52 protein-coding genes (2 of these 52 only partly in view) are annotated in these 57,671 nt (G+C 46.5%); 35 read left to right on the plus strand and 17 right to left on the minus strand.

Annotated features, from left to right (window positions below):
* The 11 genes from BUB28_RS05935 to BUB28_RS05985 all read left to right on the plus strand — a co-directional run.
* Nucleotides 1–375: the end of a D-alanine--D-alanine ligase family protein gene (locus BUB28_RS05935; protein ID WP_072949772.1), read on the plus strand. Its footprint begins 699 nt before the window's first position; only the last 375 of its 1,074 coding nucleotides appear in the window; the start codon falls outside the window, past its left edge; its stop codon occupies nucleotides 373–375.
* 46 nt (nucleotides 376–421) lie between these two features.
* The gene (locus tag BUB28_RS05940) at nucleotides 422–844 is read left to right on the plus strand and encodes a YwiB family protein (protein ID WP_072949774.1); all 423 of its coding nucleotides are present in this window, start codon (nucleotides 422–424) and stop codon (nucleotides 842–844) included.
* A 24-nt stretch (nucleotides 845–868) separates the two neighbouring features.
* Entirely contained in the window at nucleotides 869–2,638 is a 1,770-nt protein-coding gene (gene argS / locus BUB28_RS05945; RefSeq protein ID WP_072949776.1) for an arginine--tRNA ligase, read from the plus strand.
* A 251-nt stretch (nucleotides 2,639–2,889) separates the two neighbouring features.
* Nucleotides 2,890–3,975, plus strand: coding sequence for a helix-turn-helix domain-containing protein (locus BUB28_RS05950; RefSeq protein ID WP_019680782.1), 1,086 nt, complete (start codon nucleotides 2,890–2,892; stop codon nucleotides 3,973–3,975).
* A 69-nt stretch (nucleotides 3,976–4,044) separates the two neighbouring features.
* Nucleotides 4,045–5,070 (plus strand): cell division ATP-binding protein FtsE, encoded by a 1,026-nt coding sequence (ftsE, locus tag BUB28_RS05955; protein ID WP_072949777.1) that lies wholly within the window; start codon nucleotides 4,045–4,047, stop codon nucleotides 5,068–5,070.
* A complete protein-coding gene (ftsX, locus tag BUB28_RS05960) occupies nucleotides 5,067–5,978 on the plus strand; it encodes a permease-like cell division protein FtsX (protein WP_072949779.1) in 912 nt (303 codons plus the stop codon). The genes ftsE and ftsX overlap by 4 nt, the downstream gene beginning before the upstream one ends.
* 83 nt (nucleotides 5,979–6,061) lie before the next feature.
* Complete coding sequence (locus BUB28_RS05965; RefSeq protein WP_072949781.1) at nucleotides 6,062–7,450, plus strand: murein hydrolase activator EnvC family protein; 1,389 nt, start codon at nucleotides 6,062–6,064, stop codon at nucleotides 7,448–7,450.
* Between the two features lie 67 nt (nucleotides 7,451–7,517).
* A complete protein-coding gene (locus tag BUB28_RS05970) occupies nucleotides 7,518–8,687 on the plus strand; it encodes a S41 family peptidase (protein ID WP_072949783.1) in 1,170 nt (389 codons plus the stop codon).
* 282 nt (nucleotides 8,688–8,969) lie between these two features.
* Nucleotides 8,970–9,440 carry a transcription elongation factor GreA gene (greA, locus tag BUB28_RS05975; protein ID WP_072949784.1) on the plus strand — a complete coding sequence of 157 codons (471 nt, stop codon included), beginning with the start codon at nucleotides 8,970–8,972 and terminating at the stop codon, nucleotides 9,438–9,440.
* Nucleotides 9,441–9,460: 20 nt separating this feature from the next.
* Nucleotides 9,461–11,041, plus strand: coding sequence for a lysine--tRNA ligase (gene lysS, locus BUB28_RS05980; protein WP_072949786.1), 1,581 nt, complete (start codon nucleotides 9,461–9,463; stop codon nucleotides 11,039–11,041).
* A gap of 53 nt (nucleotides 11,042–11,094) precedes the next feature.
* A complete protein-coding gene (locus BUB28_RS05985; RefSeq protein WP_072949788.1) occupies nucleotides 11,095–12,003 on the plus strand; it encodes a hypothetical protein in 909 nt (302 codons plus the stop codon).
* Nucleotides 12,004–12,311: 308 nt separating this feature from the next.
* On the opposite strand, the gene BUB28_RS05990 is transcribed toward BUB28_RS05985, so the two are convergent.
* From BUB28_RS05990 to BUB28_RS06015, 6 genes are all read right to left on the minus strand, one after another.
* A complete protein-coding gene (locus BUB28_RS05990) occupies nucleotides 12,312–13,547 on the minus strand; it encodes a TFIIB-type zinc ribbon-containing protein (RefSeq protein WP_072949789.1) in 1,236 nt (411 codons plus the stop codon).
* 112 nt (nucleotides 13,548–13,659) lie between these two features.
* Nucleotides 13,660–14,751 (minus strand): radical SAM family heme chaperone HemW, encoded by a 1,092-nt coding sequence (hemW, locus tag BUB28_RS05995; protein ID WP_072949791.1) that lies wholly within the window; start codon nucleotides 14,749–14,751, stop codon nucleotides 13,660–13,662.
* Nucleotides 14,748–15,092: a hypothetical protein gene (locus tag BUB28_RS06000; protein ID WP_072949793.1), complete on the minus strand. Its 345-nt coding sequence runs from the start codon at nucleotides 15,090–15,092 to the stop codon at nucleotides 14,748–14,750. Before BUB28_RS06000 ends, hemW begins: the two co-directional genes overlap by 4 nt.
* A 2-nt stretch (nucleotides 15,093–15,094) precedes the next feature.
* Nucleotides 15,095–15,523: a hypothetical protein gene (locus BUB28_RS06005; protein WP_072949794.1), complete on the minus strand. Its 429-nt coding sequence runs from the start codon at nucleotides 15,521–15,523 to the stop codon at nucleotides 15,095–15,097.
* A gap of 15 nt (nucleotides 15,524–15,538) precedes the next feature.
* Nucleotides 15,539–17,341, minus strand: a complete 1,803-nt coding sequence (gene lepA / locus BUB28_RS06010; protein WP_072949797.1) for a translation elongation factor 4 — start codon at nucleotides 17,339–17,341, stop codon at nucleotides 15,539–15,541.
* Between the two features lie 180 nt (nucleotides 17,342–17,521).
* Nucleotides 17,522–19,750, minus strand: coding sequence for a cellulase family glycosylhydrolase (locus tag BUB28_RS06015; RefSeq protein ID WP_072949799.1), 2,229 nt, complete (start codon nucleotides 19,748–19,750; stop codon nucleotides 17,522–17,524).
* Between the two features lie 244 nt (nucleotides 19,751–19,994).
* On the opposite strand from BUB28_RS06015, the gene BUB28_RS06020 reads away from it, so the two are divergent.
* Both BUB28_RS06020 and BUB28_RS06025 read left to right on the plus strand, forming a co-directional pair.
* Nucleotides 19,995–21,314 (plus strand): leucine-rich repeat domain-containing protein, encoded by a 1,320-nt coding sequence (locus tag BUB28_RS06020; RefSeq protein WP_175547807.1) that lies wholly within the window; start codon nucleotides 19,995–19,997, stop codon nucleotides 21,312–21,314.
* A gap of 26 nt (nucleotides 21,315–21,340) precedes the next feature.
* On the plus strand, nucleotides 21,341–21,595 hold the full coding sequence (locus tag BUB28_RS06025) for a dockerin type I domain-containing protein (RefSeq protein WP_278290694.1): 255 nt from the start codon (nucleotides 21,341–21,343) through the stop codon (nucleotides 21,593–21,595).
* A 2-nt stretch (nucleotides 21,596–21,597) separates the two neighbouring features.
* Here the strand turns inward: BUB28_RS06025 and BUB28_RS06030 are convergent, their stop codons facing one another.
* From BUB28_RS06030 to BUB28_RS06040, 3 genes are read right to left on the minus strand one after another with little or no spacing between them, the layout of a single operon-like run.
* Nucleotides 21,598–22,257 carry a sigma-70 family RNA polymerase sigma factor gene (locus BUB28_RS06030; protein WP_072949804.1) on the minus strand — a complete coding sequence of 220 codons (660 nt, stop codon included), beginning with the start codon at nucleotides 22,255–22,257 and terminating at the stop codon, nucleotides 21,598–21,600.
* Nucleotides 22,247–22,684 (minus strand): anti-sigma F factor, encoded by a 438-nt coding sequence (spoIIAB, locus tag BUB28_RS06035; RefSeq protein WP_072949805.1) that lies wholly within the window; start codon nucleotides 22,682–22,684, stop codon nucleotides 22,247–22,249. The genes BUB28_RS06030 and spoIIAB overlap by 11 nt, the downstream gene beginning before the upstream one ends.
* A gap of 11 nt (nucleotides 22,685–22,695) precedes the next feature.
* A complete protein-coding gene (locus BUB28_RS06040; protein WP_072949807.1) occupies nucleotides 22,696–23,001 on the minus strand; it encodes an STAS domain-containing protein in 306 nt (101 codons plus the stop codon).
* Nucleotides 23,002–23,183: 182 nt separating this feature from the next.
* Here BUB28_RS06040 and BUB28_RS06045 point away from each other — a divergent pair, with 182 nt between their 5' ends.
* Together BUB28_RS06045 and BUB28_RS06050 are read left to right on the plus strand one after the other, a co-directional pair.
* Nucleotides 23,184–24,005 (plus strand): EFR1 family ferrodoxin, encoded by an 822-nt coding sequence (locus BUB28_RS06045; RefSeq protein WP_072949809.1) that lies wholly within the window; start codon nucleotides 23,184–23,186, stop codon nucleotides 24,003–24,005.
* On the plus strand, nucleotides 23,998–24,591 hold the full coding sequence (locus BUB28_RS06050) for a flavin reductase family protein (protein ID WP_072949811.1): 594 nt from the start codon (nucleotides 23,998–24,000) through the stop codon (nucleotides 24,589–24,591). The genes BUB28_RS06045 and BUB28_RS06050 overlap by 8 nt, the downstream gene beginning before the upstream one ends.
* Here BUB28_RS06050 and BUB28_RS06055 read toward each other — a convergent pair.
* Nucleotides 24,583–24,921, minus strand: coding sequence for a hypothetical protein (locus tag BUB28_RS06055; protein WP_072949812.1), 339 nt, complete (start codon nucleotides 24,919–24,921; stop codon nucleotides 24,583–24,585). The genes BUB28_RS06050 and BUB28_RS06055 overlap by 9 nt on opposite strands.
* 214 nt (nucleotides 24,922–25,135) lie before the next feature.
* On the opposite strand from BUB28_RS06055, the gene BUB28_RS06060 reads away from it, so the two are divergent.
* The 3 genes from BUB28_RS06060 to BUB28_RS06070 are packed head-to-tail and all read left to right on the plus strand — an operon-like array spanning nucleotide 25,136 to nucleotide 29,566.
* Nucleotides 25,136–27,724 (plus strand): transglycosylase domain-containing protein, encoded by a 2,589-nt coding sequence (locus BUB28_RS06060; protein ID WP_072949814.1) that lies wholly within the window; start codon nucleotides 25,136–25,138, stop codon nucleotides 27,722–27,724.
* Between the two features lie 20 nt (nucleotides 27,725–27,744).
* Nucleotides 27,745–28,860, plus strand: a complete 1,116-nt coding sequence (locus BUB28_RS06065) for a THUMP domain-containing class I SAM-dependent RNA methyltransferase (protein WP_175547808.1) — start codon at nucleotides 27,745–27,747, stop codon at nucleotides 28,858–28,860.
* 46 nt (nucleotides 28,861–28,906) lie between these two features.
* On the plus strand, nucleotides 28,907–29,566 hold the full coding sequence (locus BUB28_RS06070) for a ComF family protein (protein ID WP_072949824.1): 660 nt from the start codon (nucleotides 28,907–28,909) through the stop codon (nucleotides 29,564–29,566).
* A gap of 279 nt (nucleotides 29,567–29,845) precedes the next feature.
* Here BUB28_RS06070 and BUB28_RS06075 read toward each other — a convergent pair whose 3' ends face one another.
* Together BUB28_RS06075 and BUB28_RS06080 are read right to left on the minus strand one after the other, a co-directional pair.
* Nucleotides 29,846–31,267 (minus strand): leucine-rich repeat protein, encoded by a 1,422-nt coding sequence (locus tag BUB28_RS06075; protein WP_072949826.1) that lies wholly within the window; start codon nucleotides 31,265–31,267, stop codon nucleotides 29,846–29,848.
* 81 nt (nucleotides 31,268–31,348) lie between these two features.
* Complete coding sequence (locus BUB28_RS06080; RefSeq protein ID WP_242939945.1) at nucleotides 31,349–32,098, minus strand: glycosyltransferase family 2 protein; 750 nt, start codon at nucleotides 32,096–32,098, stop codon at nucleotides 31,349–31,351.
* A 547-nt stretch (nucleotides 32,099–32,645) separates the two neighbouring features.
* Here BUB28_RS06080 and rpmG point away from each other — a divergent pair.
* The 5 genes from rpmG to rplA all read left to right on the plus strand — a co-directional run bounded on the left by rpmG (nucleotide 32,646) and on the right by rplA (nucleotide 34,938).
* Nucleotides 32,646–32,795: a 50S ribosomal protein L33 gene (gene rpmG / locus BUB28_RS06085; protein ID WP_009984160.1), complete on the plus strand. Its 150-nt coding sequence runs from the start codon at nucleotides 32,646–32,648 to the stop codon at nucleotides 32,793–32,795.
* A gap of 17 nt (nucleotides 32,796–32,812) precedes the next feature.
* Nucleotides 32,813–33,046, plus strand: a complete 234-nt coding sequence (gene secE / locus BUB28_RS06090; RefSeq protein WP_072949830.1) for a preprotein translocase subunit SecE — start codon at nucleotides 32,813–32,815, stop codon at nucleotides 33,044–33,046.
* A gap of 25 nt (nucleotides 33,047–33,071) precedes the next feature.
* On the plus strand, nucleotides 33,072–33,599 hold the full coding sequence (gene nusG / locus BUB28_RS06095; protein ID WP_072949833.1) for a transcription termination/antitermination protein NusG: 528 nt from the start codon (nucleotides 33,072–33,074) through the stop codon (nucleotides 33,597–33,599).
* A gap of 93 nt (nucleotides 33,600–33,692) precedes the next feature.
* Nucleotides 33,693–34,118 carry a 50S ribosomal protein L11 gene (gene rplK / locus BUB28_RS06100; RefSeq protein ID WP_019680811.1) on the plus strand — a complete coding sequence of 142 codons (426 nt, stop codon included), beginning with the start codon at nucleotides 33,693–33,695 and terminating at the stop codon, nucleotides 34,116–34,118.
* A gap of 124 nt (nucleotides 34,119–34,242) precedes the next feature.
* On the plus strand, nucleotides 34,243–34,938 hold the full coding sequence (gene rplA, locus BUB28_RS06105; RefSeq protein ID WP_072949835.1) for a 50S ribosomal protein L1: 696 nt from the start codon (nucleotides 34,243–34,245) through the stop codon (nucleotides 34,936–34,938).
* A 50-nt stretch (nucleotides 34,939–34,988) separates the two neighbouring features.
* Here rplA and BUB28_RS06110 read toward each other — a convergent pair whose 3' ends face one another.
* The 4 genes from BUB28_RS06110 to BUB28_RS06125 all read right to left on the minus strand — a co-directional run bounded on the left by BUB28_RS06110 (nucleotide 34,989) and on the right by BUB28_RS06125 (nucleotide 43,141).
* On the minus strand, nucleotides 34,989–36,089 hold the full coding sequence (locus tag BUB28_RS06110; RefSeq protein WP_081373404.1) for an Mbeg1-like protein: 1,101 nt from the start codon (nucleotides 36,087–36,089) through the stop codon (nucleotides 34,989–34,991).
* 190 nt (nucleotides 36,090–36,279) lie between these two features.
* Nucleotides 36,280–39,372, minus strand: a complete 3,093-nt coding sequence (locus tag BUB28_RS06115) for a glycoside hydrolase family 9 protein (RefSeq protein WP_072949837.1) — start codon at nucleotides 39,370–39,372, stop codon at nucleotides 36,280–36,282.
* A 291-nt stretch (nucleotides 39,373–39,663) separates the two neighbouring features.
* Nucleotides 39,664–42,147: a glycoside hydrolase family 9 protein gene (locus BUB28_RS06120; protein WP_072949839.1), complete on the minus strand. Its 2,484-nt coding sequence runs from the start codon at nucleotides 42,145–42,147 to the stop codon at nucleotides 39,664–39,666.
* 190 nt (nucleotides 42,148–42,337) lie between these two features.
* Nucleotides 42,338–43,141, minus strand: a complete 804-nt coding sequence (locus BUB28_RS06125) for a hypothetical protein (RefSeq protein ID WP_081373405.1) — start codon at nucleotides 43,139–43,141, stop codon at nucleotides 42,338–42,340.
* A 351-nt stretch (nucleotides 43,142–43,492) separates the two neighbouring features.
* Here BUB28_RS06125 and BUB28_RS06130 point away from each other — a divergent pair, with 351 nt between their 5' ends.
* The 12 genes from BUB28_RS06130 (at nucleotide 43,493) to BUB28_RS06185 (ending at nucleotide 55,724) form a co-directional block, all read left to right on the plus strand.
* Nucleotides 43,493–44,203 (plus strand): ClpP family protease, encoded by a 711-nt coding sequence (locus tag BUB28_RS06130; protein WP_072949843.1) that lies wholly within the window; start codon nucleotides 43,493–43,495, stop codon nucleotides 44,201–44,203.
* Between the two features lie 91 nt (nucleotides 44,204–44,294).
* Complete coding sequence (locus tag BUB28_RS06135) at nucleotides 44,295–46,850, plus strand: FtsK/SpoIIIE family DNA translocase (RefSeq protein WP_072949845.1); 2,556 nt, start codon at nucleotides 44,295–44,297, stop codon at nucleotides 46,848–46,850.
* 86 nt (nucleotides 46,851–46,936) lie between these two features.
* Entirely contained in the window at nucleotides 46,937–48,916 is a 1,980-nt protein-coding gene (locus BUB28_RS06140) for a YgiQ family radical SAM protein (protein ID WP_072949847.1), read from the plus strand.
* Between the two features lie 14 nt (nucleotides 48,917–48,930).
* Entirely contained in the window at nucleotides 48,931–49,782 is an 852-nt protein-coding gene (locus tag BUB28_RS06145) for a ComEC/Rec2 family competence protein (RefSeq protein ID WP_072949849.1), read from the plus strand.
* Complete coding sequence (locus BUB28_RS06150) at nucleotides 49,779–50,012, plus strand: DUF3006 domain-containing protein (protein WP_072949851.1); 234 nt, start codon at nucleotides 49,779–49,781, stop codon at nucleotides 50,010–50,012. The genes BUB28_RS06145 and BUB28_RS06150 overlap by 4 nt, the downstream gene beginning before the upstream one ends.
* Nucleotides 50,005–51,222 carry a BaiN/RdsA family NAD(P)/FAD-dependent oxidoreductase gene (locus tag BUB28_RS06155; RefSeq protein WP_072949852.1) on the plus strand — a complete coding sequence of 406 codons (1,218 nt, stop codon included), beginning with the start codon at nucleotides 50,005–50,007 and terminating at the stop codon, nucleotides 51,220–51,222. The genes BUB28_RS06150 and BUB28_RS06155 overlap by 8 nt, the downstream gene beginning before the upstream one ends.
* 19 nt (nucleotides 51,223–51,241) lie before the next feature.
* Nucleotides 51,242–51,601: a YccF domain-containing protein gene (locus BUB28_RS06160; protein ID WP_072949854.1), complete on the plus strand. Its 360-nt coding sequence runs from the start codon at nucleotides 51,242–51,244 to the stop codon at nucleotides 51,599–51,601.
* 5 nt (nucleotides 51,602–51,606) lie between these two features.
* Nucleotides 51,607–52,134 (plus strand): putative ABC transporter permease, encoded by a 528-nt coding sequence (locus BUB28_RS06165; protein WP_072949856.1) that lies wholly within the window; start codon nucleotides 51,607–51,609, stop codon nucleotides 52,132–52,134.
* Between the two features lie 4 nt (nucleotides 52,135–52,138).
* Complete coding sequence (locus BUB28_RS06170) at nucleotides 52,139–52,408, plus strand: hypothetical protein (protein ID WP_072949858.1); 270 nt, start codon at nucleotides 52,139–52,141, stop codon at nucleotides 52,406–52,408.
* Nucleotides 52,409–52,446: 38 nt separating this feature from the next.
* Complete coding sequence (cmk, locus tag BUB28_RS06175; RefSeq protein ID WP_072949860.1) at nucleotides 52,447–53,109, plus strand: (d)CMP kinase; 663 nt, start codon at nucleotides 52,447–52,449, stop codon at nucleotides 53,107–53,109.
* 10 nt (nucleotides 53,110–53,119) lie between these two features.
* A complete protein-coding gene (locus tag BUB28_RS06180) occupies nucleotides 53,120–53,755 on the plus strand; it encodes a lysophospholipid acyltransferase family protein (protein WP_072949861.1) in 636 nt (211 codons plus the stop codon).
* A complete protein-coding gene (locus tag BUB28_RS06185) occupies nucleotides 53,748–55,724 on the plus strand; it encodes a bifunctional 4-hydroxy-3-methylbut-2-enyl diphosphate reductase/30S ribosomal protein S1 (protein WP_072949863.1) in 1,977 nt (658 codons plus the stop codon). Before BUB28_RS06180 ends, BUB28_RS06185 begins: the two co-directional genes overlap by 8 nt.
* A gap of 130 nt (nucleotides 55,725–55,854) precedes the next feature.
* Here the strand turns inward: BUB28_RS06185 and BUB28_RS06190 are convergent, their stop codons facing one another.
* Nucleotides 55,855–57,671: the 3' portion of a pectinesterase family protein gene (locus BUB28_RS06190; RefSeq protein ID WP_072949864.1), read on the minus strand. The gene runs 1,606 nt beyond the window's last position; 1,817 of the gene's 3,423 nt are visible here — the last part of the coding sequence; the start codon falls outside the window, past its right edge; the stop codon is at nucleotides 55,855–55,857.

Genomic DNA, 57,671 nt, shown 5'->3' on the forward strand with positions numbered 1-57,671 from the left:
TACGGCTATGATTCACCTGTCTGTTCGGCTGTTGGCGAGATAAAGGATCCGAACAGACCTTATGATCCTACAAACTTCAACGTAAGCACAGGTGATGACCTTATCGTTCCTGCTGATATCCCGAAGGATATCGAAAAGCAGATACAAAGCACCGCTATAAAAGCATTCAAGGCACTGGGCTGCAAGGGAATGGCAAGAGTCGACCTCTTCCTCACCGAGGACGGCGAGATTCTCCTCAATAAAATAGGAACTATGCCCGGACTCAGAAAAAACAGTGTTTTCCCCAAGCTTATGGAAGAACTTGGATTTTCACATGATGAGCTTATCGACGTCCTCATCGAACAGGCAGTCGATAACGCTGACAGAACATACTGATGTCAAATAGATGTCATCAAAATCATGATGCTATAAGGAGATTGTTTTGAAAAATAACGTATTGATTTCCCTTACGAGTATCCAGTGGCAGGAAGACGAAAAGAACGAGACAGAGCTTCTCACAAAAGCCAATTTCAAAAGAGAAAACGGCTGGGATATCATCTCCTACGAAGATACCTCCGCAACAGGCTTCGAGGGCTCGGTCACTACTATTAAAGTAGACAATTGCAAAAACGCCTCCATAACCCGTGAAGGCTCTGCAAATTCAGTACTCTCCCTCGAAATCGGACGCAAGCACTTCTGCCAGTACGGTACTCCCTACGGAAACCTCCAGATCGGCGTTTACACACACGCTATCGAAAACACTCTCGCCGAAAACGGAAGGCTTTATTTAAAGTATACCCTTGACTTAAATTCCTCGTATCTTTCAGATAACGAGATAATCATGACAATGCAGGCTCAGAACTGAACCTGAGAAGAAAGGATAGATATAATGTCAGACCTTATAAATTCCGCATCGCTCCGACTCCGTGAGATAATCATGGACGCTCTCGGAAAGCTCGTTGCTGAGGAAGCTGTTCCCGCAGTTCCGCTTCCTTCCTTCAACATCGAGATACCTGCCGATAAGTCACACGGTGATTTTGCTGCAAATACCGCTATGGTATGCGCAAAGGCACTGAGAATGCCGCCGAGAAAGATCGCTGAGATGATCTGCGAAAAGCTTGAGCTCGAAGGCACTATCTTCGAGAAGGCAGAGGTGGCAGGACCGGGATTTCTCAACTTCTTCTTAGGAAGAAGCTGGTTCTCGGACGTAGTTCGCAACGTTCTTGAAGAAGGCGAAAACTACGGTAAGACCGAGCTCGGCAAGGGCAAGAAGGTACTTGTGGAATTCGTTTCCGCAAACCCAACAGGTCCTATGCATATCGGTAATGCAAGAGGCGGTGCTATAGGCGACTGTCTCGCAAGCGTTCTCCAGTGGGCAGGCTATCATGCTGAACGCGAATTCTACGTAAATGACGCAGGCAACCAGATCGAAAAGTTCGGAAAATCCCTTGAACTCAGATACTTGCAGCTCTGCTCCGATAAGGGTCAGCAGCTTATAGCTCAGTACAAGGACGATACCGATGCACTCTGTTCCGTTATCTATGAAGGCAGCGGCGAAGGCGGCGAATTCCAGATGCCCGAGGACGTTTACCTGGGCACCGATATCATCGAACACGCCAAAAACTTCTACGATATCCACGGAAAGGCTATGGAAAGCGTATCCGAAGAGGAGCGCAGAAAGGCTCTCGTTGACTACGCCCTTCCTATTAATATAGCAGGTCTGGAGCGCGACCTTAAAAAGTACCGTATCGTTTACGATAACTGGTTCAGAGAGAGCACAGTCCACGCCAAAAACGAGACAAAGCTTGTAGTAGACAAGCTCATGGAAGCAGGCAAGGCTTACGAGCAGGACGGCGCGATATGGTTCAAGGCTACAGAGTACGGTATGGACAAGGACTTCGTATTAAAGAGAAGCAACGGTCTTTACACATATATCGTTCCCGATATCGCTTACCACTATAACAAGCTGGTAACAAGAGGCTTCGATAAGGCTATAAACGTTCTCGGTGCCGACCACCACGGCTATGTACCAAGACTAAAAGCCGCACTCAATGCTCTCGGCGTTGACGAGACAAAGCTTGATGTAGTTCTCATGCAGATGGTAAGACTTGTCCGCAACGGCGAGACAGTAAAGCTCTCAAAGAGAAGCGGCAAGGCTATCACACTGGTAACTCTCCTCGACGAGATACCGATAGACGCAGCCCGTTTCTTCTTCAATCTCCGTGAGGCAAATTCACAGTTTGAATTTGATCTCGGTCTTGCTATCGAAAAGACCTCGCAGAATCCTGTATACTACGTACAGTATGCTCACGCAAGAATTTGCAGTATGCTCAGGGCTTTAGCTGAGGAAGGCGTAAATGTACCGCAGTCCGCAGACCTTGACCTCCTTACAGACCCACGAGAGATAGAGCTTATCCGTCATCTCGCTTCACTTCCGAAGGAGATCGACCTCGCAGCAAAGACCTACGATCCTGCAAAAATAACAAAGTATGCAATTGATCTCGCTACCCTGTTCCACCGCTTCTACGACGCTTGCAGCGTAAAGAATGCAGAGAGTGAACAGCTGAGAGATGCGCGTATCCTCCTCAGTGTTGCTGTTCGTCAGACGCTGAGAAATGCTCTGGAGATACTCAATATCGACAGACCCGAGAAAATGTAAAAATTACATTTTCGTCTTTAAAAATTACAGCTTGGTTACAAAGAATTTAATCACTTTGTGCAAAATAAATAAAAATCAACATATATGTAAGTCATGTTTGTGAGCCTTCAGACGAATGTTAACACTTTGTTAACAAATTCGGGTCAAAAATGTGTTACAATTTGTAATATGTTGAGGAGCTGATATGCTCCGAGACTCTCCTTGAAGGTCCGCTCAAAATAAAGATCTTATTAAGAGAAAGGATGTAAATCATGTCCAACAGATTATTTCAGGGTTTAGTTCATCAGATGCGCGACTCTATCGACGCTACCATCGGTGTTGTTGATGAGACCGCTACAATCATCGCCTGCAGCGATCTGACTCGTGTAGGTACTACAAATGAGTTCGTTTCACTCGACCTCAGCGATTCCCACGACATCTTTATCCGCGACGGCTTCACCTATAAGCCTTTTGGTTCAAGAGTAAAGCCCGACTATGCGGTTTTCGTAGAAGGCGTTGACGATGCTGCTGCAAAATATGCAAGCATTCTCGCTATCGCTCTTTCAAATATCAAGCAGTACTACGATGAGAAGTATGACAGAAACAACTTCATCAAGAACGTTATCCTCGATAATGTACTCCCCGGCGATATCGTTATCAAGGCAAGAGAGCTTCACTTCAATGCCGAGATAAGCCGTGCTGTATTCCTTATCAGAATAATCTCTGCTAATGATATTTCTGCTTATGATGTTATCCAGAACCTTTTCCCTGACAAGAACAAGGACTTCGTTTTCAATATCACTGAAACTGATATTGTGCTCGTCAAGGAGCTCAAGAGTGCTGTAGACTCTAAGGATCTCGAAAAACTTGCTCGCTCAATCGCTGATACTCTCAGCAGCGAGTTCTATACAAGAGTTAACGTTGGTATCGGTACTGCCGTTGTAGGCGTAAAGGATCTTGCTCGTTCATTCAAGGAAGCTCAGATGGCTCTTGAAGTCGGCAAGGTATTCGATACAGACAAGGTCATCGTAAGCTACGACAACCTCGGTATCGCTCGTCTTATCTATCACCTTCCTACTACTCTGTGTGAGACATTCCTCCACGAAGTATTCAAGGTAGGCAGCATTGAGTCTCTCGATCACGAAACTCTCTTCACTATCCAGAAGTTCTTCGAGAACAACCTCAACGTTTCAGAAACTTCAAGAAAATTATTCGTTCACAGAAATACTCTCGTTTACAGACTCGAGAAAATCAAGAAGCTTACAGGTCTTGATCTTCGTGAGTTCGATCACGCTATCATATTCAAGATCGCCCTCATGGTAAAGAAGTACCTGTCTGCTAATCCTGTCAAGTTCTGATAACGGTATATCCGTTATTTGAACTATGGACGTTTCCCCCGTCCCAAAGATTAAGGTAGGTGTAACCCATTGGTAGAACTTAAAAACGTATCCGTGACCTACTCAAGCGGTGTTGACGCTCTCAACAACGTCAGCCTCAAGATCAACGACGGCGACTTCGCTTTCGTTGTAGGTTCGTCAGGTGCGGGCAAAAGTACTATGATAAAACTGCTTTTGAAGGAAATAGACGCTACAAGCGGTGTCGTTACCGTTAACGGCTATAACCTGAACAAGCTAAAAAAGAGAAAGATCCCTGAATTCCGCCGTACTCTCGGCTTTGTATTCCAGGATTTCCGACTGATCCCGTCAATGACAGTATATGAGAACATCGCTTTCGTTCTCAGAGTTATCGACGCTCCGATCAAATACATACGCAAAAGAGTCCCATACGTTATAAGTCTCGTAGGACTCCACGCAAAGACAAATTCTTACCCCGATGAACTCTCGGGCGGTGAAAAACAGCGTGTAGCTATCGCAAGAGCTCTGGTCAATGACCCTCAGCTCATAATCGCCGACGAGCCTACAGGTAATATCGACCCCGAGCTTTCATACGAGATCGTTGAGCTCCTCAAGGGTATCAACGATCAGGGTACTACGATACTCATGGTAACACATGAGCACGATCTCGTTCGTCACTTCGGCGGACGTATCATCAATATCACCGAGGGTGAGATCGTATTCGATGAAGTCATCTCGGGAGCTAATGACGAGCTCCTCGCCGATATCGGCTCTGAGATGCCTGCCGACGCTATGGCTGCTGCCGTAAGCGAGGCAGAAAGAATAAACGATGAACCCGTTCAGCAGGCTGAAGAAGCCGAAATGGTCAACACCGAGGAGGCTATAGACCTTCCTATCGAGAATATGACCGCAGACGATATCATTTCCGCTATCGGCGGTATCCCCGAGGGCAATTCCGAGGAGAAAAAGGACGATATGCAGAAGCTTGCGGACAATATCGACGTTGACCTCAGCAAGAGCATAAAGCGTGATGATCCCAATTCACCCGAGGCTCTGCTGGCTGCACTGACCGAAAAAACTAAGGGAGGTGCAGAATGAAACTAAGCGGTGTAAGATATCTCGCCGATCAGGGCGTAGAAAATATCTGGAAAAACAAAATGATGGCTTTTGCTACATTCTGCGTACTTCTCATTTCCCTTCTCCTCGTTGGTATCGCAGGTCTCTTCTATGTGAACCTGAATTCCATGATAAATGGTCTGGGAAGCCAGAACGAAGTAGCGGTATTCATGAAGGTAGGTACTACCGAGGACCAGAATACAGCCGCTGAGGAAGCTATCAAGGCTCTGCCTAATATTGATAAAGTAACATTCATATCCAAGGAGGACGGTCTCACAAGACAGAAGGCTAACCTCCCCAATGCTCAGAAAATATTCGATGATTACATCGGAACCGATGCAAGCTTTATGCCTGACGGCTTCAGCGTAACTGTAAAGGATACAGACAAGATCGCTGATACTACCGCTCAGATATCGGCTGTAGCAAATGTTCAGAGCGCATCTGCTTCTCCGCAGGTGGCTGAATTCCTGAGAGAGCTCAGAAAAATGGTATCCCTCATCGCAGGTGCTATCATCATCGCTCTTTCCATCATCTCTATGATCATTATCTCCAATACCACAAAGGCAAGCGTTTTCGCACGCCGTGAGGAGATACAGATAATGAAATACGTTGGCGCAACGAATGCTTTCATACGAATGCCTTTCTTTGTAGAGGGTATGGTAACGGGCTTCTTCGCAGGCGCAGGCGCATATTTCATCACCTGGGCTGTTTACAGTTCAGTCTATGATATGGTTACAGAACAGGGTATGCTTATGAACACCTTCGGTGTAAACAGCCTTATCCCGTTCGACAAAATCAGACTAATAGTCGTACTTGCTTACCTTGTCGCAGGCGCACTTATCGGTGCCCTCGGAAGTGTTATAAGTACACGAAAGCATATTGACGTTTGATCTGAAAGAAGTAATATGAAAATTTTTTATGAAAGGAGTGTGCATTCGGGCAGCATATACTCAGTCCGATACGCAGCTTAATTATGAAAAAGCTAAATATTGTCAAAAAAACTCTTTCTTTCGCAACCTGTTCAGCATTATCCATCGGTATGCTCGCTGTTTATCCTATGATATCAGGCAGCGGCAGCACTAAGGCTTCAGCAAAAACTATCGCTGAGCTTCAGGAGGAAAGAAAAGCAAACGAAGCAAAGATCGCAGACCTTCAGAACCAGATCGACTCTCTCGAAGGAAGAAAAAACGAAGAACAGCAGTATCAGCAAACTCTCAATGACCAGATAGAGGTCATCAGAAAGAATATCGAGATCCTCAATAAGGAGCTCGAAAGCATCAATTCCGATATTGATACCACAAAGAACAATATATCTTCACTTGATAAGGCTATCGTAGATCAGCAGGACGCTATCGACAAGAAAGTAGAGGTTTTCAAGGAGCGTCTGTGCGCTATGTACGTATCAGGCAACGACAACCTCGCTACAGTTGTAGTAGGTACTTCAAGCTTTTACGATATGCTCTCACGAGTAGAAATGGTAAACCGCATCGCTTCATACGATGAGGAGCTTATCAATGATATCCTCGGTGAGATAGACGCCATGGAGCAGTCCAAGAAAGACCTTGAGTCCGAAAAGCTCACTCTCGAAATGAGACTCGATGAGCAGAAAAAGCGCAAGGAAGAAAAAGACGCTGAAATGGAAGTCTACTATGAAAAGACAAGACAGTGTCAGGCTGCTATCGACAGCATGAACCTCGAACAGCAGACTCTTGAAAGCGACAAGGCTTCTCTTGCTGCTATGAACGAGGAATTCGACGCTCAGATACAGGCTGAGATACAGAGACAGGCTGAGGAAGCTCAGAGAGCTTACGAGGCAAGAGTTGCTGCTGAACAGGAGGCTGCTCGTCAGGCACAGGCTGCCGCAGCTCAGCAGGCTGCACAGCAGGGTCAGACATATACTCCTACATACAGCGAACCCGCTTATATCCCAGCTCCTTCAGCATCAGGCTTCTCATGGCCTGCACCGGGCTTCTGCTATATCTCCAGCGGCTACGGCTACAGATGGGGCACCACTCATAGAGGTATAGATATCGGTGACGCAGGTATCCACGGCGGTGCTGCTTGTGCAGCAAAGGCTGGTACTGTAATATACGTAAACAACAGCTGTACTCACGACTACGCAAAGAACGGTAACTGCTGCGGCGACGGCTACGGTAACTACGTTGTTATCTCTCACGACGGCACTTACTCTACTCTCTACGGACACCTTGCTTCAGCTTGCGTATCTGTAGGTCAGAGCGTATCGCAGGGACAGGTCATCGGATATATCGGCTCTACAGGCTGGTCAACAGGCGCACATCTCCACTTTGAGGTACGTGTGAACGGTGTTGCTCAGGATCCTATGGGCTATGTTAGTCCGTAAAAGTTAATATCAGAAATAAGGGCAGTTGAGTCAACTGCCCGAATTTTTGTCAGAAAGCGATGATAATATGAATAAGAAAATCAGTCTCGGTCTTGCTCTGAGCCTTATTGCTATCGCTTCTGCGGTAACGTTTATACTGACTTCCTTTTTTTCACTGCAAAGCTTTAACGAAAAGGTCGTCGATGTAAACGAAAAAAGTAAGAAATACAATTCGCTGCAGGTGCTTGACTCATATGTCCGCGAGAACTATCTCGGTGACATCAACGAGAACGACCTGAGCGACGGTATCCTCAAGGGCTATATTTCGGGTCTTGATGATAAGTATTCCAGATACCTTACCGAAGAAGAATACCTCAGCGAGCAAAGTGAGGACGAGGGTCAGCTTGTGGGTCTCGGTCTTACTCTCAGCAAGGACGATAACGGCTATATCCGTATCGCAGAAATAATGCAGGACTCTCCCGTTGTGGACGCAGGTCTTCAGGTCGGCGACGTTATCACCATTATCGACGGCGTTGACGTTCTTGCAGCAGGCTTTGAGGAGTCCGTAGAGTCTATGCGCGGTACAGAGGGCACAGAGATAAAGCTTACCATACGCAGGGACGGTATAGACAAGGATTATACCTTCACAAGACGTTCTATCGAAATGATAACCGTAAGCGGTGAAATGATAAACGAGCGCGTAGGCTATATCAAGATATCAGGCTTTAAGAAGAACACTCCGCAGCAGTTCATTGATACTCTCGAACGCCTTACCTCGAACGGCGCAAAGGCTATCATCTTTGACGTGCGCGATAACGGCGGTGGTATCGTTGACTCACTTTCAGACTGCGTTGACCCACTTCTTCCCGAAGGCGTTATTGCTACAGCCGAGTACAAGGACGGCCACAGCGAGACTCTTGTATATTCCGACGCTGCAAAACTTGATATACCTATGGTAGTTCTTGTGAACAAGAACACAGCAAGCGCAGCAGAGCTGTTTGCAGCCTCACTCCGCGATTTCGGCGGTGCAGTCCTTGTAGGTGAAAGAACTTACGGCAAGGGCGTTATGCAGCAGACCACAGAATTCGACAAAAAGGGAGCGGTAGTCCTTACAGTTGCAAAGTACAAGACAGCTGTCTCGGAATGTTATGACGGTATCGGTCTTACTCCCGATTATACAGTTGAAAACACCTTTGAGGAGTACGATGAACAGAAAAACAGAGCTATAGACGCTGCTATGTCTCTCCTCGGACAATAATAAATGATTGGTTTCGGCGCACATTGTGCGCCTTTTTGTTTGATAACAAAGGAATTTACTGACACATCAAGGCTTACAGGCGGAGAAATACTCTCCTCAAACTCTCAATTCTAAACTTTAATCCAACGAAAATTAAACTCTTAACTCTTAGTTCTTAGCTCTTAGTTCTTAGTTCTTAATTCTAAGTTCTTTTTCTGACTGCTCAGGGTTGACTTTTTCTGCGTAATATAGTATAATTGTATGTAATGCTATTTATTATTAAATATAAAGGAGTGCATTGATATGGCTACAAAGAAGATGTCCAGAGAAAGCTACGACAAGCTCGTCGCTGAACTCGATGACCTTAAGATCAATAAACGTAAGGAAGTTGCTGAAAGGCTTAAAGTTGCACGTTCATACGGAGACCTCTCCGAGAACGCCGAGTACGATGAAGCTAAAAACGAACAGGCTATCCTCGAAGCTCATATCCAGGAGCTTCAGTATACAATTGATAACGCTGAGATCGTTGACGACGAAAGCATCTCTGTTGACGAGATCGGTATGAGCTCCAAGATAACAATAAAGCGCCTTGATACAGGCAAGATCGAGACCTTTACCATCGTTGGTACAAACCACGCTAACATAAGAGAGGGTCTTATCTCAGACGAGTCCCCTATCGGCAAGGCTGCCATGAAGAAAAGAGTCGGCGATATCTTCATCGTTGAAGCTCCTGCCGGTGAGCTGAGATTTGAGGTCGTTGAGATCTCCAAGTAATTTGCGAAAGGATATACAAAATGAGCGAAAATCAGGTAAACACCCCTGCTCAGGCTGAAGAAGAGCCTGTACAGGATATTAATATACTCAAGAAGGACAGACTTGATAAGCTTGCCGGTCTCCGCGAGCTTGGACACGATCCCTTCACTATTACTAAGTTCGACGTTACAGGTCATGCTGCTGACTACAAGAAGGAGTACGAAGCTAAGGAAGCTGAGATACTTGCAGCCTGCGGCGACGATGAGGAGAAAAAGACTGCTGAGCTTGAAAAGCTCAACGAAAATATTATCCGTATCGCAGGTCGTATTATGAGCTGGAGAGATATGGGTAAGGCTAACTTCATCGACGTTCGTGACAAGTCAGACCGTATACAGGTATATGTTCGCTCCAATGATGTTGGCGCAGACCTTTTCAAGGAATTCAAGAAAAAGTGGGATATCGGCGATATCATCGGCGTTGAGGGCTATGTTTTCAGAACTCGCAAGGGCGAGATCTCTATCCACGCAAAGAGCATAACCCTGCTCACCAAGTCTCTCCTCCCTCTGCCTGAAAAGTGGCACGGCCTCAGAGACACTGATACAAGATACCGTCAGCGTTACCTTGACCTCGTTATCAATCCTGAGGTAAAGGAAACATTTATCAAGCGTTCAAAGATAATATCCTCAATCAGACGCTACCTCGATAATCAGGGCTTCATGGAGGTCGAGACTCCTATGCTGGTCTCAAATGCAGGCGGTGCTGCTGCAAGACCATTCGAGACTCACTACAACGCTCTCGATGAGGACGTTAAGCTCCGTATCAGCCTTGAGCTCTACCTCAAGAGACTTATCGTAGGCGGTCTTGAAAGAGTTTACGAAATAGGCAGAGTTTTCAGAAACGAGGGCGTTGATACCCGTCATAATCCCGAATTCACTCTTATGGAGCTCTATCAGGCTTATACAGATTACTACGGAATGATGGACCTTACAGAGAATATGTTCCGCCATGTAGCTCAGGAAGTATGCGGTACTACCTGTGTTCCTTACGGTGAGCATATGATCGACCTGGGCAAGCCTTTCGAGCGCCTCACCATGATCGACGCTGTTAAGAAGTACTCAGGCGTTGATTTCAACGAGATAAAGACTCTTGAAGAAGCCCGCAAGATAGCTGACGAAAAGGGCGTAGAATATGAGAGCCGCCACAAGCGCGGTGATATCCTCAACCTCTTCTTCGAGGCTTATGTTGAGGAGCACCTCATTCAGCCAACTTTCATCATGGATCACCCAATAGAGATATCTCCTCTTACAAAGAAGAAGCCCGATGCTCCTGACTATGTTGAGCGTTTCGAGCTCTTCATCACAGGCAGAGAGATGTGCAATGCTTACTCCGAGCTCAACGATCCTATCGACCAGCGTGAGCGTTTCAAGGCTCAGGAAGAGGCACTCAGCCAGGGCGACGAAGAAGCTAACCGCACAGACGAAGACTTCCTCAATGCACTTGAAATTGGTATGCCTCCTACAGGCGGTATCGGTTACGGTATCGACCGTCTTGTAATGCTTCTTACAAACAGTCCGTCTATCAGAGACGTACTTCTCTTCCCAACACTGAAAAGTCTTAACTGATAATATACAATTCGGGCGGCAATTGCCGCCCGTTATCGTAAAAGGATATATTTATGAATGATAAAAAGAACAATCAACCACAGCCTGACAACGATGAAAAGCTCGATATAAAAAAGAGCATCTTTCAGGTAAACAAGGAACTGCAAAAACAGCGCGAAGCTGAACAGGAAGCTATGCAGGCTGAGATAGAACGCAAACACGCTCAGCGCGAAAAGGAAAAGCGTGAGGCTTACGAAAAAAAGCTTCAGGACGAAAAGATCGAGCTTATGCGCATGAAGCAGGGACTTATCGAAGAAAGCGAAACTATCCATGAAGAAAAGGAAGAGGAGATACAGCTCACCTTCTGGAAAAAGATAGGCAATTTCTTCTACCATAACAAATGGTGGCTGGGTCTTGCGGTATTCTTTGTAGCTCTTGGCTCTTACCTCACATACGACCTGCTTACAAAGCCGCGTCCTGATATGGTCATACTCATGCTGTGCGATAATGCAACTGTCGGCAACTCTGCATATCTTGAAAGTTACTTCACTGATTTCGGCGAGGACAGTAATAAAAACGGCAAGACCGAGGTAGCGGTATACTATATCCCCTACAGTGATGACGAGTATACCAACTATCAGAACGGCGTTACTACTAAGCTGACCAATTACCTTAACAGCGATGATGCTGTTATGGTCATAGGCAACGAAAAGACTGTCACAGACCTGCTTATTCCCGACGATTCACTTGTAGACTTAAGTACCATGTTCCCTGATAATCCAAAGGTGGATAAGTACTTCTTCTACCTAAAGGATACAGATTTTGCTGAAAAAATAGGTGTACCCAAGAATTGTATCACCGATGATATGTTCTTTGCACTCCGCAAGCCACAAGATCTCAGAAACGCTTCCGCAAAGGAAATACAAAAAACCTACGACAAGGATATCGCAACATTCAAACGTATCATAAATGACTTATCATAATAAAAACAGCTCTCCTTTGCCGTGACACTGATATAGAATATTTATGTAAACTATTGAGGAGGACCCTTTTGAAAAAGGGTCTCTCCTCAAACTCCTCCCCTAAAACTTTCAGTTTTATTTTTTCTCAGATAGGGCACACCCTGCATTACTTGCAGGGCTTTTTTATTTATGGTGTGCCCTATCTGAGAAAAAATCAGCTAAAAAAGTCTTTGGAAAGGGGTTCGGGGAAAAGCCTTTCTTCAGAAAGGTTTTCCCCGATAATTACATATATACTTTTATATCAGCATCACGACAAAGGATAGCCGTTTTTATTTATGCAGTTTAGTTGTTTTTATTTCGCCGTCGATGAATTTTGATATTTTTGCCACTCGTTCACGCTCATTAAAGCCCAGTCCCTTGATAGACTTTTTAAAGAACAACCTGTGTATAATAAGTGAAATAATAAAATTCACAGGCGTTGACATAAGCAATACTATCAACACTGTTACAATCAAAGCAGCTATAATTGCTCTAAAGTCTTTATTCCATTCATTGGAATAAAAAAATGAGAATACACATATTGCCGACAATATTTCCAATGCTAAAAAGATCAGGATACTGTCCAGCGAATATTTACGGTTGAATGGCACCTCAGAATTAACAAATTCTCCCGTCTGTCCGTTCATAGCGAAAGTATAGTTCTTTTTCCTGTATGTAACATTCATAAACCATATAGGAACAAGGTAATACATCAGCTTTCTTTGGCTGATATCAGTTTTCTTCCGTACTCTGTCAGGAACGAAATCGCCCCCAACCATTGATGCAACTCTGATGGAGCAAACATTCTTTATCTCTTTATCAGCAATATCAATAGCGTGCTCGGCTCCGATAGAGTATCTGTTGGCATAAAAGCCCGTAAGGCAGGACTCTGTGAAGTCCTCGGCTTTGTTATAATCAAAGGGCTCAGCTGCATAGAAAATATTTTTCTGCACATCTGTTGCAAGGATAGGATAGTCCTTTATCCTGATGTTTGCGTTGGTTTCATCGTTGATATTGGTATCGCAGGTGCAGCTGTAAAGCCATATAGGTATGTAACAGCCCCTGATATTATCCGTAACCCTTTCGTCCTTGAATTCCTTTGGAGCATATCTTGAAGCGGCTATGTAGCTCCTGTACTGTTCAGCAAATTCCTCTGCCTTTCTGCTGAAAGGTATGACCTTATCGGGACGTATATCCCCTGCAAAATTTGAAGAAATTATCACATCATGGCTGCAAAAAGGACATTTTGCCACAGATGAAGTAGTTTTTGTTATGATATTTCCGCCGCATGACGGGCAGGAGTACTCTTTGAACTCCTCAAGCACATCGGGCTCCCATACGAATTTTGTACGCTCTATCCAGTCAAAATCCGACAGTTTTTCGTCGCTTACCTCTTTAAAATGAGAACGAATATATTCAAAGTCATACTTATTTGAACAAAAACCGCAAACCATATGCTGCTGGTCAATATCATACTTCAATGGTGCGCCGCAATTCGGGCATTTATATTCGGTAACATCTGACATATTTATTCACCAACCGTCTGTTTGAAATAATTAAAATAAAAAAATATATACAATAATCAATGGTTTTCCGTTGAAAAAACGTCTTTTTTTGCCCCTTTATAGAAGGACATTTTCAGAACACCAGATATTCGATAACAGAGTTTGACATAAGAAAGCCCTTTGCAGTCAGCCATACTCTTTTTCCGTCAGTCTCCGCATATCCTTCCTTAATAAGCGGCGGCAGCTTCTTTTCTATCTCAGCACTATGCTCAGGTACATCGCTGAAAACGAGTCCCTCCTTCAGTCTCAGACGCAGCATTGCATACTCCTCAAAGCCGCAGGGACTTTCGTCAGTTATCGTGATATTCTGCACCTCACTTGCTATGAAATCCGCAATATCCCGCTCTACCGCAAATCTTTTTCCCTTATAGCAGGAATGTGCCGCAGGACCTATGCCCAGATAATCCAGACACTTCCAGTATCGGCAGTTATGACGGCTCTCAAAGCCTTTCTTTGCGAAATTCGACACTTCATACTGCATGAAGCCTCTTTCTTCAAGAAGCCTGACCATTTCGAGATAAAGCTCCGCGGACTCGTCCTCATCGGGAAGTCTGCGCTTAATCTCCTCGCAGTCAAATGCAGTACCATTCTCGGTCTTTAAAATATAAGCCGAGATATGCTGTACGGGCAGAGCAGTCAGCTTCTCCACCGAGTATTGCAGGCTCTCCTTTTTCTGGTCGGGCAGAGCTATCATAAGGTCGCAGGATATATTCTCAAAGCCTGCTCCGACTGCGTCCATAACCGCCTTTACTCCGCGGTCTGCGCTGTGTACACGCCCGAGGATTTTCAGCTCATCGTCTATCATGGACTGCATACCAATGGAAAGGCGGTTTACACCTGTACTGCGAAGCTCTCTCAGCTTATCGGGAGTAAGTGTACAGGGATTTGCTTCAAGAGTTATCTCCGCATCAGCATCAAGGGAAAAGCACCTGCCTATCTCATTCAAAATGCTGTCAAGCTGTTTATAAGAAAGAAGCGACGGAGTACCGCCGCCAAAATAAACTGTATCGACATTTGTCCCACTTTCACCGTAATGACGGATATTCCGCAGGACTGCATCAACGTAATCCTCTGCCTGCACCTTAGTCCAGCTTACTGAATAAAAGTCGCAGTAGGCACATTTTTTACCGCAGAAGGGTACGTGTATATATATACCAAGACTCATTTTTCGTATGCATCAAGACGTATGGTCTCCATCATCTTAAAGCAGAAACCGTTTACTATCTTAGGAACGATATACATACCCAGCATAAGCGCAAGTACGATAGGCACCTCATGAGTATCCCACCAAACGCTGTCCTTGCCGTGAAGGTATACAAATATCACGAATGCAAAGGAAATAAGGAAATATATAGCCGAAAAAGTGGTTGCTCCCTTTCCGTTCACGCAAAGCTTCTGACACTTCGGGCATCGTCTGCCCTTTGATTTCATAGTTCCTGCCATTGCCTTTGTCAGCGGATTAAAGGTCTTTTCGCCGCAGCATGGACAATTGTATATACTACTCATATTTATTCCTTTCCTTCCTCGGATGCTGTTTCAGTCTCTATTGGTTCAAGCTCCTTTGCAAGCTTGGCAAGAGGCACTTCTCCTGCAAGCTTTGGAGTAAGCCCCAGCCTTTCCTTTTTCTTTGCTTTTTTGCGCAGATTGAATATGCACAGAAAGTCCTCGGGGTGCAGTACCATAAGTGTAAGGAGCATTATCAGCAAAGCTCCAAGCAGCTTAGGCTTCTCATCATCTCCCGTAACAAGTGCTATGATAAAAAGCACTATTGCGGTTACGCACAGGCTTGTACGGGATTTCTCACGCAGTCTTATCCTTACTGCGCGGAGCACTCTGCCTGCACCTGTATTCTTTGGTATGAAGTATTCAGTGATGACCGTTATCAGACTTGCGGCAAGTATGACCACAAGCAGTACGATAATGATATTGTTTATCATAATAGCCTCCCGTTCTCAGCTGTCAAGCTTCAGAACGCTCATAAACGCCTCCTGCGGTACCTCTACTGTTCCCAGCTGGCGCATACGCTTCTTACCTTCCTTCTGCTTTTCAAGCAGCTTCTTCTTACGTGTGATATCACCGCCGTAGCATTTTGCAAGTACGTCCTTGCGCATTGCCTTAACGGTCTCACGTGCAATTATCTTACCGCCGATAGCTGCCTGAATAGGCACCTCAAACATCTGGCGCGGAATGTTTTCTTTCAGCTTTTCAGCAATCTTACGTGCTCTCGAATACGCCTTATCAGTGTGGATAATAAAGCTGAGAGCGTCCACGATATCGCCGTTAAGGAGTATATCAAGCTTGACAAGCTTGCTGGGCACATAGCCCATCATCTCATAATCAAATGAAGCATAGCCCTTTGTACGGGATTTCAGCACGTCAAAGAAATCGTACACTATCTCGTTCAGCGGCAGCTCATAGTGCAGTTCAACACGGGTATCATCAAGGTACTTCATGTCCTTGAATACTCCTCGTCTGTCCTGACAAAGCTCCATAATATTTCCAACATAATCCGAAGGCGAAAGTATACTTGCCTTTACCATAGGCTCCTCTGCTGTCTGAATCACCGCAGGGTCAGGGTAGTTGGTAGGATTGTCGATATACTGCACCTCACCGTTGGTAAGAGTTACCTTATAGATAACCGAAGGAGCAGTAGTTATAAGGTCAAGATTGTATTCGCGCTCAAGTCTCTCCTGTATTATCTCCATGTGGAGAAGTCCCAAGAAGCCGCATCGGAAACCAAATCCGAGGGCAATGGAAGTTTCGGGCTCGAAGGAAAGCGACGCGTCATTGAGCTGAAGCTTTTCGAGTGCTTCACGGAGGTCGCCGTACTTTGCTCCGTCAGCAGGATATATACCCGAGAATACCATAGGATTTACCTTGCGGTAACCGGGTAACGGCTCATCACATGGGAATTCGTCATTAGTTACGGTATCGCCCACCTGCGTATCGCCTATGCTCTTTATAGATGCAGCTATATAGCCAACCTCGCCTGCTTCGAGACTGCCTTTGTTAACAAGATTCGTAGCGTCCATAAAGCCTGCTTCAACTACATTGAAAACAGCTCCCGTAGCCATAAGGCGGATATTGTCCCCAACCTTTACTCTGCCCTCTTTTACGCGGACATAGATGATAACGCCCTTGTATGAGTCGTAGTAGCTATCAAAGATAAGAGCCTTCAGCGGCTTTTCGGGATCACCCTGAGGTGCAGGGATATCAGTAACTATTTTTTCGAGAACTTCCTCGATATTAATGCCCATTTTCGCGGATATGCGCGGAGCGTCCATTGCAGGTATGCCGATAACGTTTTCCACCTCATTGCATACTCTCTCGGGATCAGCTGAGGGCAGGTCTATCTTGTTTACAACGGGGACAACTTCAAGGTCGTGCTCGATAGCAAGATAAGTATTCGCAAGTGTCTGAGCCTCTATACCCTGTGATGCGTCAACCACCAGTATTGCGCCCTCGCAGGCCGCAAGCGAACGTGATACCTCATAGTTGAAGTCAACGTGACCGGGAGTGTCGATGAGGTTGAAGATATAATCCTCCCCGTTCTTTGCAGTGTATTTAAGGCGGACTGCACGGGCTTTTATAGTTATTCCTCGCTCACGCTCGATGTCCATATTGTCGAGGAGCTGATCCTCCATATCGCGTATGGCAACAGTTTCGGTCTTTTCGAGAATACGGTCGGCAAGTGTGGACTTACCGTGATCTATATGCGCTATAATACAGAAATTTCTGATCTTGTCGTTAGCCAATGTTTTACCTCTTTTCAAACATATTTACTCAGTATAATTATATCAGAAAGTCCGTTGTTTGTAAAGAGTTTTTGCACAGTAATTAGTGATTAGGGATTAGAAATCAGAACTAAGAACTAAGAGCTAAGAATTTTTCCGACATAAAAAAGCGGCATGGTAAATGCCATGCCGCTGTATAGCTTATTTAGCTTTTGGATCAAGTGAAGTGATATTTCCGAGAAGGAAGAGCTGTATCCTCATAGCATCGCTGTTAGTAACGCTTCCGTTATTATTAACAACAGATGCACAGTTGAGTCCCTTTGATGTGATATGGTTTTTGTCTGTACCGTTTACACCATACTTGTTAGGATTTGCAAGGCTCTGCATTACAAGTACAACATCGGACATATCTACCGTACCGTCACAGTTAGCATCGCCCCATACTTCCGCTACTGTATCACCTATAGTTACTTTATAGGATATATCAACATTCTTACAGAGAGTTGAAGCATAATAATTGCCTACATCTCCCTTGATATTTACAGTATATTCACCTGCCAGAAGAGTTTTGAACTCAGAATTTGAATATGTCTTTCCTGTTTTGTCTGTAATTGTTATCTTAGCAGCATCTGCTCCGTATCCTGCCTGTAAAGAAGTATACTCCATTTCCTTTATGTTTGAGCTTACACTGCCGCTCAGTATTCCGGTAAACTTAAGACCTTCAATATCAAGTGCCTCTCCCTCTTTGTAACCGGTTTTAGTCGGGTAAGATATAACCTTATCGAACTCATAGGAAGGGTGTGCTATAGGTCCTGTGGTAGTTGTAGTAGTAACTGTAGCTTCTTGGGTTGTCGTTGTTGTCTTGCTTGTTGTTGCAGATGTAGTTGTAGTAGTTACAGGCTTTGTTGTAGTAGTTGTTGTCTTTGAAGGCTCAACTATTACAGGTGTACCGTTGCCTGCCTTGCCGCCGTCCATATTGCTGCCCTCACCTGATGCAACGAAGTCATTGAGTGAAATGCCGTTGCCTGCTGTACCAAGCGGTATCTTATGGTCAAGACTGATGAACTTGCCGCCCTCTGTCTGCCAGAGTGAAGGCTCTACGAATGCGTACTTCTCATCGTCCCATTTCTGGAAGTTATCGTACATGAGTCCGCCTGTATCCGAGGAATTCTCATTGAAGCACCAGAATGTATGGTGGATACGCTTCTTTATCATGTAGTCACGGAGGGTTTTGAGCCAATGAGTATTTGCACCCGACGGATCGTTTTCCTTGTCTATGAAGCCGCCCCATTCGCCCATGAGCAGCGGAGCCTTGTGCTCTTCTACGAGATATGCCCATGTGTCGTACCAATATTCTTTAAGGAGAGACTCCTCATCGAACTTATAGCTTGTCCAGTTCGGCTTTGTACCTGTTAAGTGGAACCAGTCCTGCTCGTATACGAACGGACCGTAGTCATGGGGAGAATAAACAAGCTGACTCTGACGGTCGCCCAGATCTACAGGAAAATCCTTTGCACCGCGGAAGTTAGCTCCCCACCATGCACCGTAATACGGCTGATACTCGGGATCGCCGTAGTGAGCATAGTCGGTAGACGGTGAATTCCAGTCATAGCCCTTTTCGATCTTTGGATATACCTCGATACCCTCAACCATTATAAGGAGATTAGGGTTCTTGTCGAGACAAGCCTTAGCACCCTTTTCAGCACCGTAACGCCAGTTGTTTGCATCGGAAGAACCGTCCCATTTTGCGAAGCTGCCTTCATCTCTCTTACCGTGGGGCTCGTTCTTCAAGTCGATAGCGATAACGGTATCATCGTCCTTGTAGTAATCTGCGAACCATGCAAGTGCATCGAGCCAGTCCTTCTCGCTGAAGCTGCTGTCGTACCAGAGCGGGAAATTATGACCTGCGGAATTAGTGGTAGCGCAGTGGATATCCATCATAATCTTGATGCCGTCCTCTCTGCACCATTCAACTACCTTGTTCCAGATGTCAAAGCTGTACATAGGAGTACCGCCCTCAACTCCCTCAAGGGTAAGCTCAGGGTTCTTGTACTCGTTGAGCTTGATGATCGGATCGGGCTTCTTAGCCTTCCACTGGAGAAGTATCTCCGTTGACATAGGTACACGGAGAAGATTGAAGCCGTGATCTGCGATAAGATCGAGACAGTGATGAACGTTTGCAGACCATGCACCGTCGAATATCTGGCTTCCTACATTGTAGCCGAACCAGTTTACACCTGTAAGCCATACCTCGTTGCCGTTCATGTCAACGATCTGTGCTTTATCGTTTACATGGAGCCAGTCATCGTGATACTCGTCAGGAGCAGCAAGTGCTGTTGTTGCTCTCTCGGGAAGCTGATTTACAGCAGGTATTAACGCTGCCGCAGCTGCTGAAACTGCTATCAGCCTCTTTAAAAATGATTTTGCCATATTAAGACCCCTCTCAATATAAATTTTTCAGCAATTTTACGAAATTGTTAACACCATTATAACCCATTTTACCCGAATTGTCAACGATATTTTGCATATTTCAGCAATATTCAGCTATCACCTTCTGCCTTCCGCAAGTGTTGGTGCATGATTTTTTTATTACAGGGTTGATTATGTAAGGGAAACACGTTATAATTAGCATAAGGGGACTGCCGCAATGGCAGTTATAAAAGGAGGACTTTCTATGAAAAAACACAAATTACTATCATTTATCGCTGCCGCTTCAATAGCCGCATCTGCACTTTCAGCTCCTGCATCGGTATTCGCTGTGAACGAAGAAAAGCTCTATTATCCCACATGGCAGGAAGCTTATTTCACTATGCTGAAGCTTGCCTATGGCGATAAGGAAAACTTCGATTTCACCGACGAAAAGTTCGGCTCCCGCTTCGAGCTCTATGATGTTGACTGTGACGGTACTCCCGAGCTGTTCATATCAAAGGGTTCCTATCACGTAAGCCCGTGCATAGTCTACACCTACAGGGACGGTCATATCACCGACAGCATGGAAATAGGCTCATACGGCGAGGTTTTCGTTCCCGACAGCGGTCATTATCTGGTTTACTCGGATTCGCACATGGGCTACAATACAAAGTCTTATTTTGAGCTTAAAGACGGAAAATTCGTTTACCGCAACTCCTTCAGCGACAATATTGATAACGCCGGGCATGAAGAAGTATACTACGAGGTCGACGGCAAAAGAGTCACCGAGACCGAATACGTTCAGACAAAGGAACAGTACGATCACTTTGCCCTTATCCAGCACGGACGCAAAGAGCATCAGTATATCATAGAAGAACAGGTCGCTATGGGGATATACCGTTTCTTCTTCGACCACTATGCCCTCAGCAGCATTGCTTCTGATACGAAAGACCTTGAGATACCCGATGAGATAAACGGGCTGCCCGTTACCGAAATAAATGCCTTTGCAATAAACGGCGAAAACCTCAGATCAGTAAAATTCGGCAAGAATATTTCCGTTGTAAGAGACCGTGCCCTCGGTGATAACAGAAATCTCACCTCCGTTATGCTCAATGACGGTATAAAAGAACTGCACGATCATGTTTTCGCCAACTGTCCCCTGCTCGACAGCATAAACGGTCCCGAATATTCAAAGACCTATTTCTGCAAGGACGGCATGGTATTCTTTGAGGATAATTCCAAGCTGAAAGCCTATCCTTCGGGAAGGAACAGCTCAGATGTAATAGTCCCGAAATACATAAGCACTGTCCTCAGTTCTGCTTTCAGCAGCTGCAACAGCATCGAAAATATCACCTTCTCTCCAAACACAAAGTCTATCGGCAAGGGTGCGCTGGCAAACTGCAACGGTCTGAACTCTGTGACCATACTCGCCCCCGATGCGGTAATAGAAGATCCCGAGGGCTTCGGTGATACCTTTACTATCTCAAACGGCACTGTCAAGGGCAGCGGTGAATACTACTATGACGGTGTTATCAGAGGATATAAAGGCTCTACCGCAGAAGCTTACGCTAAAAATACGCCATAAAATTTGAAGCTGTAGACTATACGCCTATCGACAAAACAGGCGACACGAACAACGACGGCACTGTTAATTCGATCGACGCTTCCTCTATGCTCTCCGAATACGCACGTACCGCTACAGGCAAGGACAGCAGCTTCAATATAGTTCAGTTCTATGCTGCCGATATAGACAACAACGGCAAGATCGACTCCGTTGACGCTTCAAGGGTGCTGTCCTATTACAGTTTCCTCTCAACTCACGATGACGATATAACTATAGAAGAATTTTTCAATATGGCTCAGTAATATCAGCTCAGAAGCTCCTCTCTCATTCGGGTGAGGAGCTTCTTTTCGCGCCGTGATACCTGCACCTGTGTCATGCCTAATGCCTTCGCAGTCTTTGACTGGGTAAGCCCCTTGAAATAGCGGAGTTCCAATAATGCGCGGTCTTTGGGTTCAAGCTCCGCCATTATCTGACGCAGAGCAAGAAGGTCGGTTATGCTCTCATCGGGAGACTCGGTAGGTATGTCGGTCTGCCCTTCGTCATCGTCACCTGCTGTAAGGGACAAAAGTGGCTGGCTTACACATAATGCCTCGGATACGTCGCTCTCCTTTTCGCCCGAAAGCAGTGCAAGCTCGGTTATTGTCGGCTCACGCATCTCGCGCTGTCGGAACTCCTCGCACAGCCTTTGCAGCCGCATGGAAAGCTCCTTTAAGCTGCGGCTTACGCGGATAGCTCCGCCGTCACGGAAAAGCCGCTTTATCTCCCCGAGTATAACGGGGACGGCATAGGTGGAGAACTTCACTCCCCGTCCGCTGTCGAACGCCTTTACAGCTTTGAGAAGTCCGATGCAGCCTGCGGAATACAGGTCGTCGTACTCTATGCCGCGTCCGCGGAAACGATTTGCGCAGAGGTGGACGAGTCCCAGATTTTCTTCGGCAAGAGGCTTCTTTGTCTCAGTTTCCATGTGCGGAAAGCCTCTTTCTCATGGTGACAGTAGTGCCCTTGTCGGGAGTGCTTTTCACTTTAAGCTTGTCCATAAAGGACTGCATCACCGAAAAGCCCAGTCCCGAGCGCTCCTCCTCCGGAGCTGTGGTGAAAAGGGGTTCCATTGCCTTCTCCACATCTTCTATGCCGCAGCCCCTGTCCTTGACCCTTATGTATATGACTCTATCGGGCAGCAGCCGCACTGTCAGCTCGATGTCTCCCTTTTTGTGGCGGTAGCCGTGGACTACCGCATTTGTCACCGCCTCGGATACGGCTGTGCGTATGTCCGAAAGTTCCTCCACAGTGGGGTCTGCCTGTATCAGGAATGAGGACACCACAGCTCTTGCCGCTCCCTCATTTACCGAAAGGGACGGCATTATGAATTTTATCTCGTTGAGTATTTCCATTTTTCTTCTCCTTATCGTATTTTTACTATCCGCTCTATGCCCGAAAGCTTCAATACACGCCTTATGTAGGGCTGAGGATTGAGGACTTCAAGTGCTCCGCCGCACTCCTTCATAAGCTTGCTCCTGCCCATTATAAGTCCTATGCCCGAGCTGTCCATAAAGGTTATGCCGCCAAAGTCTATGGCGAGCTGACGCGGCTGTGCGCTTACTATGAAACGGTCGAGCTCCGCACGGAGCTCCTTTGCATTATGATGGTCAATTTCACCGCTGAGGGTAGCAATTGCCGCTCCGTTCTCACTTTTTATATCTATTTTCAATGCTGTACCTCCTCTTTGCTGCCTTTTGCAGCCCTTTCTTGCCCCATTATACCACCGAAGCGGAAAGAATTTTGTCGTAAACGCTCCCCTGACTATGTTTTTCTTAAAAATGCGGAAAAAAGTTGCAAGTCAATGCCATAAATGATATAATGAAGTAGTACTTTATTTCTGGAGGAATAACTATGATATTATATTTCTCGGCTACAGGCAATACGGAGTTTTTAGCAACTGAGCTCGCTAAAAAAACAGGCGACCAATGTCTCAATCTCCTCGAAAGGATAAAAAACAAGGACTACTCGGAAATATACTCCGAAAAGCCCTTCGTCATATGCGCTCCCGTATATGTATGCGAGATGCCACGCTTTTTCAGCGATTACATCAAAAAAGTCCCGCTGAAAGGGTGCAGGGACGTATATTTCATAGTAAACAGTGCAGGCTACGGCGGTATTTCGGGATATCTTGCAAAAAAGGCAGCAAGACACAAGAAGCTTCACTTCATGGGCTATAACGAGATAGTCATGCCACGTAATTACTTCATAAGCCATTATCCCGTACAAACAAAGGACGAGATAAGAGAAAGGCTGGTAAATGCCTGCGAAAAAGTCAACGAGATAGCCGATAAGATAAAAAAAGGCGAAAAGCTCCAGTCACGTTATATATTCCTCTTTGAAAAGATAATCACTATCCCCTTCAATCCCGTATGGTCAAAGTACAAGATGACGGCAAAGGCTTTCTATGCAGCCGACAGCTGTATAGGCTGCGGAAAATGTGCCAGGGTCTGTCCGCTGAACAATATTATCATCAAGGACAAAAAACCTGTCTGGGGCGATAAGTGTACCCACTGTATGGCGTGTATAGGCAACTGCCCGAAAGACGCCATTTTCTACGGAAATGTCACCTCAGAAAAAGGAAAATACAACTTCAGGGACTATAAATATATGCTTGGCGACAACCAGTCTGCTCCCGTAAAAAACAAGGAATACCAAAGGAGAAAAAATGGCTAAACAATTCTGGAAGGGCAGCACTCTGCTTGCTCCCGTACCTGCCGCCCTCGTTACCTGCGGCACTTTAGAAAAACCTAACGTCCTCACTATAGGCTGGACGGGTATAGTATGCACAAGACCGCCTATGACCTATATTTCTGTGCGCCCCGAGCGTTATTCCCACGATATAATCAAGGAAACAGGCGAATTCGTCATAAATCTCACTACCTCGGCTATGTGCCGCGAGACCGACTTCTGCGGAGTCAAAAGCGGCAAGGATATGGATAAATTAGCTGCCTGCGGTTTCCATACAGTACCCGCACAGAAGGTCGGCGCTCCCCTTATTGAGGAATGTCCTCTCAGTCTTGAGTGCAGGGTAACGGAAAGCAAGCTCCTCGGCTCCCATACTATGTTCCTTGCGGAGATAGTGGGCATAGACGCTGACGAAAAATATATCGACAGCAAGGGCAAGCTTAATTTGCAGCAGTGCGGTCTTATGGCATTCGCTCACGGTGAATACTTCGCTATCGGCAGAAAATTAGGCGATTTCGGCTTCTCCGTAAGAAAGAAGAAAAAACACCGCAAACCGCCTCAGCAGTCACGATGAGATATCCTCAATGAACCTGCGGAGCTCGTTTTCGCTGTCAAAGTATATCCCTCTGCTCAGCTGCTCTCTGTCCATATCCGAAAGCAGCGGCATATCCACATCTATGAACATATAAGGCTCATCGCTTCCACTGCGGAATACTACCGCCCGTCCGCCGTACTCTCTGACTGTATACTCGGGAGCTTCCTGCTCTATGGCTGCTGCCGCAAGACGGGTCTCAACCTTTCTTTTGCGGACTGCCTGTCCAAGTGTGCATATTACCATAAAGGCTGAGACTGTTATTGCGGAAACCATGGTAAAATATATTTTCTTTGCGCTTCTGTATGTCATATTATTACTCCCTTGCAGAAATATCCTGTGCGGTGTTGCCTTAAATAGTATCTCCCGAATTTTCGATATTATACAAAATGCTGAATTTTCGGAAAGCTATTAACATTTCATTTCAAACGTGCTATAATATAAAATGTATATTTATGTACAGAAATAAATAATATAAAATCTTTGAAAGGAGCTGCCGCCGCTTTAAGACGGTCATTCTGACAAAATGAAAGATAAACATTACGATCCTTCTCCTCAGTTTGATATGAACATGAGAGAAGCTCCCAAAGCACCACCAAAAAAGAAAAAGAAAAAACACAGTAAACCGTTCATTATTTTTAAGAAGCTGATGACTGTCATAGCTACTACGCTTCTGTCTCTGCTGCTGGTAATAATCATAACGGGTACTATCGTAAGCACCGCTATGGCTGCATACGTCCTCAACTTTATGGACGACTCCACAAACGTTACGTTGCAGCAGCTGGAATCGGGAAGCGATACCTACTTCTACGGAAACGAAACAAACGAGAACGGAGAAAAGGAACTGGCTGTTATCCACAGAATCAAGAGCGACTTCCAGCGTATCCCCGTTTCTATCGACAGAATCCCCCAGCACGTAAGAAATGCCTTCGTTTATACTGAGGACGAGCGTTTCTACGTTCACGACGGTGTTGACTACAAGCGTACATTCTCCGCTTTCCTCAACCTGTTCCTCCACTTCTACGATACCGAACAGGGTGGTTCTACTATCACTCAGCAGCTCATCAAGAACCTGACAGGTGATAACGAGCCCTCCCCTGCACGTAAGATACGTGAGATATTCTCGGCTATGCAGCTTGAGAAATCCTACTCAAAGGACGAGATACTCGAAGAATACCTCAACTACATCGGTTTCGGCGGTCCTGTAAACGGTATACAGCAGGCTGCTATCACTTACTTCGGTAAGAGCGTTGACCAGCTCACTATCCCCGAGGCTGCCGTTCTTGCAGCTATCCCGAAGAGCCCTGAGGAATACGGCCCCGATGTTATCTACCACAGGGACGATGATCCCAATGAGCCTATAGTCGTTGACGGACGCGCCAACAACAAGCCCCGTCAGGAATACGTTCTCTATAAGCTCTACGATAACGGCGCCATAACCTACGACGAGTATCAGGAATACCTTGTTACTCCTCTCCTTTTCAGAAATTCCGACGAGTACAGAAAGCTCCACCCTGAGGACGAGGCTAAGGAGCTCGAAGAGAGAGAAAAGGCTTATACATGGGTAGTAGATGCTACTTACTATGAGGCTGTCAAGATATTCATGGACAAGTATGACCTTGACTATTCAAAGGCTATGACAAAGCTCCAGAAGGGCGGCTACAGAGTTTATACCACCTACGATGACCAGATGCAGAAATATGTTGAGGAAAAAATGGCAAGTCTCGATAACTTCTACCCTGTTCCTTCATGGCAGGTAACTCACGAGCTTGACATTGAACCTATCGGTCATCCCGACGGCAAGACTGAGGTTTATACTCCTCATGTCGGTTTCATTGCTATGAACTACGACGGCGAGATACTCTGTGCAGTCGGAAATGTCGGCGAAAAGACAGGCTCTCTCGTTGATAACTATGCAGTTCTCAACAAGCGTCAGGTAGGTTCTACCATCAAGCCTATATCAGGTTACGGCTACGGTCTTGAAAACAACCTTCTCCACTGGAGCAGCACATTCCCCGATTCACCTACTCTCACAGGTGAGGACGGTAATCCATGGCCGTACAACTACGGAAGAGCTGCGGGCAGCGGCGCACAGATACCTGTATGGAGAGCTCTCCAGAACTCATTCAACACTATCCCTGCTCAGCTCTGTGCAAAATTCGGAGTTGAGGAGATATGGAAGTTCTCAACAGAAAAGCTTGGACTCGATCTCGTTCCGAACGATAAATCAGGTCCTTCACCTCTTACCCTTGGTTCTCTCCATGAAGGTGTTACTCTTGAAAACCTTGTTAACGCTTATCTCCCTTACGGACATGAGGGTATATACAACGAAGCTCACATAATCTCAAAGATAGAGGACAGCACTCAGCAGATAATCTATCAGAACAACGGCAACCCGAGACAGGTCATCTCTGACGAGACCGCTTATGTTATGAACCGTCTCCTGAAGAACGTTGTTCAGAACGGTACAGGTACAGCCGCAATACTCTCAAATAAGACAGTTTGCGGTAAAACAGGTACTACCGAGGACTGGTACGACGAAGTCTTTGTTGGTCTTACACCTGACTTTATCAGCGGTATCACCACAGGTTTCAAGTACAAGCAGGATCCTCTTAATATCCCGTCGGGTATTTCTGCAAAGATATGGAGAAATATCATAGGCGACTGGGCAAATACACATTATCCTGATACACCGAGCGACTTTGAAAAGGTCAAGACCGTTATCGAAATGCCTATGTGTACAAGCACAGGTCTTATCGCAAGTGCAAACTGCGGAAAGGGTGCTATCGGTTACTGGAAATCAGAGGTAACAGACAATTACTCTCCTCCGTATTGCAGCGGTGCTCACTATTCAGCTCCCGCACAGACCACCACAAACAGCTCTACAGGCGGTAACGCAAACGGCGGTGCAGCAGCAGGCGGAAACGCAGGCGGCGGTGCAGCGGCAGGAGGCGGCGCAGCTACAGGCGGTGACGCAGGCGGCGGTGCAGCAGTTGGCGGCGGTGACGCAGGCGGATACACCGGCGGCGGAGATGCAGGCGGCGGCGCAGCTGTCGGAGGCGGCGACGCTGGCGGCGGTGCAGCAGTTGGCGGCGGCGACACAGGCGGCGTTTAATACTAAAAACAGGTGATAAATTGAACAATAAAATAAGATTGTGCTGTCCATGCCATTTTGGTCTGGAAAGCGTATTAAAGTACGAAATACAAAAGATCGGCGGTACTGACTTAAAGGTCAGCGACGGTAAAATAAGTTTCACGGGCGACGAGAATATCCTCGCCCGTGCTAATCTCTGCTTATCAACAGCCGAGCGTGTGCTCATTGAACTCATCGAATTCAAAGCAACTACATTCGAGGAGCTTTTCCAGGGCGTAAAGGCTATAGAGCTTGAACGCTATATAGGTCCCGATGACGCTTTCCCAGTTAAGGGACACTCCCTTAACTCCGCTCTCCACAGCGTTCCGGACTGTCAGTCCATAGTAAAAAAGGCTGCTGTTGAAAGGCTGAAGGCAAAGTACGGAATAAACTGGTTCGATGAAACAGGTCCTACGGTGCAGATAAAGTTCAGCATACTTAAAGACGTTGTCTCCATTTACCTCGATACCAGCGGCGTGGGACTCCACAAGCGCGGCTACAGACGCAATTCCAATGCGGCTCCTATCAAGGAGACTCTGGCAGCAGGTATCATTGACCTTGCAAGAGTTCGTCCCGATTCAATAGTCTGCGACCCATTCTGCGGAAGCGGTACTCTCCTTATCGAGGCTGCTCTGAAAGCTCTTAAAATAGCTCCCGGCATCAACAGAAGATTTGCTGCGGAAAAGTGGGGTTCTCTTGACTCGCGCATCTGGCAGGAGGAAAGAAAAAGAGCTATCGACAATGTTGACAGGTCGGCAGAATTTCACGGTATCGGTGCTGATATCGACGATGCGGCAGTTGCTCTCACTCTTGACAATGCTCACAAGGCAGGCATCAAGTCCAGACTTAAAATAGAGCAGGCTGATATAACAAAGTTCGTTCAGCCCGAAAACTCCATTGTCATCTGCAATCCTCCCTACGGTGAAAGACTTCTTGAGCTGAGAGAGGCTGAGGATATCTACAGAAAAATGGGAAGAGTCCTCGGAAAGGGAGGCAGCAAGCAGAGCTACATCATCTCCCCTCACGAGGAGTTTGAGAAGTTCTTCGGTGCAGACGCTCATAAGCGCAGAAAGCTCTATAACGGCATGATAAAGTGCCAGCTTTATATGTATTTTTAAAAGATAAAAGCTCCGTTGTTACGGAGCTTTTGATTTAGGTGATAATATGAGATTTGAAACGAAAAGAATGCTGCTGCATCTGTTCTTCCCTACAAGATGCCATGTATGCGGAGAGCTCATTGGCTCTATGGACAAGTTCTGCAATGCCTGCTCCGAGAAGCTGAAAATGTACGAAGGGAATTTCAGCATAGAGGGTGCTGAGAGCTTTACGGCTGTATTTGAATACGACGACACCGCAAAGCCTGCCATATTCCTGCTGAAAAACGGCATCGGCGGCAATGCGGACTATGCTTTCGGTTCAGCCCTTGCAGAGAAGCTAAGGTCTGAGGGAGTGACCGATAATATAGACGTTATCGTTCCTGCTCCGCTGCACAAAAAGGATAAGCGAAAGCGCGGCTTCAATCAGTCTTTGCTAATTGCACGAGAAATAGGTCGCAGACTGAATATCCCTGTCGAGGAAAAGGCAGTTTTCAAGGCTCGTCACACCCGTGCGCAGAAGGAGCTTGACCGCCTTAAAAGGACGCTTAATCTGAAAAACGCTTTTACAGCTGACAGCAAAAAGCTCGAAGGGAAACGAGTCCTTTTAGTTGACGATATCTGCACAACAGGCAGCACTCTCCGCGAGCTTACTGCCGTTATAAAAAACAGCGGTGCAGCTTCTGTCCACTGCGCCTGCTGCTGCAAAACAGTAAAAAAGGCACAGTGATGACAGTTATGCTTATATAGGATATTTGCGAAACTATTGAGGAGGACCCTTTTGAAAAAGGGTCTCTCCTCAAACTCCTCTCCTAAAACTTCTGGTTTTATTTTTTCTCAGATAGGGCACTCCGAAAATAAAAAAATCCCGCTATTAATATAAGATGTGCCCTATCTGAGAAAAAATCAGCTAAAAGTCTTTGGAAAAGGGGTTCGGGGAAAGAACCTTTCCTCAGAAAGGTTTTTCCCCGATAATTACGCATATACTCTTATGCAAGCACGACTGTTATCACTGTGCTTTATTTCTTGTTTTCATAAACTCGGCGAAGTCGGCTTTCTTATCAGAACTCGAATTGAACGCATAGAAGGCAAGTATTGCAGAAGCGTCTACTGCATCTGCCTTGCCGTCATTATTCACATCTGCCGCGATAGCCTGTCGTGCATCTTTGAATGTAGATGTCTTGCCAATTGATACAGTCGCATATTCCTTTAACAGCATTGAAGCGTCAACGGAGTCCACAAGCTTATCATTATTGATATCGCCCATTTCATACGGCGGATCCTCTATTATCTTTATTTCGCCCTTGTCAAGTCCTTCACTGAATGCATACTTGGTCATAGCCTTGCCTTTGTCGTCGTTGGCAAAGTTGGTGAAAAGCGGCTGTATCTTTCCGTATTTGGACTTTCCTATCTCATATGTGAAGATATCCCCCACCTTACAATCCGCAGGGAGAGTAACATCTACAGTCCACATAAGTCCGTCCTTGCCTGTATCGGCAGCTCCGCCTGTGGTAAGTACTATAAAGTCCTTGGTATCGCCTAAAGCCTGTCCCCATGTGAGCTGACTGATAGCCTGACCTGCCGTGGCTTCACCTATTTTAAGCCTGCTGTCGAAATAAACATAGAGCACGGTCTCGCTGTAAAGATTTTCCGCACCTTCGACTGTTATCGTCAGCTGTTCCTTACGGTTCGGCGCCATACTTTTACATACCTCGGTATGACTAAGCTTGAATACGGGCTTTCCCTGCACAGCTGTACGAGTAGTAGTTGTTGTAGTCGATGTTGTGGTAGTTGAAGTAGTTGTCGTAGTTTTTGATGTTGTAGTTGTCGGCTTTGAGGTAGAAGATGTTGTTTTTGAAGTAGTAGTGGTAGTTGTTGTCTTTGACGCTGTTGAGGTAGTCACTGCCGATGATGCAGACAACGACTCAAAACGATATTTATACCCGGCTGCATACACGGCAGCAGGAGAATTATCATAGCCGACTATCTTTCCGCTGTATACTGCGGCTGTACTTCCGCTGCCTGCTGAGTTGCATATAGTATCGCCGCTGTCGAAAACAGTGCAGTTCTTATTGTTTATCACTATCTTCTCAAGCTTTCGGCAGTCCTTGAAAGCATACTTTCCTATCTCCGCAACACTTTCGGGAAGCGATACCGATGTGACCTCTCTGCCTGCAAAGGCATTGTCACCAATTATCGTAACGGGAATACCCGCTATCTGCGAGGGTACGCTTATATCTCCCGAAACTGCCGCATTGCTCAGTTCAACGTGGTCTGAATACTTATGATAAGTAATACCTGCTGATGTGGCAATCGTAAACTCGGAAGCCTGTGTTCCTCCTGCACTTCCTGTGAATATATCAACGCTCGGAAACGCTCCTGCTATTATCACAGCAGAAAGCGCAGCCGATATGCATCTTTTTAACTTCATATATACCTCCGAAATTAGCCGTTTACCGTCAGTCCCCATGATCGGCGAGGGCTAAGGACTAAATAATTCTGCATAGCAAAACTATTTATTATAATCATAGAACATTTCGTCCATTAATCTGTCATAGCCGGTGCGGTCGCCAAATGCAGCCTTGATAAGTGCTCCTGCATTTTTGAAAATGAGCTTGAAATACAGCCAGTCACCCATATCATCGTACTTTCTCGTGGAATTGATAAGATGATTTTTCCTGAGACAGCCGTACTTCTTTCCCTTTTTTCTGCCATAGGCTCTCAGTGCCTTTGCTGTGGCGATGTCCTCGCCTGCTTTCTTCTCAACAAATCCGCCGATAGCATCAAAATCAGACTTTCTCGCCCAGAATATACCGCAGTAAAGTCCCGTAAGCTTAAAGCCTGCACGGCACATAAGGTCATTGAGCCAAAGTGCAGCCGAATATCTCTCGAAACGCAGAGGAGCTCCGCCGCCTATGTACTTGCCGCTGTTAAGCATACCCAGTATCTCTCTCAATGTGTCCTCGGTCATTCGGTTGTCACAGTCAATAGTAACTATGACCTTTCCCCGTGCTGCGGCGATGCCTGCATTTCGGACTGTGGCTATACATCTGCTCTCGTCGGCAACTACCCGTGCGCCCTTTGCAAGTGCAAGCTCGGCGGTGCGGTCTGTACACCTGTTGCAGACGATTATTGTTTCGACTCCGCATCTGACACGGGCTGCTGCCCGATTTACCGAGTCTATGCACCTTTCCACATACTTTTCTTCGTTATGTGCAGGCACTATTACTGATATAGTGATATTGTCCGAAATAGTCATCATCTCCCCTGCCGCTTATTTTATACTATTATTATACATTTGCAGCGCAATCACATATTTTAAATGGAATTTGTGCTCCCTGAACAAAGTTCAGGGCAATAACCGCCTAAAGGCGGTTATTGCGTACATATTATATTATAAGCGTTTGAGGGGTAAAAGTCAATACTTACAGTCACCAGCGTAAACACGAGCGATGTAGATATCGCCCTTACATATGGTCATTGAGGTCATTCTGAAATAGCAGACTGCCAAAGGCAGCCCCTACATTTTAATCCGTCTGCACAGCAGACACCTTAACTTTTAACTCTCAATTCTCAACTCTTAACTCTCAACTTTCGTGCGGATAATATCCGCCCCTACAGGCTAAGGGCTAACGGCAAGGGGCTAAAGGCTTTTATTGCAGAAAAATTGCAAAAAAGGCTTGACATTTGGGATTTTATATGTTACAATATTAGTACCTCGTTGGGGGTTTATTTTTTTGTCCCCGTGCGAGGGAGGCAAACAACCTACCTTTGGTAACAAAGGAAGTACTAATTCAGGAGGTGCCGATATGAGAGTAAAGGTTACTTTAGCTTGTACAGAGTGCAAGCAGCGCAACTATGTTTCCAAGAAAAACAAGAAGAACGACCCTGACAGAATTGAAATGATGAAGCATTGCAAGTTCTGCAGAAAGCATACTCTTCACAAGGAAACAAAGTAATCGGAAGGGGTATTTTTATGGCTAAGAATACAACTTCGGAGAAGAAGTCCGAGAAAAAAGAAGGCGGAAAGATCCGCAAATGGTTCAAGGACCTCAAAGTCGAATTCAAAAAAGTGGTTTGGCCATCAAAGGAAACTGTCGTAACTAACACATCAGTCGTTGTAAGTGTTATTGTTGCATCAGCAGTTTTCGTAGGCGCAATAGATCAGCTTTTTATGTTCTTGATGCGTTTGATCTATAACGCTCACTAATTCAGAGGAGATCAGGAGGAGTATTATGTCAGAAGCAGCTAAGTGGTATGTTATCCACACATATTCAGGCTATGAGAATAAGGTAGCTCAGAATATTGAAAAGGTTGTCGAAAACCGTAAGCTTCATGAACTTATCCAAGAGGTCAGAGTTCCTACTGAAAGAGCAACTGAGATCACAGATGGAAAAACCAAAGAAGTAGAGCGTAAGACCTATCCGGGTTACGTTCTCGTCAAGATGATAATGAATGATGATTCATGGTATGTCGTTCGTAATACCAGAGGCTGTACAGGCTTCGTCGGACCTGCTTCAGAGCCTACTCCCCTTTCAGAAGAGGAAGTTGAAAAGCTCTTTGGCTTAGAGGTTTCTTCAGTTACTGTAAACTTCAAGGTCGGTGACAATGTCCGTATCTCAGGTACCGCTATGGACGGATTTATCGGTGTTGTTCAGAATATCAATCTTGAAGACCGTTCTGTAGACCTTCTTGTATCTATGTTCGGTCGTGAGACCCCCACTACCCTGCCTATAAGCCAGGTCGTATTAGTGGAGGATTAATTCAGGTCAAAAAGAACCCGCAGTATGGGTTCAGTGGGAGAGGTAAAATAATTCTTGCCTCGCCATTTACCACATTTATGGAGGTGCGAATACATGGCACAGAAAGTAGTTGGCTACATTAAGCTTCAGATCGCAGCAGGAAAGGCTACTCCTGCACCACCTGTTGGTCCGGCACTCGGTCAGCACGGTGTTAATATCATGGCATTCACAAAGGAATTCAACGAGAGAACAAAGAACGACATCGGAATGATCATTCCTGTTGTTATCACTGTTTACGCAGACCGTTCATTCTCGTTCATCACTAAGACTCCACCCGCAGCAGTCCTCATCAAGAAGGCTTGCAACATCAACAGCGGTTCAGGAGTACCTAATAAGACTAAGGTCGCTAACATCACAAAGGAACAGGTTCAGAAGATAGCTGAGACAAAGATGCCTGACCTCAACGCAGGTTCACTCGAAGCAGCTATGAGCATGATCGCTGGTACAGCTCGTTCAATGGGCGTTGTAGTTGTTGACTAATCAATTTTTTGAATGATGAAGTGGGAATATATTCCCGTTCAGAGTTCTATTGGTGGGAGGAAAATTCCGCTAATCGGGTATGCTATAAGCACCCGGTATTACCACTTAAATAGGAGGAAATATAATGAAACACGGCAAGAAATATGTTGACAGCGCAAAGGCTGTTGATTATGCAAAGCAGTATGAGTCCTCAGAGGCTCTTGACTTAGTTTGCAAGAATGCAAAGGCTAAGTTTGATGAAACTATAGAAGCACACATCCGTCTTGGTGTTGACTCAAGACACGCTGACCAGCAGGTTAGAGGTGCAGTTGTTCTCCCTAACGGTACAGGTAAGACTGTTCGTGTATGCGTATTCTGCAAGGAAGACAAGTATGAGGCTGCTCAGGGCGCAGGCGCAGAGTTCGTTGGCGGTCAGGATCTCGTAGATAAGATCATGAAGGAAAACTGGATGGACTTCGACGTTGTTATCGCTTCACCTGACATGATGGGTCTTGTTGGTCGTCTTGGTAAGGTTCTCGGACCTCGTGGTCTTATGCCAAACCCAAAGGCTGGTACTGTAACTCCTGACGTTGCAAAGGCTGTTACAGAGGCTAAGGCTGGTAAGATCGAGTATCGTCTTGATAAGACAAACATCATTCACTGTCCTATCGGTAAGGCTTCATTCGGTGCTGCTAAGCTCGAAGAGAACTTCAACACACTTATGGAAGCTGTTGTTAAGGCAAAGCCTGCTGCTGCTAAGGGTACTTACCTCAAGAGCTGCACAGTTACTTCAACAATGGGCCCCGGTGTTCCGGTTGCTACAGCTAAGTACGGTGTTTGATCGATAAATAGCTAATATTAAAGGCTTCACATTACTGTGAAGCCTTTTTGTTATTGTGGTTTGAATATCGCACCCGTTCCGTCCTTGGCTATCTTTTTGATCGCGCCCTTCATTATCGCCTGCTGTTCGGGTCTCAGTTTTGAATACGCCTTGATGAGCGCAGGATAAAGCCGAAGCTTGTTTATCTCCTTCAGAGTATCCTTATCTGTGGAATTCAACACCTCAAACAACGAATCCGTGAATATCTGTCTCTCGGTGTCGCTGAATTCGTCAAGAAGTCCCGAAATAGCCTTGTTTATAACATCTCCCGACTTTTTCAGCTTATCCTTCAGCACAAAGCGATTGCGGCGCAGCTCCCAGCTGTAGGAAAAATGCTGTCCCAGTCCGATAGCCGAATTCTTTACGATCTTCGGCTCGCTGCTGCTTCCGAGAAGCATACCCACTATCGAGACCTGCGGTATATAGCACCTGATGAACGGCAGCATCATCTTATATGCATCTGAATCGATGATCTCGTCCCTGAATCCGGGACCGTCATAGGAATAGATATCCTTTATGCAGCGGCGGATATTCTCCTCGCAGAACATTGAACTGTATATAGCAAAATTGCCGCCCTTCGAGTGACCGCCGAGGCGTACCACATCTGCTCCCGAATAAGCCTTGTCAACATAACAGACTGCCTGCTGCTGTCCCGAGGTCTGCTGCATAAAGCTGAGATTAAAGTCCTCTTTCCAGCCTACAACCGTACCGTCAGTGCCGCGGAATGCTATAAAATCGCTTCCGTCGGGAAGTCTGTAGGTCAGCGCGGAAAATTGCAGATCAGCAGAATGTTCCACCATGCTGACATATCCGCACAAAAGCGTACCGCGGTAGCGTCTTGACTCAGCAAGCTTTCTGAACAGCATATTATCCTGCTCAAACGTTATTATTCTAAGCTTTTTATCAATTTTTTCGGGATCGTATATTTTATACGCCTCGGGAATAGTAATAGTCTCCGAAAAGCTCTCGGAAACCACACCTTCCAGAGGTACATAACAGAACTGCGATAATACCAATCCGTCTATTTCATTGAACGGGTCGGCTGAAAACGAAACATCTCCCCGCCAGTCGAGGTAATCAAGAATGTTCGCCAGAAAAGTCCCCCCTGTCATACATAATACGCACACTAAAAAGCATAGTGTCAAACCAATAAATAATGGTCATGCAGTGACATTGTCTTTTTCTATCTTCATAAATTTATTATATCACTTTTCTGTCACATTTTCAATAGGCAGATATACAAAAAACCGAGCGGAATAAACCGCTCGGTTTTAATAGAAGCATAAGCTTCGTGATTACTAATTACTTAGTAGGATCAAGTGAAGAGATCTTGTTGAGGAGGAAGTTCTGAATACGAACTGCGTCCTGAGTTGTGATGCCCTTGCTTGATATATCAACGTCAGCGTTAGCCTTACCCTGTGCAGTGATAGCAGACTTGTCTGAACCGCCCTCACCGTACTTGTTCGGGTTAGCAAGGCTCTGCATGATAAGAACGATATCGCCCATATCTACTTCGCCGTCGCAGTTAGCGTCGCCCCAAACTGTTGCGCCAGGAGTTACAATTGGGTTAGTAACTGTTGTTGTAACAACAGGCTGTGTAACTGTAGTTGTTGTTGTAGGAGGTACAGGATCACCAACGTAAGAATATGTTGCTTCCTTATCCTGGAGGAACTCAACGATCCAAGCAAGAGGAGCATTCCAGTTGATTGTAACCTCGTTAGTTGACCAAGCTTCGATAGAGTCAACGAAGCATCTCTGTGACGGGTTGTCCTTCTTACCAGGAACGAATCCGAGAGCACGTACATATGGATCCTGGAGACCAGCGTTAGGACCGCCTGAGAGAACTCCGTCAGGAGCCATAGGCAGAGTCTTATCGAGCTCGTGTGACCAGTATCTGTGGTGAGGATTCTTCTCCATGTATGTACCGTAACCAGTTACATATGAGAATGAAAGTGGGTTACAGCCGAGGAGGTAGTTCATACCTGTAAGTACACCGTTCATGTACTTAGCGTCCTGACCTGAAAGGTCATAAGCATAAGACATAACCATGAGGTTGTTGATAACCATTGAGTTTGAACCCCACTCATAACCGTAGATAACGATATCTGGGTCGAGGTTGTTCTCATCTGTGTATCCGTTACCGTCATACTTGTATGGGATACCATAACCCTGTTTTTCTTCTTCCTTGATGTACTCATCAGCAGTTGCAAGAACAGATTTCTTAAGTGTGCTGTACTGCTCATCTGTAAGGATCTCCGGGTGGAGAAGAAGTGAGAGTGAACCAGCAGCATTTGTATTACCCCAGTTAAGAGCTGTGAATGAACCGTCCTTGTTCTCACCGCCTGTAATTCTTACAGGAACCTTGAATGCATTTGTATAATCAGAAAGCTTTGTGAGATATGTATCAGCAGCAGAATCGCCGAGAATCTTAGCAGATGTGAAGATCTCGCAAGCTGCCCAGTAGAAGTCGTCCTTAACCTCGTTATCACCGTAAGGACCACCGCCCTTAGCCTGAAGCATAGGAGCATAGAGAGACTTCTCGTTGTGCTCTTCGTCAGAATCAGCAGGATAGTAGTTCTTCTCAGCAGCCTCATAAGCAGCGATAGCTTCCTTGAGGTAGAATGCAGACTTCTCTTCGTCATAAGGCTTGATAAGTCTTGCCATCTGAGCTGAACAAGCTGAATAGTTCAGTGTAGCAGCAAACGTTGGTGGCTTAACGATACGCTCTGTATTCCAGCCCTTTGAACCGTCCTCAAGCTTCTCACCTGAGTAGTCCCAAGGTCTTGTAGCAAGTCCTGTCCACTTGTGGTCGTGGAGCTTGTGGTAAACCATTCCTGCATACTTGCCCCATGTAGGCTCTGAGCTGTCAACCTTCATAGCTGTCATGAATTCGAGCTCGTAGAGACACTCATCAATGATATCAGGAATCTTCTTTGAGTCGCCGCTCTCAGGGATATTTACTGTGCCTGAACCGTCAGCGAACTTAGCAGCTGTCTTCTCGTTGAATGTAGCTCTCTCATACATGTTGAGGAGAGTCCAGATTGAGATACCGCCGTTAACAACGTACTTACCGTGGTCACCAGCATCGTACCAGCCCTTGTTAGCTGTGATTGTAGATGAAGCGTATGTAGATGTAGCTTCTGTGTTCTCAAGATACTCGTTCTTCCAGATCTTCTGAACGTAAGCCTTATCTGTCTTATGACCGCCCTCGTGAGCAAGAGTCTTTGTATCACCTGATGTGATGTACTTAGCATCTATATCGATACCTGAACGGTTCTGATAGAAGTAGTTAAGAGCATTCTTGAGCATATCGTGTGACTTGTCTGTGTAGATGTCATCACCGATATTGAATTCCATTGATCTCCAGTTCTTGCCCTTGATGCGGAGATAGTATCTGCCAGCTGTAGTAGCCTTTGAGAAGTCGATCTTGCAAACTGTATCAGCAGAATCAGCATCCTTCATAGCTGAACCTGTCTCACCTGTCTCTACAACAGTGCCTGACTTAGCGTCAACGAGTTCCCATGTATATGTGCCTGAAAGGTCGATAGTAGATGCACCGTGGAGGATATCACCCTTGTTATCGCCCAGTGTAGCTGTCTTTGCGAAGTTTGTGAAGTAACCGATCTGGTTTACGGAAATGAAGTTAACGAGCTCGCCGTCTTCCTTCATCTTGCTGTCGAACTTAGCTGAGTAATCACGGTTTGTTGCGCCGTATCCTTCGTCAGGATCAGCATTACAGCAACCCTCGCCGGGAGCCTTGTCACCGCAGGTTACACAGTCGATAACCATGTCATCGAACCAGATCTCATCGTTTGCTTCAGCGTTGCCCTGGTACTTAGTACCCTTTGCATAGTGGAAGCACCACTCAGCAGCCTCGAGATCCTCTGTAGGCTTGAATGTACCCTCAAATGTCTGCCAGTCAGTTGTAAGCTTAACAGCTGCCTGTGGCCACTGACCGCCCATGTGAGGACCCATGTGCATATCATTAGAACCGCCATCGAGCTCGAAGTACTCTTCGTTACCTGAGATGTCACCGATCTTTGAGCAAAGCTCCATGCCAGCTCTCTTAGCCTTTACCTTAAAGCTTACCTTGTACTCGTGGCCAGCCTTGAATGCGAGGTTTCTGTGTCTGAACTGAAGATCCCACTTCTCGTGATCAGCACCCTCCGGTACCTTGATCATAACGTGGAATGTGCCATCCTTTGTAAGCTCAAAGTTCTGCTTAGCAGGTGATGACTCACAAGTGTGCCAAGGCAGAGCCTTGTGATCGAATGTACTCTCACCAACTACGAGACCAGCAGAAGCTGTCATAGGAGCAATTGTAGCTACTGCAGCAGGTGCAATTGTAGCCATAGCCATAACGCTGGCAAGAAGCTTTTTAGTTTTCTTGTGCATTTGAATACCCTCCCTGAATATTTAAGAATATAGTTTATAACGAGGTGTCAGTGCAAACACATCGTATATATACCGTAAATTCGAGCAATGAGCCTTTACGTCCTGTCGGACTCTGCACTTATCCGACTCATCAATCATATTATATTATATCGAAAAAAAAAAGTAAATAGTTTTCTTGAAATTCGTGCAATCGACTAATGGGAGTTTTAAAATTCTGTACAACATGAACAAAAAGGTAAAAAAAATAAGAGGGAAAGATTTCCCTCTTATTTCTATTTTGTGAATTAATTATTATTTTTTCTCAGGAAGCTCTGTAATGATATGAAGCAGGTATTTCTGGAGTGTCTGAGCATCATTTGTAGTGAGCTTTGAGCCGTTGTCGTAAACGTCTGCATTAGCGATTCCCTGTGCTGTGATATGGTGGTCATCTGTACCGTTTACGCCGTATTTATTCGGATTTGCAAGGCTCTGCATTACGAGAACGATGTCTCCAAAATCCACCTCGCCGTCACAGTTAGCATCTCCCCACTTTGTAACAGCTGGACCTTCAGTTTCTTCTGTTGTTGTAACGACAGTTGTGACTGTTGTTGTTGCTGTTGTTGTGGTTGTTGTGGTTGTTTTTCCTGTTGTTGTAGTTGTGGTTGTTGGAGTACTCCCATTGCTCTTCTTTGTACATGGCTTTGCAACGAACTTTGTTCCGTCAGGCTCTTCGCCCCATACAAGCTCGCCGTTTACATACATAGGCATATGCTCGTTGAGAGAGTCAGCCTTCTTGAGGTCTGAAGCCTTTGCAAGGCCGCCGAGGTATGACCAGTCGTTTGTAGCGTCCCATGCGCCTGCTGTAGACTTGCCGTCTATTGCATCAGGGATAGAAATTCTGAACTGCACCTCATCTCTGTGCTCGCTCTGACCTGTAGGCTGGATAGCTCTGCCGTCCTCGAACTTGATGAGTGCATAGTAGGTATTGCCTGTTGTATCCTTTTCGTACTTATAAGGACCTGAAACAGTTGCATAGCCCTGCTCGCCTTCCTTATACTGCTGTGACTTGCCCTCTACCTTGATATCATCAACAGAGAGACCGTTTTCGATAACTTCGGATACGTCGAAGAAGTATCTGTACTCAACGTCCTTTGCAACTCTTGCAGGCCAAGCTGTGTGGTTCATTGCCCATACCTTGAGCTCTGTATAGCTTGCAGCAGGTGTACCGTTGATAACTGCTGCTACCTCCCACTCAGGCCATGAAGGTGTTTCATCGGGTGGGAATGAAGGGTCAGTAGTTCCGCCGTAATCATCAACAAGTGCGCAGAGACAAGCTGTATAGCCTGCGTTGTAGTCGATAGCTACCTCTGAATACTCATACTTTGATACATCGTTTACGTATTTGCCTGTCTGATCGGGACCGCCGACGAGAGCGCCGTAAAGAGTATGTGCATACTCTGTCTGCCAGCCCTCTGCACCGCCTGATGCCTGACCGAGGTGGTTCCAGTGGTCATCATGGATACCTGAAGCAGTTCTGTGGTGGAATGCTGTAGGCTGCTTGTCGCCCATACCGAGAACATAGCTCATCTTCAGACCGTTATCGCCGAAGATGTAATCCATCTGCCCCTTTGCCCACTTGTTATACTTATCCTGAAGCGAGCTGTTATCCTTGAAGATAGTATCGCTTGCGAGCTTTGCGAGCCAGCAGGTAGCACTTACGTGACGTGCAGAGCCCCATGAGAACAGCCAAGCCATTCCGTCGGGAGTATACTGTACCTTCTTGCCCTTAGCACCGTCTATCCAGTAATCGAGGTGATCTGTAACGTGCTGTATCCATTCCTCGCTCTTTGTTTCCTGTGCATAGAGGAGTGCTGCTGCCTGAGAAGTATCGTCCCAGCAGAGACCCCATGTGAATTTACGATCCTTTGACTGATCCTCTAACGGGAACTTAGGGATATAATCGCTCTCTACCTTGTCCATGTAGCTCTTGTCGCCTGTAGCTCTGTAGAGCCAGATAGCAGCGAACATACAGTCATCTACCCATGAGGAAGGATTGTACATACTTCCCATAGCACCGTTTTCGTTATTTCTTATCTTATCGGCAGTCTTGAAATAGGTCTTTGCCTGATCCAGATAAGCCTTAGCCTTATCAGGCTGAGTATCCTTGAACATGATATATCCCTCAGCAAGAGCTGCTGCGGAAAGTGCCATTGTACAGGAGTCGTCTATTTCATCATAAGGACGCTTCCAGTCACCGCCGTTGAGGTGATGCTTGCGGAGGTATACCTCTGAGCTGCACCAGATGTTGTGGTCTGTAGAGCCGCCCTTGAAGTCACCTATAGTACCGATTATCTTGTCGCCTCTGTCGCACTGCATGAGGTAATCAAGACCCCACTGTACGTTATTGCGGTATAACTCGCCAAGTCCCTGCTTGTCTACAGCGTCCTTGTATTCAAGGTAGCCCCATGCAAGTATAGCAGCTGTATAAGCATTTGTAAGAGTAAACTTGAAGTGGTCGCCTGCATCGTACCAGCCGCCCTTGCATACGTCTGTTTCCTCGCCGCTTTCATCGACCATGGAATCAGCCTTCCATGCTACTTCATTCCACTCAGGGAGTTTGCCTGCCTGCTGTACCTCATAGAAGAACATTGACTTCTGGAGAGCTTCAGCATAGTTGTACTTGGAAGCATCTGCTGCTACTGCTTTTCCGCCCTCTGTGCTGTTGGGCATATAAGCAAGTACGCCTGCTGACATAGCCAGCGCAGAAACTGCTGCCGTTATTTTTTTGATTATCATATTTAATACCCCTCTCGTATTAATTATTTTCAGGCGCGTTTATTCCACACCTATACATTTTAAATATACAATATCCACACTGATTTGTCAAGTAAAAAATAACAATTTCCACAAAAGGTATACATTATAATATATAAAAACGCGGCATGGGATAACCACACCGCGCTCTCTTACATTATATGATGTTTACTCAGGGCATCCATGTGATAGAAACATATCTCATCTGATCGGAGTCCGTATCAAATGTGAAACGATATCCGCTTGTACCCAGGTACCTTTCTGACTTGATCTTATACTCTACATTGCCGTAATCGTCTGCCTCGGCACCGTCGGGAGCCTTCTCAAGAAGCTCGTCCTTCTTGAGTGTAAGTGGGAAAGAAAAGCCTACGTGCTTTGCGCAGTCGTTGAGGTTTGCTATAGTCTCATTGTTGATGCTTTCGGAATAATCAGCATGAGGAGTATATATAGTTGCCCATCTTACGTATGAAACAGGACATTCCTTCTCCTTCTTTCCCTCATCTGTAGCATTGATGAACTGGAACTGAAGCGAAGTATAATCGTTTATCTGTACTGTGTATGTGCTTGTTTCATAGTTTGAGTTTACGTTGTTGTCGATATTGTTGAGGTCATTCTTATCGAAGGGGATACCGCCGTCGATAAGGTCCTGTAATGTAGCTTCACCAAGCTTGTATACCTTGCCGTCATAAGCAAAGGCTCTGTTGTCGAAATCAACATACTTGTCGCCGAGACCGTCAACGAGCTTGAATTCGTCATATTCGGGAGCAGCAGCACTTGTGGTCGTTTCCTCCTCAGAAGAAGCTTCTGTTGTAGTTTCTTCCTCGGTTTCTGTTGTCTTTTCCTCTGTTGTCTCAGCAACAGTAGTAGTTTCTGCTTCCTTCTTGTCAGATTTTTCCTTCTTTGAGCTTTCCGACTCACCGCAGGCTGTAAGACCCATCATAGCCACGAGAGCGATAGCCAATAATTGTTTTTTCATTCTCATATTCTCCTTTTCCACTCGACTAAGAGTGATATTTCGACATTATTATACCACTTGCAATTTTTTAAGTCAATAAAACAGCAATTCAAAAGTAAAAAATCATAACTTATATGCGTTTTTTACGAAAGCGGTGTAATTTTATTATGCACAACTTACAATTTACGCTTGATTTGTAATATATAATGCACGATTTGCAACTATCATGTGTTTTAACGGTGTCATTCCGTCCCTTCACGGCTATGGTCTAAGGGCTAAACATCATATCTTGACTTTTGAAATGCAAAAGTATATAATAATAGTGTATATGCTCCCGAAAGCTGCGCAAAATAGCTCTCGGAGGTGTATTAAATGTCAGACGAAAAAACACAGGACAAGTCCGCTTCGGAGGAGCTTCTTGACGAGGCTGAGCTTGCCCGCGAGAACGGACAGTCGGTTTCGCGGAATTCAAAGCACCTTATCCACTGCCTTTCGGTAGTCGGACAGATAGAAGGTCACTATGTCCTGTCGGAACAGAACAAGACTACCAAATACGAGCATATTATCCCTGCTCTCGTCGCTGTCGAACAGGACAGGAGCGTTGAGGGACTGCTCATAATACTCAACACCGTCGGCGGAGATGTGGAGGCAGGGCTTGCTATCGCAGAGCTTATCTCAGGCATGAAAACTCCCACCGTTTCCCTTGTTGTCGGCGGCGGACATTCCATAGGAGTCCCCCTTGCGGTAAGCGCAAAACGCTCCTTTATCGTCCCAACAGCTTCAATGACCATTCACCCCGTCCGCATGAACGGCACCGTTCTCGGAGTGCCGCAGACTCTCTCATATTTCGACAAGATGCAGGACAGGATAGTGAGATTTGTTACGAAAAACAGCAATATCACGGAGGGAAACTTCCGTACTCTGCTGATGAACACTCAGGAGCTGGTCCTTGACGTAGGAAGCGTCATCGAGGGTGAAAAAGCCGTAGAACTGGGACTTATCGACAGTCTCGGAAGTCTCGGCGACGCTATGGACTGTTTGTACGATATGATAGAAAATACAGAAAAAAGATATGCGGACTGACCGCAGCTGTGCCGAAACGCGCTTTTTTGCACCGAAAATATGATACAATGGCACAGCTACATATATTTTACAGAACAAAACGGAGGCTAAAATGGCACAGACACAGACTAAAAAAAAGGCTTCGGCAAAGACTCAGAAAAAGCCCGAGGCTCCCAAAAGAGAGCCCGTAAAAAGCAATAAAAAGACCGCACCGCAGAACGAAAGCAATCAGCTGTGGTCTATAATTCTTTTCGCACTCGGTATACTTTCCGCTCTCATGGTACTGGTGAGAGGTACAAAGGGCTGGCTCGCCCTGCATAATCTCCTGCTGGGACTCTTCGGCATAGCGGCTTTTCTTATTCCCGTTATACTTATTTACACCGCTATAAAGCTTGGCACAGAGCAGACAAGAAAAAATATCAGCGGCAGAACTGTATGGTGCATAGCAATGATATTCCTTGCAAGTGCAGCCTTTCAGATATTTTTTGTTGGCGAGATACCCGAAAAACAGCGCTTTCTCAATCAGCTGAAATCTCTGTACAAAAACGGTACCGACCTGAAAAGCGGCGGCGTGGCAAGTATGCTCATCGCAGGTCCTCTGCTCAGATTTTTCGGCAAGCTTGGCGCAAGGCTCATATCGCTGGTACTTTTCTTCGTTTTCGGTATGCTCCTTTCGGGACGCGGCCTCATCGACTTCCTGCGGCTTCTTGCTACTCCATTCGTATTCATAGGCAAATGCATTAACGGCATACAGAATATGTTCATCGGCGGCGAATTCGTAGACGCTTTCGGTGACGACGACCTTGACGACGACAAGGAGAAAAAAGACTTTGACGCAGACCTTGAAGCTATCAGCATGACAAACCGCCGCAAGTCCACACGCAAGCCCTCGGAAAAGGCTGCACAGGACGAGCGCGATGTAGAGGGGCTCCCTGACGGATTTTTCGATATCCCACTTCCTACCGACCACCTTATCGACTACGGCGAGGAAGAGGCAGCAGCTATTCCAGAGCCGCCTGCTGAGGAGGAAAAGCCTCCCGTACATCTGACAGCTCCTGTAATAGAGGAAACTGCCGAGCCCGAGCCCACTGACGAAGGACTTGAACAGCTTATAAGCAAGGCTGCCGATAAGCCTGCTCCCACCGAGGAGGTCATCGAGGAGGAGACCGAGCCCGAAGAAGAAAAGCCTGTATACATACTTCCGCCGATAGATATTCTCACACGCCCTGTTGTACGCTCGAACCGCACCGAGGCTATGGTGGAAATGCGTGAAAAGGCAGAGGTCATCGTGAACACGCTCAAAAGCTTCGGCGTTACAGTAAGGATAAAGGACCTTATCCGCGGTCCTTCCATCACACGTTACGAAATACAGCCGGGCCCCGGTATCAAGGTATCGAAGATAAAGGGACTCGAAGACGATATCGCCCTCAGCCTTGCTGCTCAGGGTGTACGTATAGAAGCGCCTATCCCCGGAAAGGCTGCTGTAGGCATCGAGATACCTAACTCCACAAAGGATATGGTAACTCTCCGCGAGATACTCACCTCCTCCGAATTCAGAGAGTCAAAGAGCAAGCTTGCCTTTGCAGTCGGCAAGGATATCACGGGCAATGCCATAGTCGGCGATATCGCAAAGATGCCTCACGTTATCATCGCAGGTACTACGGGTTCAGGTAAATCCGTCTGCACCCGTTCTATTATAATGAGTATCCTCTACAACGCAAATCCCGACGAAGTAAAGCTCATACTCATCGACCCGAAGATAGTTGAATTCAAGATATTCGAGAATATACCGCATCTTCTCATTCCTATCGTAACAGACTGCAAACGTGCCGCAGGTGCGCTGTGCTGGGCTGTAAACGAGATGATGCGCAGATACAATATATTTGCTGAAGCAGGCGCAAACGACCTGCGCTCATACAACGAGCTTGCAGAGGTGGACGGCGACCGCTCACCAATGCCGCAGATAGTTGTATTCATCGACGAGCTTGCCGATATGATGCTGGTGGCAGGCAAGGACGTTGAGGACTACATCTGCCGTCTTGCACAAATGGGACGTGCCGCAGGTATGCACCTTGTTGTTGCAACACAGCGTCCTACCACAGACGTTATCACAGGTCTTATCAAGGCAAATATACCGAGCCGTATCGCACTCTCGGTAAAATCCGTCACCGACTCCCGTACTATCATTGATATGGGCGGTGCAGACAAGCTCCTGGGCAATGGCGATATGCTGTATATGCCTATAGGCGCAGGCAAGCCTGTCCGTGTACAGGGCTGCTTCTCGTCAAATGAAGATATCGCGGAGACAGTCCGATACATAAAGGCTCAGGCTGACGTTACCTACGATCCTGCTATCACAGGTGCTGTTGAGGGCTATACTCCGCAGTCTCAGGGCGGCTCTGGCAGCTCTGACAGCGGTTCGGCTGTAGGCAGCGGAAGTGATGAGGACATAGTTGAGGCAGCTATAAAAGTGGCTGTGGAAGCCGGTCAGCTCTCAACATCAATGCTCCAGCGTAAGCTGAAGCTCGGCTACGCAAGAGCTGCACGTATAATGGACGAGCTTGAAGAACGCGGAGTTATCGGTGCAAGCGAGGGTGCAAAGCCCCGTAAGGTACTCATGTCGAAAATGCAGTACGACGAGTGGAGACTGCGCAGAATGGACGAATAATAACCAGTGATCCGTAGGGGTTAAGGGCGCGGAACACCGAGGGCGGCGTTCCCTACAAATAGAGGTTAAAGAAAAGGGGGACAACAATGTACGAAGGCTTTCTTCCTACAACTAAAAAAGAAATGGACGAGCTTGGCATAGAGCAGTTCGATTTCATATACATAACAGGTGATGCCTACGTTGACCACCCCAGCTTCGGTGCGGCTATAGTCACAAGGCTCATACAGGATATGGGCTATACCGTAGGTATCATCTCACAGCCCGACTGGCACACGGATAAGGACTTCCGACGCTTCGGTGCGCCGAAATACGCCTTTCTGGTCACAGCAGGCAATATAGACTCTATGGTAGCTCATTATACCGCAGCAAAGCGTAAACGCTCCGATGACGCTTACACCGCAGGCGGTGTCGCAGGCAAACGCCCTGACAGAGCCGTTATCGTCTACTGTCAGAAACTCCGCGAATACTTCGGGGATATCCCCATAGCTATCGGCGGACTGGAGGCTTCTCTGCGCCGTTTTGCCCACTACGACTACTGGGACGACGCTGTGCGCCCCTCCGTGCTTGTGGACAGCGGAGCTGATATACTCATGTACGGCATGGGCGAACACCAGATACAGGAGCTTTGTCCCCGTCTTGCCGCAGGTGAGGATATACATAATATGACGGATATACGCGGCATATGCTATCTGACAGAGCCTGTGAACACACCTATAGGCGCGGCTCAGTGCCCTTCCTTCGAGCAGGTGCGGGACAGCAAGACCGAATATGCAAAGGCTGTAAAGATACAGTACGACTGGCAGGACGAGGTCTACGGAAAGACCATAATCCAGCGTCACGGCAAACAAATGCTGGTACAGACTCCCCCTGCCTACAGTCTCACTACCGAGGAGCTCGACCACATTTATTCTCTCCCCTATACCCGTGCAATACACCCCTCCTATGAGGCTTTGGGCGGTGTACCCGGTATCGAGGAGGTACGCTTTTCTATAACACATAACCGCGGCTGCTTTGGCTACTGCAATTTCTGCTCCATAGCTCTGCATCAGGGCAGACGCATAACCGTAAGAAGCGTTGAATCGGTACTAAAAGAGGCTGAAAGAATTACTCAGATGCCCGATTTCAAGGGATATATACACGACGTAGGCGGTCCTACGGCGGATTTCCGCCGCCCCTCCTGCGACAAGCAGATAACAAAGGGACTGTGCATGGGCAAGAAATGCCTTGCTCCAACACCATGTCCCGCACTTAAAGTTGACCACACGGAATACCTCTCCATGCTCAGAAAGATACGCAAGGTAAAGGGTGTGAAAAAGGTGTTTATCCGCTCGGGCATACGTTACGATTACCTCATTGAGGACAAAGACGACGAATTCATGCGCGAGCTTATCATGCACCATGTAAGCGGTCAGCTCAAAGTCGCTCCCGAGCACTGCTCGGCGGTAGTCCTTGACAAAATGGGCAAGCCCCATATCGAAGCCTACAAACGCTTTCAGAAGCGTTTCTACGAAATAACAAAGGGTATGGGAAAGGAGCAGTATCTCGTCCCCTATCTCATGTCCTCACACCCGGGAAGCACTCTCAACGAAGCTATAGACTTGGCTGTTTTCCTGAAAGAAAACAAGATACGTCCCGAGCAGGTGCAGGACTTCTACCCCACCCCCGGTACTATCTCAACAGCCATGTTCTATACGGAGCTTGACCCGTATACAATGGAAAAGGTTTACGTACCGAAAACACCTAAGGAAAAGGCTATGCAGCGTGCTCTGCTGCAATACTTCCGCCCTCAGAACAGAGAGATAGTCCTCGAAGCCCTCAAAGCCGCAGGCAGACGCGACCTCATTGGCTCGTCACCCAAATGCCTCATCGAGGGAGACTCTCACAGACAGGGAAATACTCCCCGAAAGGGCGGTGACAAGTCCTGGCAAAATACTTCAAAGACACGGAAAGCTTCGTCCAAGCAGCAGGAGAGAAATACAAGCTCAATGCGCAGCAAAAACAGTACCTCAGGGAACTGGCAGAAGAACGGCAAAAAGAACGCGCCGCACGGAAAGAAAAAGCATTAAAGTTCATTGGCTTTGTGCTGATAGTCGGCATACTGATATTCATATGCCGATACCACTGGAAAAAGCCTGCTCACACCTTCCCTGCAAGGGATATACTTGAAGTCCATTTCATCGACGTTGGACAGGGCGACTGCACATTCATAGCCGCAAACGGCACTACAATGCTCGTGGACTGCGGCGAGGACGCGGTATCGTCAAAGGTGATAAAGTACCTGCGCAAGCTGGGCATAGGAAAGCTTGATTATATCATAGCTACTCACCCACACTCAGACCATATGGGCGGTATGCACCATATCATCGAGACCTTCGATGTTGGCGAGGTAATTATCCCCCATATTCCCGACGAACAGCTCCCCACAGCTGTATTCTACGACAAGTTTCTCGACGCCTGCGAGGACAGGAAAACTACGGTCACTGAAGCGGCGGTTGGCAGGATAATAAATATCGGCGATGCAAGGGCTGAGATAATAGCTCCCGATGATACATATCAGGAGGATATCAACAATTACTCCGTAAGCTTTATGCTGTATCACGGTGAAAACTCCTTCCTGCTGACAGGCGATGCCGAATACGAGGAAGAAGCTGCTATGCTGAAAGCCGAAAAAGTCAGCTCCGTCAACGTTTACAAGGCAGGTCACCACGGAAGTGCCTACTCCTCCACCTATGACCTGCTGAGAGTGATCCAGCCCGATATAGCTGTTATTTCCTGCGGCATGGAAAATCCCTACGGTCACCCTGCAAAAAGCACTATAAATCGGCTGAAGGAGTATACAGACCATATCTACCGCACGGATATCTGCGGCACTGTAGTCATAGAGTCCGACGGAAAGAAGCTGTCTGTCACTCCCGAAAGGAGCGCGGAATGACTATAATAGACAGATTTGAAGGCAGTATCGCCGTTCTTGAAACAGACAGCGGCATAACAAATATAGAACGCAGCCTGCTCCCCGAAAATGCAGCCGAGGGCGATGTGCTTATTTATGATGACGGCTCATGGAGCATTGATAAAGCTGCAACGGAAAAAAGGCGCAGCCGCATAAAATCACGGCTGAAAAGGCTCATCAACAAAACTGATAAAAGAGGAAAAAATGACTGATATCATTATTATAGGCGGAGGTGCAGCAGGCTGCTTTGCAGCTGTTACAGCCGCCAGATACGGAAAGTCCGTTATAGTTTTCGAGAAAAACGAAAAACTGGGCAGAAAGCTGCGTATAACGGGAAAGGGTCGCTGCAATGTGACCAATAACAGCTCCACCGAGGAGCATATGAAGAATATCCCCGTAAATCCGCGGTTTATGTACAGCTCCTTTGCAAGCTTCGATGCGGAATGTACCATGAGCTTTTTTGAGGAGCTGGGCGTACCGCTGAAAACCGAACGCGGAAACAGAGTTTTTCCCGTAAGCGACAATGCTAACGATATCGCGGACGCTATGGCACGGGAAATGAAAACTCTCGGCGTTAAGGTCATACAAAAGCGAGTCACGAAGATACTCACGGAAAACGGCGCAGTCTGCGGCGTAAAAGCAGGGGGCGAGGAATACCGCTCGGCGGCAGTGCTTATAGCCTGCGGCGGCAAGTCCTATCCCCTCACAGGCTCTACAGGCGACGGCTACACGCTGGCTCAGGAGCTGGGGCATACAGTGACAGAACTGAAACCCAGCCTTGTTCCCCTCACCTCTCCCGATAAATACTGCGCGGAGATGATGGGACTTTCGCTGAGAAATGTTACTCTGAACCTTTTCGATAAGGACAAAAAAATATACAGCGAGCTCGGGGAAATGCTGTTCACGCATTTCGGGGTCTCGGGACCGCTGGTACTGAGCGCAAGCTCACATATACGCGATATGCAGCCTAATCGCTACAGGCTGCTCATTGACCTGAAGCCCGCACTGTCTCCCGAGCAGCTTGACGCAAGGATACAGCGCGACTTCGCCGAAAATCTCAACCGCGACTTCCAGAACGGTATCCGCAAGCTTCTTCCCGCAAAGCTGATACCCGTTATGGTAAGACTTTCGGGAATAGCTCCCGAGCAGAAGATAAACGGCATAACAAAAGAGCAGCGTCACAAGCTCGGCGAGCTTATAAAGGCATTTCCCGTAAGGATATCGGGGTTCCGCCCTATTGATGAAGCTATCATCACAAGCGGCGGGATATCCACAAAGGAAATCGCCCCGAAAACTATGGAGTCCAAACTGGTAAGCGGTCTTTACTTCGCAGGGGAAGTCATAGACGTTGACGCTTACACAGGGGGATTCAATCTGCAAATTGCTTTTTCTACTGCCTATACTGCGGCAGTAAATATGTAAAAAAGGGGTAAATGATATTATGGGATGTATTGGCAATTTATTATGGTTCATTTTCGGAGGCTTCTGGAGCGGACTCAGCTGGTTTTTAGTCGGTCTGCTGTGGTGTTTGCCTATAGTTACCATACCGATAGGCAGGCAGTGCTTCAAAATGGCAAAGCTCTCACTTATGCCATTCGGCAAGCACGTTGAGTACGGCGGCGGAACCGTGAGCCTTCTTGTGAATATCCTGTGGCTCATATTCGGCGGACTTATTATGGCAGCAGAGTTTGCCGCCATAGGTGTTGTGCTGTGTATAACCATCATCGGTGCTCCCTTCGGTGTACAGATGTTCAAGCTTGCCAAGCTGGCTCTCATGCCATTCGGTGCGGAAGTGAAGTGAACGCCATGAAAAAGATAAATTCACGGAACTTCTTCCGATATGTATTTGAGTTCGTAGTTGCAGGCTTTATCGGCTGGCTGTACGAGGTAGGCATAACACTTGTCATAAATCACTATTTCGAGAATCGCGGCATACTCCACCTGCCTATAGTACCTATCTATTCTGTGGGAGCCTTCATTCTTCTGGCTATGCTGAGAGAAAAGAAGCGCAGTCCCGTTTTCATCTTCCTGTTTGCACTTGTAGTCACAACGCTGTTCGAGCTTGGCTCTGCTTACTTGCTGGAATTTCTTTTCCACAAGCAGTTCTGGACCTATCACAGCTGGTATTTCTCCATACTTGACAGGTCGAGCCTTATATCAAGCGCCATATTCGGAGTCCTTGCCGTGGCGTACTTTTATGTGCTCCACCCTCTTTCGGGAAAGCTCAGTGAAAAGCTGCCGAAGCCCGTATGCGTCGGCGCAGGTCTCACCATATCAGCCGTAATAATTACCGATTTTGTCATCTCGGTATATCAGCTTCTGAAGGACAGGTGATGTTATGGAGCATATTTTCGGACTGGTCGTTGTACTTATAATGGAGATTATTTACGAAGCAAGCAAGAGCCCAAAAGTACCAAAGCCTTTACGCTATATCCTAATAGGTCTGACAATACTGTTTTTTGCGGCTTTCTTCGTCTGCATATTCATTGCAGGTATCTGGACACTGAAAAAGACAGTCCCCGGCGGAATAGTAATAATAGCACTTGGACTTCTCATGCTGATACTCAGCATACGGAAATTCCGCAAAACATACCTGAACAGAAAATAAAAAAAGCATCTATGCTTTATAAATAAAGGAGTAAAACTATGAAAACTATCAACATCGCTATCGACGGACCTGCGGGTGCAGGAAAAAGCACTATCGCCAAAATGGTGTCAAAGGAGCTTGGATACATCTACGTTGACACAGGTGCGCTCTACCGCACTATCGCGCTCTATATCACAGAAAATAACATCGCCGACGAGGAAATCGAAGCTTCTCTGGAAAAGGCTGATGTTTCCCTTAAATTCATCGACGGCGCACAGAGAGTTTTCCTCGGTGACAGAGATGTTTCCGACCTTATAAGAACACCCGAAATATCAATGGCTGCTTCACGCACCTCCGCTATCCCTGCTGTAAGAGCCTATCTTTTCGAGACTCAGCAGAAAATAGCCCGCGAAAACAACGTTCTCATGGACGGACGCGATATCGGTACGGTAGTTCTGCCAAATGCAGATGTGAAGATATTCCTCACAGCCTCCGCCGAGGAGCGTGCAAACCGCCGCTACAAGGAGCTTGCAGAAAAGCCCAACTGCCCCACATATCAGGAGATACTTGACGACATCATCAAGCGCGACTATCAGGATATGCACCGCGAGACTGCTCCCCTGAAGCAGGCTGAGGACGCTGTCCTCGTTGATACTACAAAGCTTAATTTAGAGGAGTCCGCTGCTGCTATCGTAAAGATAATCACCGACAGGATAAAATAAGGAGAAGCCTATGTATTACATAGTTAAGTTTCTGGTAAGACTCTATTTCCGCGTAATGTATAAAATGACAATAGAGGGCAGGGAAAATATCCCTAAGGATACAACCGTCATTTACGCCTGCAACCACAGAAGCAACGCCGACCCTCCTATGCTGGGAGCATGGGCAAAGGGAAAATTCGCCTTCATGGCTAAGGAGGAGCTTTTCCGCAACAAGCTCTTTGCGTGGCTCATACGCTCTCTCGGAGCCTTCCCCGTTGTACGGGGAAAGGGCGATACAGGCGTTATAGATACCTCCGTCGATAGACTTGACAGCGGCAGGAGCCTTATGATATTCCCCGAGGGTACCCGCTCAAAGGACGGCAAGGTGGGACGCGGTCACACAGGTGCTGCGCTTATCTCAGCACGTTCGGGCAAGCAGATAGTACCGTCCGGAATATGCTACGGTGAAAAGCTGAAATTCCGCACTCCCATAACCTTAAAATTCGGCGCTCCCATAGACCCTGCTGAATACTGCGAGGTCTGCGACGAGCCAAATCCCCGTCAGCTTGTAAAGCTCAAGAACCGCTATATGGCAGATATCAAGTTCTTAGTTGAGGTCGAGCCCGAGGAACAGACTGAAACAAAGGAGAACGAAAGCAATGAGTAAGGTAACTGTTGCAAAGTCCGCAGGCTTCTGCTTCGGCGTTGACAGAGCCGTGAAAATGGTCTACGGCGAGCTTGAAAAGAATACCCACGTTGCTACTCTCGGTCCTATCATACATAATCAGGACGTTGTAAACGATATGCAGGCAAAGGGCGCAAGGATAATCAACTCCGTTGACGAGCTTGCTCCCGATGAGACAGTAGTCATACGCTCCCACGGCGTAGGCAGTGATATCTACCGTCAGATAGAGGCTAAAGGCAATAAAATGCTTGACGCTACCTGTCCCTTTGTATCCCGTATTCATAAGATAGTGGCTGAAAAGTCCGCAGAAGGCTATTTTATCCTTATTGCAGGCGATAAGGATCACCCTGAGGTACAGGGTATTGTTGGTCATTGTGACGAAAATTGCCTTGTTTTCAAGGACAACTTTGAGCTAAAAGCCTTTTTTGAAAAAAATTATAAAAATTTGCAAAAAAAGCTTGCAATTGTGGCGCAAACGACGTATAATATAGTAGTATGGGGTGAGTGTTTAAACGTGATCCCGAAGGACGACCCCGACATTGTCATATACGATACGATATGCAACGCAACGGACGCGCGTCAGACTGACGCTGCCGAGCTTGCAAAAAACTCGGATATCATGCTTGTGGTAGGCGGCAGACACAGTTCCAATACTGTCAAGCTTTACGAAGTATGCAGCCGCTACTGTAAAACGTATCATATAGAGAATTCGGACGAGCTTCGGTCTTTAAAGCTTCCAAATGCCGATAGAATAGGCATCACTGCAGGCGCATCAACCCCCGCCTATATAATCAAGGAGGTACAAACCAAAATGGCAGAAAATGAAATTCTTGCAGCTAATCAGGATGAGGAGATCGATTTCGCTCAGGCTATCGACGAGTCATTCAAAAAAATACATACAGGAGAGAAAGTTAAAGGCACAGTTATCGCTGTAAATAATACAGAAGTTATCGTTGACCTCGGAACAAAGCACACAGGCTATGTTTCACTTGATGACCTTACAGATGATCCTTCAAAGAAGCCTTCTGACATCGTCAGCGTTGGCGACGAGATCGATCTTGTTGTAATCAAGGTAAACGACGCTGAGGGTACAGCTGCTCTCTCTAAGAGAAAGGTTGACGAGCAGGCTGGCTATGAGAAGATAGTTCAGGCTCAGCAGGAAGGCACAGTTCTCGAAGGTGTTGTTCAGAGCGTAGTTAATAAGGGCGTTACTCTCACAGTTCTCGGCGTAAGAGTATTTATCCCTGCTTCACTTACAGGACTTCCAAGAGGCGCAGATCTCGATCAGCTCCTCAAGAAGAAGGTAGAGTTCATCGTTATCGAAGTATCTGAGGGCGGTAGAAAGAGAGCTGTTGGTTCTATCAAGGCTGTTCAGAACGCTAAGAAGGAAGAAGCTAAGGCAAGATTCTGGGAGACAGCTGAGGTTGGCAAGACTTACACAGGTAAGGTTAAGTCACTCACAAGCTTCGGTGCATTCGTTGATCTCGGCGGCATCGACGGTATGGTACATATCTCAGAGCTCTCATGGAAGAGAATCAAGCACCCAAGCGAAGTTGTTAACGTTGGTGATACTCTTGAGGTATACATCAAGGATCTCGATCAGGAAGCTAACAGAATTTCTCTCGGCTTCAAGAAGGCTGAGGACAATCCTTGGGAGATCTTCATGTCCAAGTATCAGGTAGGCGACGTAGTTAAGGCTACAATCGTTTCTATCACAAGCTTCGGCGCATTTGCTCAGATCATCGACGGCGTTGACGGTCTTATCCACATCTCACAGATCGCTGATCAGAAGGTAGAGAATGTCAAGGACGTTCTTTCAGTAGGCGACGAGGTTGATGTAAAGATCATCGACATCGACGAGGAGTCAAAGAGAATCAGCATTTCTATGCGTGCTCTTCTTGAGAACGAAGATGACGATGCTGAGGAAGCTCCTGCTGAGGACGCTGAATAATCAGTAATATATCAGGGCTGCACAATTGTGCAGCCTTTTTTATTGTAAGTTTTTTAGATTATAACAATGCCCCGAAGCGATGTTCAAATCACTTCGGGGCTGAACTTTTATGTCACAAACGCTTGTTTTATCAATTGATCGGAAGTGTATCCACAAGTCTGAGCAGATAACGCTGTATTGCAAGGGCATCGTTTGAGGTTATGCCGTTTCTGCCCTCTACATCTGCGTTTGCAGCTCCCTGATCGGTAAGATGATGCTCGTCTGTACCGTTTATGCCGTACTTATTAGGATTAGCCAGCGACTGCATTATAAGAACAGCGTCCGAAAGATCAACCGTACCGTCCATATTTGCATCGCCTGCAAGTCCCTGAGGCGGCTGTGTTGTTGTGGTGGTGGTTGTAGTAGTTGTTGTTGTCGTAGTTGTAGTCGTGGTAGTAGTTGTAACCACAGGTGTTTCCTTAGCAAAAGCAATGTAGTTCATACAAGCCCCGCTCATACCGTTAGTACCGAGAGTAAGAGTCTCTCCTGCCTTTACTTCCTTAGCGTAAACGTCAAAAGGTCTTACTGCTTCGCTGTCGTTTATTTCAACGATCTCATTAAGCTTTTGGAAACTGTAAAGCCATGAAGGTACAGATGTAACTCTCTCGTCCATAGCTACGTATACTGTGATATCCTTAGCAGCTGTAAGCACTGCAAGGTCGGAGTCTGTATTCTTTGAGTTGCAGGCTGTGCGAATAAGCTCACCGCCGCTTATAACAGAAGGTACAGAAGCGATAACGTGCTCACGGTCGCCGAAAGCCTTGTCACCTGCGCTAAAGCTCTCAACGATAGACCACTGTGCGCCGTAGCTTGCGTCCTTTGTCTCAAACTTAGAGATAAGATTGCTCTTTATAGGCTCTTCAATAATCACTACAGTGCCGCTGCCGTCAGAAACTGTTCCTGCATTGTATGCCTTGTTCTGCATTCTTCCTGCATTAGCAATTACCTCGGACTTAGCAGCATCTGCGGACTGAATGTTATAGCTGCTGTATATCTTCGATGAATTTGTATCGAAGTTATCGTAACCGTCGCCGCCGCTCTTGAGGTTATTGATGTAAGCCTGTGCATTTCTTGAATTAACTATCTGATAAGCAAGTCCGCTGCCCATATCGCAGCTTACGAACTTGTCGCCGAACGACTTGATAGTGCCTGAATACGGGTCACTGCCCATATTTACGGCATCAAGCGGGAGCTTTGTATTCTCAAAGTAATTGTTCTCTGAGAATATCTTTGAATTGTGTGAAGCAGCAATTCCGTACTGCTTGTTATTATAGAAGTAGTTGTTGTAGCTGTGAATGTGAGCTACTCTTGCACGGGGATTTCTCGACTCGGTATTGTTGAACCAGTTATGATGATAGGTTATCCAGTCCTGCTCGTGTGAAGTACCGCCGCCTACAAGTGAGGTCTTGTGCGCGTCCTTGAATACATTGTAGGAAACTGTTACATTCTCAGTCCACTTGATATCGAGAGAGCCGTCGCCGTCTGCCTTATCGTCGTCAACTATGCCGTTGCCTGCGTAAGCGTTGTAGCCCTTTTCGATAGTGTTGTTGTGTACCCATATATGATAGGACTTTGAAGTGCTTCCGCCCGACATTGAGATACCGTCATCAGGATACTGTCCGAGCCAGAGATTTCTTACCTCGCAGCTTGTGCTGTGCTTCATGTCGAAGCCCCATTTATTAAGGTTGCAGTCATAGCCGATACCCTCAACGGTAACATTCTTGCCGCCGTTCATGTAGAGCATATTCGAGCCGTCGTTCTGCTGACCGTTGTTAGGCTTTGCACCCGAAGGTACGTCGATAGTGCCGATAAGTCTGAAGCAGACATTGCTTGGACCTGCATTAAAGATATTGTAAAGACCTGTCTTGCCGCCCCATGTTACAGTATCCTTAGTGGAGTTTGTAACGT

Source organism: Ruminococcus flavefaciens (genome assembly GCF_900143025.1).
Lineage (GTDB): Bacteria > Bacillota > Clostridia > Oscillospirales > Ruminococcaceae > Ruminococcus > Ruminococcus flavefaciens_I.

Coding starts and splice junctions, on each gene's coding strand:
- argS (WP_072949776.1), top strand. CDS start 869: ATGTCAGACCTTATAAATTCCGCATCGCTCCGACTCCGTGAGATAATC.
- BUB28_RS05950 (WP_019680782.1), top strand. CDS start 2,890: ATGTCCAACAGATTATTTCAGGGTTTAGTTCATCAGATGCGCGACTCT.
- ftsX (WP_072949779.1), top strand. CDS start 5,067: ATGAAACTAAGCGGTGTAAGATATCTCGCCGATCAGGGCGTAGAAAAT.
- BUB28_RS05965 (WP_072949781.1), top strand. CDS start 6,062: ATGAAAAAGCTAAATATTGTCAAAAAAACTCTTTCTTTCGCAACCTGT.
- BUB28_RS05970 (WP_072949783.1), top strand. CDS start 7,518: ATGAATAAGAAAATCAGTCTCGGTCTTGCTCTGAGCCTTATTGCTATC.
- greA (WP_072949784.1), top strand. CDS start 8,970: ATGGCTACAAAGAAGATGTCCAGAGAAAGCTACGACAAGCTCGTCGCT.
- lysS (WP_072949786.1), top strand. CDS start 9,461: ATGAGCGAAAATCAGGTAAACACCCCTGCTCAGGCTGAAGAAGAGCCT.
- BUB28_RS05985 (WP_072949788.1), top strand. CDS start 11,095: ATGAATGATAAAAAGAACAATCAACCACAGCCTGACAACGATGAAAAG.
- BUB28_RS05990 (WP_072949789.1), bottom strand. CDS start 13,547: ATGTCAGATGTTACCGAATATAAATGCCCGAATTGCGGCGCACCATTG.
- hemW (WP_072949791.1), bottom strand. CDS start 14,751: ATGAGTCTTGGTATATATATACACGTACCCTTCTGCGGTAAAAAATGT.
- BUB28_RS06000 (WP_072949793.1), bottom strand. CDS start 15,092: ATGAGTAGTATATACAATTGTCCATGCTGCGGCGAAAAGACCTTTAAT.
- BUB28_RS06005 (WP_072949794.1), bottom strand. CDS start 15,523: ATGATAAACAATATCATTATCGTACTGCTTGTGGTCATACTTGCCGCA.
- BUB28_RS06015 (WP_072949799.1), bottom strand. CDS start 19,750: ATGGCAAAATCATTTTTAAAGAGGCTGATAGCAGTTTCAGCAGCTGCG.
- BUB28_RS06020 (WP_175547807.1), top strand. CDS start 19,995: ATGAAAAAACACAAATTACTATCATTTATCGCTGCCGCTTCAATAGCC.
- BUB28_RS06030 (WP_072949804.1), bottom strand. CDS start 22,257: ATGGAAACTGAGACAAAGAAGCCTCTTGCCGAAGAAAATCTGGGACTC.
- spoIIAB (WP_072949805.1), bottom strand. CDS start 22,684: ATGGAAATACTCAACGAGATAAAATTCATAATGCCGTCCCTTTCGGTA.
- BUB28_RS06045 (WP_072949809.1), top strand. CDS start 23,184: ATGATATTATATTTCTCGGCTACAGGCAATACGGAGTTTTTAGCAACT.
- BUB28_RS06050 (WP_072949811.1), top strand. CDS start 23,998: ATGGCTAAACAATTCTGGAAGGGCAGCACTCTGCTTGCTCCCGTACCT.
- BUB28_RS06055 (WP_072949812.1), bottom strand. CDS start 24,921: ATGACATACAGAAGCGCAAAGAAAATATATTTTACCATGGTTTCCGCA.
- BUB28_RS06060 (WP_072949814.1), top strand. CDS start 25,136: ATGAAAGATAAACATTACGATCCTTCTCCTCAGTTTGATATGAACATG.
- BUB28_RS06070 (WP_072949824.1), top strand. CDS start 28,907: ATGAGATTTGAAACGAAAAGAATGCTGCTGCATCTGTTCTTCCCTACA.
- BUB28_RS06075 (WP_072949826.1), bottom strand. CDS start 31,267: ATGAAGTTAAAAAGATGCATATCGGCTGCGCTTTCTGCTGTGATAATA.
- BUB28_RS06080 (WP_242939945.1), bottom strand. CDS start 32,098: ATGATGACTATTTCGGACAATATCACTATATCAGTAATAGTGCCTGCA.
- rpmG (WP_009984160.1), top strand. CDS start 32,646: ATGAGAGTAAAGGTTACTTTAGCTTGTACAGAGTGCAAGCAGCGCAAC.
- secE (WP_072949830.1), top strand. CDS start 32,813: ATGGCTAAGAATACAACTTCGGAGAAGAAGTCCGAGAAAAAAGAAGGC.
- nusG (WP_072949833.1), top strand. CDS start 33,072: ATGTCAGAAGCAGCTAAGTGGTATGTTATCCACACATATTCAGGCTAT.
- rplK (WP_019680811.1), top strand. CDS start 33,693: ATGGCACAGAAAGTAGTTGGCTACATTAAGCTTCAGATCGCAGCAGGA.
- rplA (WP_072949835.1), top strand. CDS start 34,243: ATGAAACACGGCAAGAAATATGTTGACAGCGCAAAGGCTGTTGATTAT.
- BUB28_RS06110 (WP_081373404.1), bottom strand. CDS start 36,089: ATGACAGGGGGGACTTTTCTGGCGAACATTCTTGATTACCTCGACTGG.
- BUB28_RS06115 (WP_072949837.1), bottom strand. CDS start 39,372: ATGCACAAGAAAACTAAAAAGCTTCTTGCCAGCGTTATGGCTATGGCT.
- BUB28_RS06120 (WP_072949839.1), bottom strand. CDS start 42,147: ATGATAATCAAAAAAATAACGGCAGCAGTTTCTGCGCTGGCTATGTCA.
- BUB28_RS06125 (WP_081373405.1), bottom strand. CDS start 43,141: ATGAAAAAACAATTATTGGCTATCGCTCTCGTGGCTATGATGGGTCTT.
- BUB28_RS06130 (WP_072949843.1), top strand. CDS start 43,493: ATGTCAGACGAAAAAACACAGGACAAGTCCGCTTCGGAGGAGCTTCTT.
- BUB28_RS06135 (WP_072949845.1), top strand. CDS start 44,295: ATGGCACAGACACAGACTAAAAAAAAGGCTTCGGCAAAGACTCAGAAA.
- BUB28_RS06140 (WP_072949847.1), top strand. CDS start 46,937: ATGTACGAAGGCTTTCTTCCTACAACTAAAAAAGAAATGGACGAGCTT.
- BUB28_RS06150 (WP_072949851.1), top strand. CDS start 49,779: ATGACTATAATAGACAGATTTGAAGGCAGTATCGCCGTTCTTGAAACA.
- BUB28_RS06155 (WP_072949852.1), top strand. CDS start 50,005: ATGACTGATATCATTATTATAGGCGGAGGTGCAGCAGGCTGCTTTGCA.
- BUB28_RS06160 (WP_072949854.1), top strand. CDS start 51,242: ATGGGATGTATTGGCAATTTATTATGGTTCATTTTCGGAGGCTTCTGG.
- BUB28_RS06165 (WP_072949856.1), top strand. CDS start 51,607: ATGAAAAAGATAAATTCACGGAACTTCTTCCGATATGTATTTGAGTTC.
- BUB28_RS06170 (WP_072949858.1), top strand. CDS start 52,139: ATGGAGCATATTTTCGGACTGGTCGTTGTACTTATAATGGAGATTATT.
- cmk (WP_072949860.1), top strand. CDS start 52,447: ATGAAAACTATCAACATCGCTATCGACGGACCTGCGGGTGCAGGAAAA.
- BUB28_RS06180 (WP_072949861.1), top strand. CDS start 53,120: ATGTATTACATAGTTAAGTTTCTGGTAAGACTCTATTTCCGCGTAATG.
- BUB28_RS06185 (WP_072949863.1), top strand. CDS start 53,748: ATGAGTAAGGTAACTGTTGCAAAGTCCGCAGGCTTCTGCTTCGGCGTT.